Source organism: Lentibacillus kapialis (assembly GCF_014646635.1).
Classification (GTDB): domain Bacteria; phylum Bacillota; class Bacilli; order Bacillales; family Amphibacillaceae; genus Lentibacillus; species Lentibacillus kapialis.
The window spans coordinates 1-51799 of the sequence record NZ_BMNQ01000018.1; the positions used below are offsets into that span (position 1 = coordinate 1).

Consider the following 51799-nt stretch of genomic DNA (forward strand, 5'->3'; position numbering starts at 1 on the left):
ACCTGGACTGCCCAACAGCGGGGTGCGCAAAAACACACAGTATTGGGTATTGTGATATTCTCAAATTTTATACTTTCTTATCTGATTAGAAAAACGCGGCATTCGCCTCGTCTTATAGCGAATGCCGAAGCGTTTCTTATAAGGTCATCCATCATTTATACTTTCTGACGTTATAAAAAAATCCGAGTTGATTCAAAATCTAACTTGAGAAGTTTTAAATCATCGTTCGGATTTTTCTTTGATTCATTACTTTTGTCCCGGCCTCTTCTGACTGATAAGGACAAAATAAAACAAACTGTAAGGCCGGTAAGCATGAGTCGTTCAAGTATGATCGGTTCCATCCATATAATCAGTTAGCGTATCAAAAAATAAATCAGACTCCTGTTCAAGTTGATTCGAGTCTGTATCTTCAGGAAGAGGTGGCAATTCTTCAAGCGATGTCAAGCCAAAATAAGTCAGGAATTCTTTAGTCGTTGCAAACAGCATGGGGCGTCCGATTCCTTCTTTTCGCCCTATCTCCTCAATCAACGATCTGGTAATCAATGTTTGTACAGGGCGGTCACTTTTAACGCCGCGTATATCATCAATCTCGGTTCTGGTAATGGGCTGCTGATAAGCAATGATTGCCAAAGTCTCAAGGGCGGCTTGTGACATTCTTGTCGTCTGCGGTGTTTCAAGCAATTTTTTGAAATATGGACTATGTTCGGGTTTAGTCGTCAAATGGAATACATCATGGAATTGCATCAGAAGGATTCCGTGCTCTGTGTTCTGGTAATCATATTTTAATTCATCCAGTAAACGGGTGATTGTGTCTTCAGATGTATTCAAAATACGTACCAATTGCTTGACCGAAATTCCTTCATCGCCGCTTGCGAATAATAGCCCTTCTGTGATGCCCTTTAATTCATTGAATTCCACGTTTTCTCCCCCAAGTAGAATACATACAATTGATCAAAATGATTCTCTTGCTCACATGTTACATCATTATTTTTCATCAGCTCCAGTATTGCCATAAACGTCACGACAATGTGTGAGCGGGAAGGGTAATCAAATAGCTTGTTAAAGGATACCCCGCCTTCTGAATGCCTCACTAAATCAAGAACTTCAGACATGCGTTGTTCTATCGGAATACCACTGCTCTCAACGCTTGTCTTAAGCGGTTCACGCCACTTCTTGCGCTCAAACATTTTTCCTAATGCATCAAGCATGTCGTATAAGGATACACCCTCTTGGGTTACAGGCTTTCGTGCTTCAATATGATCGAAGGCAACAGGTGGCCTTGTGAAAATCTGGTTTGCTTCCATTTCTTTATTCTGCAATGTTTGAGCTGCATCTTTGTACTTTCGATACTCAATCAAACGTTGCATCAGTTCCTCCCGTGGGTCTTCCTCATATTCATCATCGGTTTCTTCCATATCCTGTTTTGGCAGAAGCATCTGACTTTTCATAGCGATCAAAGTAGCAGCCATCACCAAATATTCGCTGGCAATATTTAGTTCAAGACGCTGCATTGTATGGATGTATTGCATATACTGCTCGGTTATCTGTGCCACGGGTATATCATATAGATCGATCTCATAATGATTGATCAAGTGCAGCAAAAGGTCGAGAGGGCCCTCAAAAGCATCCAATTTCACTTGATATGGCTGATTCACAACAGTTCTCCTTTCATTTGCGGCAAATGAGGAATTATCTGCCTTAACATGGCAGGCAATTGAATAAAGTTTTATTGATTTGAAATAAACGCCCATACAACCTGGGGACTGTTGTCATAAGTTATTAATGTAAGATAAATGTTATCAAAAAAACATTTATTCGTTAAGCAAAAAAGGAGGAGTATGATTATGAGTTATAACTATGGCGGAGGCTTCTCGCTGATCGTTGTATTGTTCATCCTTCTGATTATTGTCGGTGCTGCATGGATGTAATCATATTGCTGATTGGCAGTACCACTCAGTAAGATTTACAAACAAAAGCCAGCTCTTAGAAAAACGCGGCATTCGCTTCGATTTATAGCGAGTGCCAAGTTTTTCTTATAAGGTCATTCATAATTTAGACGTTCTGACGTTATAAAAAGGAGCTGGCTCTTGTTTAATCCCTTTCTTCGTTACTCTTTTGATCCTCTTCGACTGATTTATTCAGGAATTGCTGGGTCGATTCATCAGCACAGACTGCATACTTATCCCCAAATATGTTCTGCACTTCCTTCACCATCTTTTTACCGATTCCGGAATTTCGATGTGAAGGATTAACAGATATATGCTGGACAATCGCGTCAATATTATTTTCAATGCGGACGCCGATTACACCCAGTACATCTTCATCCTTCCAGAGGAAAAGATGCCAATCCGGATTGGTTTCATATTCTTTAATAGTGTGCTGCAGTTTTTTTACATCTTTTCCATGAGGCATGAACGATAACAACCCCATTGCAATCTTCTCATAATTCTTTTTGTAACGAATAAGCATAATTATCCCTCGTTATGATAGTAACTTGCCAATCAAAAAGAGCTCATTATCCCAATACGAACGATTTTCTGAAACACATTGGATAAACGTTTATATATAGTTATGCCGCATCAGGCTTTATTTGTCAACATTGACCGGGGTTATTTTTGTTTAATAGCTTCATAAATGGTATAACCATCCGATTGTTTATTTTTAAAACGGAATGGAATGATATTAATGAAAGCTATCCATAAATTAAATAGCAGCATTAATAGCAAATAACTACTGGAAAAGACAATATAAAACCAAGCGCAAATACCTGCAGCCAAAAAACTTCCTACTGGCCCAAAGACAGCTATCCTAATACGCTCATGCGGTTGATACGGCGTCTTTCGTTCACTGTAAGCCATCCCTCCTGCAAAGAAGAACAGACGGATTACAAGATGTATCTTTTTTCGAAATGTGCGATAGATAATGCTGCCAGTACCTATCGTCAATAAAATTTTATCAGCTTTGACCGATTTTGCACCGAGCATATGGCTCATTTCATGGATTGCCGTTCCTGCTGGAGCAACGATAAAAATCAGGTAAAGAAATAGATAAATATCCATGATTATCGATTATTCTGTCGTCACTTTAACTTCTTTCATAACATCGCCATTCTTCATGGCTTTTGCAAAGTCAACTCCTGACGTTACCTGGCCAAAGACAGTGTGAACACCATCTAAATGCGGCTGGGGTTCGTGAACAATAAAAAATTGGCAGCTGCCTGTATCTCTTCCGGCGTGAGCCATTGAGAGTGACCCTTCCACATGTTTATGCGGGTTGCCTTCAGTTTCACATTTGATTGTATAACCGGCATTGCCTGTGCCGTTTCCATTGGGACAGCCACCCTGACTGACAAACCCGTCAATCACACGATGGAAAGTTAATCCATCATAAAAGTGACTGTTAGCTAGTTTTTCAAAATTAGCTGCAGTATTTGGCGCTTCATTTGGATAAAGCTCAAATTCTATTTTGTTTCCATCTTCCAGCAATATATATCCTTTTTTGTGCATTGCTCACATCCCCTTTTCACTGTTCTTACATCATTTTAGCTGACCTTTCAGCAGAAAACAACATCATCATTCGTAAGAAATATCATTTTTTACAACATCGTGATATGTCTCACGTTTGACTACTGCTTGATCTTCGCCATTTTCCACGAATACCACAGCTGCTTTTGGAAAACGATTGTAATGGTTGGCCATGGAATAGCCATACGCACCTGTGGAGAACACCGCTAATATATCGTTGCTCTCTATAACCGGAACAGGTAGATCCCACATGAGCATATCACCTGATTCACAGCATTTGCCAGCTATTGAAACTGTATCTCTCACTGGTGCAGCTGCCTTGTTTGCCAATATGCCTTCATATTTCGCATTGTAAAGGGCGGGGCGTATATTATCAGTCATTCCCCCATCCACTGAGACGTAATGGCGTACCCCGGGAATCTCTTTTATGGAGCCAACTGTATATAAGGTTAGTCCGGCATTACCGGCGATTGCACGACCGGGCTCAATCCATATCTCCGGGATGGGAAGATTGAAATAAGCTGCCTGTTCCTGAACAACAGCCGATAATTTCTTCACATGCTCAGAGTAGTCAAGCGGTTTATCTTCTCGTGTATATCGAATTCCAAAACCACCTCCCAGATTGAGAACTTCCGGCGTATAACCGTACTTTTCATGCCAATCAGCTAATTTCCGGAATAGTATTTTTGCTGCCAGCAGCATTTCTTCTGTATCGAATAACTGTGAACCTATGTGGCTGTGCAATCCTTTGAAATGAATAAGATTGTTGTGCTGTAATTCTAAAAATGCGTCATCAGCCTGTCCATCAGCTAAATTAAAGCCAAACTTTGAATCTTCATTACCGGTGACAATATAATCATGTGTGTCCGGTTCAATGCCCGGGCTCACACGCAGTAGTACATTCATCTGTTTGTTTTTCCGTTCAAGAATATGACGAATCAGTTCAATTTCATGAAAGTTATCGATGACTATGCAACCTATATCGTGTTCAATGGCCATTTCCAGTTCATCAACACTTTTATTATTGCCATGCATATGTATTTTATCTGCAGGGAAGCCGGCTTCCAGCGCGGTGTAAAGTTCTCCTTGTGATACCACATCAAGGCTTAACCCTTCCTGCTTAATAACTTGAAGCATCGCTATAGATGAAAAAGCTTTGCTTGCATATGCCACTTGAGCTGAGATCCCGAGCTCTTGAAACGTTCCGATAAAAGCACGGCAGTTTTCCCGGATTACGGAAACATCATATACATATAGCGGTGTGCCATACTTTTCAGCTAGGACTGTTGAGTCAAGTCCTCCGATTGCTAAATGTCCTGCTTCATTTAAATCAAATGGATGGTGATCCAATATCATATTCAATTCCCCCGATTGATCCTGATTGTCCATTTCAAAAAAATCAGAAAGCCCGAGAGCCGCTATGCGGAACCCAGGTATTCCTATGTTAAGATTTTGAACTTGCAAATCTGTTAAAGTGTAAAAACACTTTACCACATAAAAACCAAAAACGAAAGAAGAAGGTAAGCGTTCAGAGTTGTTCTGTCCGCTTCCCTTGCTTTGTCGTTTCGGAATATCCCTTTACGCTTTCGGCTGTCTGTAATCATTTTTGGGATGGACTATACTCGGGCGCTTTTTTGAGTAAGGTATTGGAACACGCAATACCATTTCAATCATTGCCCTCGCATCAAACGGTATAAACGGCCACATATATGGTGTATGCAATGATTTTAACTGAATAAGGTATAATCCATAAAGGGTGATTCCGACTGTAAAACCAATCGCACCGAACATTGCTGTTAATATAATCAGTACTACCCTCGAAATTTTATTAGCTACGCCTAATTCATAACTTGGTGTCACATATACACCAATGGCACTAACCGATACATACAAAATAACCTCAGGTCCGAACAGCCCGACGTCAATGGCAATCTGTCCGATTAGGACCGCAGCGATTAATCCCATTGACGTTGCTAAAGGAGTCGGTGTATGGATGGCGGCCATCCGTAAAAACTCAATTCCTAAATCCGCCAGTATGATTTGAATAGCAATCGGAATTGTCCCTTCTTCTTTAGGCCCAATAAATGCAAGCTCCTTTGGTAATAATGATGGATCCAGCGCGAACAACAGCCACAAAGGCAACAAAAAAATCGATAACATAATCGCTATCATTCTTGCCCAGCGCATAGCGGTCCCGACTACCGGTGATTCACGATATTCTTCGGCATGCTGTGTGTGGTGAAAAAAAGTCGTCGGCAATATCATTACGCTTGGTGATGTGTCCACAATCAGTATGACATGACCCTCCATCAGATGGGTAGCTGCAACATCGGGCCGTTCGGTATACCGGACTAATGGATATGCCTTCCATTTCATGCCGACTATAAATTCCTCCAATGTTTTGTCTGTCATTGTAATGCCGTCAATTTCAATCTGGTTCAAGCTGTTTTTGATGATATCAATTAAATCCCTGTCAGTCACATCATCGATATAACACAAACAAATATCCGTTTTAGATCTTTCACCGACCTTCAACATTTCATGACGCAATCTCGCATCGCGGATCCGCCTTCTTGTCAATGCCGTATTTTCAATAATGTTTTCTGTGAATCCGTCACGGGATCCTCTGACCACATGCTCTGTATCAGGTTCTTGCGGTGCGCGGCCAGGATAATTACGGACATCCACAATAAACGCATATTTTTCCCCATCAATGAAAATAACGACTAAACCGGATAATACTTGATCGACTACTTCATCCAGAGATTGAGTTCGCTCCACCTGCTGATAAATGATCCGGTTTTCAACGATTTCCGGTACTTTTCGCTTATTCACTTCATCGTCATTGATTTGCACAAGTTGGCGCATAATTCGCTGCACTACCGTACCATCACAAAGTCCGGTAACGTAGTAAAGCTGAATTTTTGTTTTTAAAACGACTAATTCGCGAAAACCAAGATCAAACGATGTATCCAGTCCAACGTTATCCTTCATGTATTGCTTGTTTTTATCTATTTTTGCATAAATAGGACTTTTATTTTGGTTTTGATTCATAAAATTCAACGCTCCACTTGTTCATTATTGCATGTATCACATAATTTATTTCACAAATATCGTCCATTGGAATAGAGATCCGGCGATTTTGCCAAATACGATTGCCATTAATAACCACAACATCTTATCTTCCATTCGAATACGTTTTGAAAGAATCGGAAAAACATTCAATACTTCGGTCAAAGCTGCTGCCAGCATACCATTAAATACACCATGAAAAACTCCCCATATGACAAGCAGGAACAGCGGCTGATTCCAGGATACATCTGCAAAAGACATAAATATCCCGAATAATGCTCCAAGAACGATGCCTGCGATATAAACAGGTATTCGTGTATCCGTTTTGCTCAGCTGGATTAATCTTGGAATGATCCCTAACACCGTTAAAAAAGCCACAAAACCACCTCCGACCGCCACACCAGCAGCAAATCCAATCATCACTTCCAGCAGACTAACGAAGATACTTGTCATCATTCAGCGTATTCTCATAATAAGCAAGATACTGGTCCATACTCTGCTGGTAATTGAAGATCTCAACCTCAAGTGGGCTGGGTTCCTCATTGATTCGTTTACGGAACCAGTGGTTAAAAAACAAAAGCATCCCGATTCCAAGTCCAAATGAGTACGGTATCTGAATCCATAATGGATATGGATTATGTTCGCCTGTTAACAAGTAATGAAGTTTTTGCTGGACCTCCTGCATGCTGACATCGTAATGAAAATTGATAATGGTCATGGCTGTACCAATAAAAAGAAGCAGCCAAACAATTGCTGTAATCATAATGTTTGGCGATTTTTTTGTTTTTTGGATTCGTATAATAGTATGTGATGGTCCGACAATCTGAAATTCGAGTTCACGATAATGTGTGTTTAAATGGTCAATGACTAAAAAGCTGTCTACAATCACCACGTTCAGATCTTTTTTTGTAATACGGTAGATTGGCGTTTTTTCCAATTCATCTTTCAATGGTGATGCAGTAGAGAGGTAAGCAATGTCCTTTAAGCTAACTTTTTTCAAATATGAGAGTTCGATACTCTTCTTCATGCGCAGATATACAATCTCCGACATCCGGGACACACCCTTTTTACGATCTTGTATGAAATAGTATTTGTTAAAAGCGGAATAATTATCACAGAATCAGCTGTTTATCCCGGATTTAAATTCTAATAAAAACAAATCAGCATATTATTTTAATAAGACTTGATCTCAAGTCCCCGAGAAATAATTTTCCATAAAAATCTTTGATAAAGCTATATAAGGCAGGCTGGTATTCGTGAAAATAAGGTATTATATTATCGCCTATTTCATTTGTATTATTCTTATGATGTTGACCACTTCGTTCATATCCATATCCAAGAGTCAAAATGAAATGTTTCATTTCGGCGCAATTAATGAATTAACTAAATCTGATTTGATTTCAGAAACATTCGTGCTTATGATGAGTTCGGAGATACCTCAATTGAAAGAAAATTTAAATGCAAACGATATAAAGTCACCGGATTTTTCGTCTTTAGTATTTGCATTCACTTCGGGAATAACACCTAAAAGTTTCACAAGTCTGCTCGAACTCGAGCTGCCGGGAATGAAGACATTTTCCAACGGGATGCGTCTTCAGGGAAAGGACTTAACTGCAATGCCGGTTGAGTCACCCCCACCTGATTTTGATAAGCTGTTAAAAGAGGGCTCCTCCGGAAATCATTCTGAACAGGAGGATCAAGTTAACCAGGATACGGATAATGCAGAGGTATTTATTTATCACAGTCATGCTTGGGAAGCTTTTCTCCCATTACTTGACGAGCCAGAAAAAAAACCGAGTGAAGCTTCGAGTACAAATAATAAGCAAAATATTGTACTTGCAGGTTCTATGCTTGCCAAACAACTTGAGAACAGGGGCGTTAGCACACTTCATGATAAAACCAATGTTACAGCGAGCCTTAACCAAAAAGGCTGGGGGCCTGGTGATTCATATAAATTTTCACGGCAGTCCGTCAAAGAAGTGATGTCCGCAAATGATACTGTGAACTATTTTATCGATATCCACCGTGATGCCTTGCGCAAAGATCAGACAACGGTGACGATTGATGGGAAGAATTATGCAAAGCTATTTTTTATTGTAGGGGTCGGACATGAGGAGTACCAAAAAAACCTCGCGTTTGCAAAGGAATTGCACACTATGATTAAACAGAAATATCCCGGACTCAGTAAAGGAATATATAAAAAAAGCAAATCTGAAGGAAACGGTATATACAATCAGGATATGTCAGGACGATCAATTTTAATTGAATTTGGAGGAATTGATAATAATCGCGAGGAGCTCAACAATACGGCTGAAGTCATGGCAGAGGTTCTTAGCGAACATCAAAAAGATGCTTTAAAAGTTAACAATGCGAATTAAAAAGCCAAAGCAAAACCAACGAAAAGTAGCTGTACAGCTTTAGTACGCAAACAACGTGCAGTAAGAGCCCCGTTTAGAAAAACTCGGCATTCGCCTCGTCCTATAGCGAGTGCCGAAGTTTTTTAAGGTTATCTATAATATATACTTTCTGGGTATAAAAAATTCTACGATGCAGATTTAGACGGGGCCGACTGCTGTGACGGTACATGCCTAGTTTTGCTCATGTCCGTCCTGATTCATGGGTTCATATTCACTTTCATGTCCTCTAGTATTTTTTTCTCAAGGCGCGATACTTGTACCTGTGAAATATCAAGCCGTTCAGCCACTTCAGACTGTGTCCGGTCTTTGTAGTAGCGCAAATATAATATCAGCCGCTCACGTGCATTCAGCCGCCTAATTGCCTCCTGCAACGAAAGTTTATCAAACCATTTTGTATCATCATCGGCAATCTGGTCCAATAACGTAATCGGGTCCCCATCATTCTCAAACACGGTTTCGTGGATGGAATGTGGTGACTTTGCAGCCTCCTCGGCATGAACGACTTCCTCAGAGGTGATATGGAGTGATTCAGCGATTTCCAAAACAGTTGGGACACGTCCCAGCTGCTTCGTTAATTCATCCCGCTTTTTTCTTATTTTATTCCCGGTTTCCTTCAGGGAACGGCTCACTTTAATACTGCCGTCATCCCGGATGAATCGCTGTATTTCACCGATGATCATCGGCACAGCATATGTGGAAAACTTGACGTCATAAGATAAGTCAAATTTATCAATTGCTTTTATAAGTCCGATGCTTCCTATCTGAAACAGATCATCCGGATCATATCCACGGTTGATAAAGCGTTGTACCACTGACCAAACCAATCTGACATTATTTTCAACAAGCATATCCCGTGCCTGTTTATCGCCTTGCTGACTTTTATGGATATAGGTCTTCACCTGCTCGTCACTCAACGATTCTTGCCGGTTATCATGACTGACATTTACGTCCATAGGCATCCCTATTTAGAAACCGTTTTTTTTGAAAGTTGTTTTGTCATATGAACAGTTGTGCCGGTTTCAGGTGAAGATATGATTTCCAATACGTCCATAAAATTCTCAATAATGGTAAATCCCATTCCGGATCTTTCCAATTCAGGCTTTGATGTATAGAGCGGCTGTCTCGCTTCATTCACATCACCGATTCCGGTGCCGGTATCCTTGATTGTCAGTTCGACCTCGTCTTCATGCAGCACACATGAAATTGAAACATGATGCCCGGGTTCATTATTATAACCGTGAATGATAGCATTTGTTACGGCCTCGGAAACGACTGTTTTAATCTCCGTCAATTCGTCCATCGTCGGATCCAGTTGTGCCACAAAAGAAGCCACAGTTACCCTGGCAAATGACTCATTTTCGCTGACGCTTGCAAATTCTACAAACATTTCATTTTTCATGATGCCACCCCCAACGTAAATAACGCATGTTCTTCGCTCTCCTCCAGCCTTACAATTTTAAACATTCCGGACATTTCAAATAATCTCCGGACTGGCGCGGAAACGGAGCATACAACCATCTCCCCTCCCAGTTGCAGCACTTCTTTGTATCTGCCAAGAACAACACCAAGCCCTGAACTGTCCATGAACGTTACCGATTCAAGATTCAGTACAACATGTTTGATGGCGTTTGTATACATCATTTCTTTCCATTCGCTCCGTAATTCTTCTGCTTCATGATGGTCCAATTCTCCGGTCATTCTGACGACCAGGACTTCTGCTTTGACGTCAAATGCAGTAGACAAACCCATAATACTTCCTCCCCACTTTTTCGTTCTGAGTACTTTTTCGCTAAAAGCCGGGCAAATTCCTTCTTCATGACAAAAGAAGAAGGAATTCGTCAGAAATACTGCTAATTCACCATATTTTGAGCTGCCCGTTTTAACAATGTCAGATACGATGCTTGTTGGACATCATGATCCACGGTTAACGGCGTTTTTGACAATGTTTTGCCATTGCTTTTTATGATTAACTCCCCGACTTGATCACCCTTATTGATGGGCAGACCGATGTCGGATTTTATGTTCACGGATGTTGTTAAGTCTTTATCGTCCTCACCCTTACGGTGGATTGTGCTGATTGATTCTGATGCTGTCACATCAACAGTAGCATTCTCCGCTCTTAATAAGTCCAACGTTGTAATGGTTTCGCCTTTTTTGTATAAATTTTTAGTTTCAAAATGATTGAATGCATAATCAAGCATTCCACTAATCGCTGCATTTCGTTTCTTTGTTGTTTCAGCGCCCATGACAACGGCAATCATTCGCATGTTATTTTTTTCGGCTGTGGCTGTTAAACAATATTTAGCTTCATTTGTATAACCAGTTTTAAGTCCGTCAACACCTGGGTAGGACTTAACGAGTTTATTCGTGTTCACAAGCCAGAATTCGTTCTCCTCACCTTTTCGCAAATAATCTTCATAAATGGACGTATATTCGGTCACGGATTCATATTTTAATAATTCTTTAGCCATAACCGCCATATCATGGGCAGTGCTGTAATGATCCTCAGCCGGGAGACCGGTGGCATTCCGAAAACGTGTGTTTTCAAGACCTAATGCCTTTGTTTTTTTGTTCATCTGTTTCACAAATGCTTTCTCACTGCCGGCAATTCTCTCGGCCAGCGCAACACTTGCGTCATTTGCCGAAGCGACAGCTATCCCCTTCAAAAGGTCATTGACACTCATTTCTTCGCCGGCTTCAAGAAATATCTGCGATCCCCCCATCGATGCAGCGCGATCACTGATCCTGATGGTCTCATTTTTATCGATTTTTCCTTTATCAAGAGCTTCCATTATCAGTAATAGAGTCATAACTTTTGTCATACTGGCAGGGGGTAATTTCTCTTGTGCGTTTTTGTTAAACAACACTTTTCCTGTATCGCGTTCCATCAAAATGCCGGACTCGGCATCCGGGACTAAATTAAGATCTTGGTCTGTGTTACCTTTACCATTTTCTTCACCGAACACTGTAAATGGCATGAAGAGAATTGAAAGTATAATGCTGGTCAATAAAACATACTTTTTCATTTCAGATTTCAACCTCCAACGTTCAATATAGTTTTAGGATTGCCATTTCAGTGTGTTCTTATACAGCAAAAACGCATGCCGGAACCAGCATGCGTTTTGACCTTAAGTATAATTTATTTTGAGACGTTCTCATAAATCAACGGCGGTTTCTCCACGGTTCTATTCGAGATGACAATACTTGCATATAATTTTTCTGTCACATCATCAATGGTATCGGTATTAGCGTGAATCTTCAAAAGTGATTCCCCCTTACTGACGGGGTCCCCTATTTTTTTATTGAGTACGATACCGACAGACAAATCAATGCCGGAATCTTTTTCTTTCCTTCCGGCGCCTAGCATCATGGCCGCTGTTCCGATGCCCTCTGCTTCGATTTCAGAAACAGTCCCTGACTCTTTAGCAGGCAGATCAAATGTGTATGATGATTGCGGCAATAAATCCGGATTATCCGCTACATGCGCATCACCGCCTTGTGCTTCGAGAAATACTTTAAACTGCTCGATTGCCTTCCCGCTGTTCAAGTTATCAGTCAGCTGTTTCCGTGCTTCATCGAGATTGTCCGCTTTGTTTGCCAATACAACCATCTGACTGCCCAGTTCAATACATAATTCAGTTAAATCTTCCGGTCCATGACCCTGTAATGTCTCGATTGCTTCTTTAATCTCCAGGGCATTACCGACAGCTTTCCCAAGCGGCTGGCTCATGTCTGAAATGACAGCCATCGTATTTCTGCCGACACGGTTCCCGATCGATACCATTGCCTGTGCTAATTCTCTGGCATCATCAAGCTCTTTCATAAAAGCACCTGCTCCGGTTTTAACATCAAGTACAATAGCATCTGCACCTGATGCTATTTTTTTACTCATGATGGAGCTGGCAATCAATGGAATTGAATTGACTGTTGCTGTAACATCTCTCAGGCTGTAGAGTTTTTTATCAGCAGGTGTCAGGTTGCCTGTCTGGCCGATGACTGCTACTTTATTTCGGTTCACCAGATTAATAAAGGCTTCAATGGAAATTTCAACATGAAATCCAGGTACTGCTTCAAGCTTATCAATCGTTCCTCCGGTGTGCCCAAGGCCTCTTCCGCTCATTTTGGCCACAGGTACTCCGGCAGAAGCGACCAGCGGGGCAAGTATCAGGGTCGTCGTATCGCCAACCCCGCCGGTTGAATGTTTATCCACTTTAATACCGGAAATGGCAGAAAGATCAACTAGATCCCCCGATTCCACCATTGCCATGGTCAATTCAGCGCGTTCTTCTTCGGTCATATCCTGGAAAAAAACAGCCATCATCAAAGCACTGACCTGATAGTCCGGGATATTATCATTTGTGTATCCATCGACAAAAAAACGGATTTCTTCATTTGAAAGCTTTTTACCATCGCGTTTTTTTTCAATGATGTCATACATTCGCATATAATCACCTTTATTCTAATTTGGCAGTGTGCGGATGATTTCTTTTACAAACTTGAGAAAGTCTTCACGCACCTGTTTGGTTGTCTCAATCACTTCGTTGTGTGTCAGCGGCTGATCAAGAATACCGGCCGCCATATTGGATATGCAAGAGATGCCCAGTACGCGCAAACCCGAGTGTCCTGAAACAATCACTTCCGGAACAGTTGACATACCGACAGCATCTCCGCCAAGTGTCCGGAGCATGTTGATTTCTGCCGGTGTCTCATATGCTGGACCGGTGTTGCCGACATATACGCCTTCCTGTACTGTTAAGCCTAATGTTGATGCGCAGTCTTTTGCGTGCCGCAGATAAGCTTTATCATATACGTGTGACATATCCGGAAAGCGTTCACCGAGCGTTTCATCATTTGGCCCGAGCAGCGGATTATCCCCCATGTTATTGATATGATCTGTGATCAGCATTAAATCACCAGGGTTAAATACCTTATTGATGCCGCCGGCTGCGTTGGTAACAATGATTGAATCAATTCCCAGTTTTTTCATCACCCTTACCGGAAATGTTACTTGCTTCATTGAATAGCCTTCATAATAATGAAAGCGCCCCTGCATCGCAATTACCTGTCTACCTTCCAGTTTCCCTGTTACAAGCTGCCCTTTGTGTCCCGATACGGTTGATTCCGGAAAATGCGGTATGTCTTTATAAGAAAATGTAACCGGATTATCGATTTCATCTGCTAAAACACCAAGTCCCGATCCTAGAATAAGACCAATGGCAGGACCGCTTGAGGATTTCTTGTTTATATATGAAGCTGCTTCTGTAATAGCTGTCTGATTCACGGTATCTCTCCCCCTTATTTGATATCATTCAAAAAGCTTTTTCCGTGTTCAGGCATTTTAATGTTAAAGTTGTCGGAAATCGTGGCACCAATATCAGCGAATGTTTCTCTTAGAGCAAGCTCAGTTCCTTGATCCATGTTTGTATGATAAACGAGCAGCGGTACGTATTCGCGTGTGTGATCTGTTCCGTGGTGAATCGGATCGTTTCCATGATCTGCGGTAATAATCAGCAAATCATCTTCGTTCAGGCGATTCATTACTTCCGGAAGTCGTTTATCAAATGCCTCAAGGGCTTTCCCGTAGCCTTCGGGGTCACGTCTGTGCCCATACTTGGCATCAAAGTCAACCAAATTCAAAAAATTTAATCCTGTAAAATCGTTTGCCATCGAATCGATCAATTTGGTCATCCCATCTTCATTATCTGTTGTGCGAATGGCTTCTGTGACACCCTCATCATCATAAATATCTGATATTTTACCAAGGGCAATCACGTCATAATCAGCATCTTCCAGTTCATTCATCACTGTCCTGCCGAAAGGCTTTAATGCATAGTCATGACGGTTGGACGTGCGTTTAAAAGCTTCTGGTTCACCCACAAAAGGTCTTGCAATGACACGACCGACCATATAGTTCTCATCCAGTGTCAGTTCGCGGGCGATTTCACAAATATGGTATAGTTCTTTTAATGGTACAACGTCTTCATGTGCAGCAATCTGTAAAACAGAATCTGCTGATGTATAAACGATCAATGCGCCGGTTTCCATATGATCCTTTCCTAATTCCTCGATAATGGCCGTACCTGATGCAGGTTTATTGCCGATAATTTTTCTACCTGTTTTTGTTTCCAGATCAGCAATCAGTTCATCCGGAAAACCATCTGGAAATGTGCGGAAAGGCTGCTGGATATTTAAACCCATGATTTCCCAATGGCCTGTCATCGTATCTTTACCATTGGAAGCTTCCTGCATTTTTGTATAGTGGGCTTTTGGCGATGTAGCTTTTTCAATTCCCTGTATCTTTCTGATATTGCTGAGCCCTAATTTCCCCATATTCGGCATGGTCAGGCCATTCATCTGTTCTGCAATATGTCCTAAAGTATCAGCCCCTTCGTCATTAAACGCTGTTGCGTCGGGGGCCTCTCCAATACCCACGGAATCCATTACAATTAAAAATATACGTTTGAATTGTTGCATAAACATCAATACCTCCTACAGCTGTTTTTCCCTGTTTTATGTTGCAGTATGCCATTATCTTTTTTGCTGTATGATGTCTGACGACTACAACGGCAAAAAAACGACGTTTCCCTGTTATGTGTTGCCTATTATTTGGCTGCCGGCCAGACTAGGCACGCGGATGATACGATTGATAAATATCTTTTAATCTGGCTTTTGTGATATGTGTATAAATTTGTGTTGTGGAAATATCGGAATGCCCGAGCATTTCCTGAACAGATCGTAAATCCGCACCATTTTCCAATAAATGGGTAGCAAATGAATGCCTCAGGGTATGTGGTGTGATTGTTTTATGGATTCCGGCATCACGGGTAATCGCTTTTAATATTTTCCAAAAACCTTGACGGGACAATGGTCTTCCATGCTGATTAACAAATAGCGCATTTTTATCCTGTTTGCGTTTGACAAGAGTTGTCCGGGCGTCCTGTAAGTAATCATCCATCGCTTTTTTAGCCATATCCCCAAGCGGGACAATTCTTTCTTTCGATCCCTTTCCCATGCATCGCACAAATCCCATCGTTAAATGAAGGTCGCTTACTTTCAGGCCGACCAATTCCGAAACTCGCAATCCCGTAGCATACATTAGTTCAAGCATGGCTTTATTCCGGATCATCAAAGGAGTGCTCCCACCGGTTGACAATAAAGCCTCTACATCCTTTGATGTTAGCGTAGAAGGCAGTTTTTGTTCTCTTTTAGGTGTTTCAATATGTATGCTTGCATCATGTTTGACAATCTGTTCCCGAATCAAAAAATGATGGAAAGATCGGATTGAGGAAATCGCTCTGGCAATTGTTGCCGGTGATTTATTTTCTTCCTTAAGTGTGGATAGGAACCCTGTAATGTCAATTCGGCCTATCTCGATCCAGTCTGATTTATGGCGTACGTTATTCAGAAAATATATATAGTTTTTCAAATCACGCTGATATGATTTTAATGTGTTGTCTGTTGCCCCGCGTTCGACTGTTAAATAGTGGACAAAATCTTCAAAAGCGGGTTTTAGCATAATTTTACTCCCCTAAGCGAAAAAATAAGTTAAGCCGATCCACGAAACTTCCATCTTCAGACTCAGAAACTTTTACTGACGGTCCTTGCGGCGGATCGTACCGGTGAAATTGCTCATATTCAGCATGCATATACCGCAAACCAAAGTAGAATAGACATGTACACCCTATAAAAAGAATAATTATTTTCAGGGTATCCCGGAACAACTGTACCATTTGCTCCCACCTCTTTTTGCATATCTGCCGTGAACTGTTCAACAACAAGACATCGCTCGTTTATTAAACCATATCACTAGTAAAGATATGCTGAAAAAGGTTAATAATATACATGGTATTATGATGTTATTCTATCATCCTACCACCAAAATACCGTATTTTCTTATAAAAGTAAATTAGCGGCCAAATAGAGTAAAAAACCTTTTTTCTCAGTAAGAAAAAAGGTGTTCCTTTCATGTCATTATCTTGCTGATTGAACTGCCGCTTCCTGGCACTGTTTGCAAACTCCGTGGAATGTCAATCGATGATCCTCCACTTGAAAACGGAAATCTTTCTCAACTATCTTTTCAACGTCACCAAGAAGATCATCCACTATTTCTTCAACAGAACCGCATTCCATACATACAAGATGATGATGAAAATGCTCAGCTCCCTCTTTGCGCAGATCGTAGCGTGAAACACCATCACCAAAATTTATCTTATCGACAATTTTCAATTCTGATAATAATTCCAGTGTACGATACACTGTAGCAAGGCCAATTTCAGGCGCCTTTTCTTTAACCAGTAGATAGACATCTTCAGCACTTAAGTGATCTTCTTCTCGTTCCAGAAGCACTCTGAGTGTGGCTTCCCGTTGTGGAGTAAGCTTATAACTTTGAGCATGGAGCTGTTTTTTTATCCGTTCAATTCGATGTTCCATGGCAAGTCTCCTCCCTATAATCCCCAATTTCATTATATGCGGCCAGATGGAGCGTGTCAAAATATAATCATTATAATTTGTTATTTATAATTGTTATTATATAATATTTATTACTCTTTATAAAGGGATTTTATTAACAATTCCATTGCTTCATTTGACACATATGCCTCCAGGGCCGCCGCCGCCAATGAAAACACCATCAATGAAGCGAACAATACTGCATATTTGCCGAATGACTGAAGCACTGGCTGGGAGATGCGCCATGAAAAAAGCTTTCTTAATAGTATCATTGAGAAAATCATGGATAAGCTGCCCGCGACAATATAAATGGGTATTACCAGCAAATTCTGCGGTGCAATTGAAATCGAAGCCAAAAATAGTCCATTCGCTCCGAGCTGGTTAACCATGAAGCCAACCGAAAAGCCAACGACCAAGCCTTTTAAAAACAATAAAATCCAGATAACCGGAAGACCTATAACCGAAAGTCCTAATACGAACAAGATAAAAAGATACTTCACATGGTATAAAAGACTGCTCTTCAGCACCTCGCTGCTGTTTGTTCGCTCTTCTTCACTAATATCACCAAAAAAGCGTTCCAAGTAGAAGAACAAATCCTGCTTTTGAACAAAATTCATGCTGTTGACAATAATAGCACCAAAAATAATACCGGTCAGAAATAGGATTGTCATAAAAATATAGATGACAGCATGCTCTTTCACATGGTCGATTAACAGAGTTCGTTTGTTATACATCAGAATCCTCCATCATGCATAATTTCATTTCTTCAGGCTGTTTTTAAATGCCTCTAATAGAAACTATGAAGAATTCCATGTAAAAATACCAATTTATTTTTGACACTCAGCATTAAGTGGTTGTGACAGATCCATACTTTCCGCCACCGCCGGCTTTGATGGATAACTTTCCCTCTCTCATATCTATGATGGAAGATGCTAGTTTTTCAGGCACAACTTCGCTTAGATCATCCAGAGATGCATAATGAATCACATTCATTTCTGTCTGGAAATGTTCCAGCAGCTTTTTAAATGTCTTAGGTCCGAGCTTCGGCAGGTACTCCAATGGAACCTGATATAAATAAGGCGGCCTGTTCTTATTTATATCATCAGTGCTTTTTAGCTCCTGAATTCGGTCGAACACACCTTTGATGACTTTCTTCGATCCGCACTGATGGCATTTGACAGCATCGGCAGCGAGTGGCTCGAGGCATTGACTGCAAACGGTTGTATAATATTTTCCCAAGTGAGGATTCATACCAAAGTTCCGCTTAATTCGCCGCCCGTCTACATTATGCAACGCCCGGTAAAATTCGTTGAATGAGGGTTCTTCCATTGTTATTTGCTGGTATTCCCTGGCAATCTTCGGGAGTGAATGGGCGTCGGAATTTGATAAAAATGTAAAATCATGCAGTTCACTGATTTGATCAGCCATAGCCGTATCTGAACTTAGTCCCAGCTCAATACCGTCAATCAAATCCGGATCAAGCACTTCGCGTAATGAATGATGCACCCCTTTTCCATACATACTTTTAAATGGTGTAAACACGTGTGCAGGTATAAATATGCCGGCCAGTTCTTTTACTTTATACTGTAGTTCTCTTGCCGTTCCATAATAGCGCTGTGAACTTAATGTAATGTTTTTCATTTTAGTCGTCAGCCATTCTGAGAACTTTTCGATGACGCTCAGAGTTGGAAAAAAACATAAAACATGAAGCGGACCCTGGCAGTTTTCATCATAAATTTCAATTTCAGAACCAAGTATTAAGGTCACATTTTCAAAACGAATACCCCCATCATGCAGTTCATGAGCGTATCCCACTCTTATGAGCTCTTTTATTTCCTGCTGGACGGCCGGAGCATGACTGTCAATGACACCAACCATATGGATGCCTTTATTTCGACTGGCTTCCTTTAAAACGTTTGTCAGGGTTAATGTGTTGGCACCTGTGATTTTGACAGGGTTATTATATATATCGCGGCCGATGTGAATATGCATATCGGCAAAAAACGATGTCAGCATTTGTTACATCCTTTCAAGTGTTTCTAAGTAAAGTACTGCATAGTTTGTCTTAGCGTCATGTATTCGTTTGTTTTTAACGTATTGTTTCGCCTCCTCCAGTGTCAATTCGACCAGTTCGATAAATTCATCATCATCACCGGTTGCCGGATATCCCACCAATTCCAGGTTTTTGGCCAGGTAAAGGTGCATCATTTCATCTGCAAATCCGGGTGATGTATAAAACGATGCTACAAATGCCATAGGCTCCCTCACAGTATAACCTGTTTCTTCCTCTAATTCGCGCTTTGCGGTCACTTTCGGTGCTTCCCCTTCTTCCAGTTTACCGGCAGGAATTTCCACCAATGATTGTTCCAGCGGTTTTCTGTATTGTTCAACAAACACAATTTTATTCTCTTTTGTGATCGGAATCACCCCTACCGCACCCGGGTGTTTAATGAGCTCACGCTTGGACGTTTCACCATCAGGAAGTACAACATCATCCACTTGCAGTTTAACGACCTTGCCATCATATATTTTTTCCGTATGAGTGGTTTTTTCTTCAAATTTTTTCATTAGGATCATTCCTTTTTTCATGGCTATTCTCTATTCTATCATATCTTAATAGTTGTATTTGCTGCTATTTATTTTCTACAATAGAATAAGACCAATGATATTGGAGGCAGATACGATGGAAAAAAATCAGCTTGGGCAATCCGACATTTATGTTTCTGGGCTGACATTGGGGTGCATGTCACTTGGAACGGACAGCCAAAAAGCAAGTGACATTATCGAGCGTGCATTGGATGCCGGTGTCAATCATCTGGATACTGCGGATCTGTATGACTTTGGGCAAAATGAAGAGATTGTCGGTAATGCTATAAAGGGTAAACGGGATCAGGTTATTTTAACCACAAAAGTCGGCAACAACTTTAATAAACAAAAACGGGACTGGTTTTGGGACCCTTCCAGAGAACATATTGAAAATGGCGTTAAAGACAGCCTACATCGTTTAGGCACTGATTATATTGATTTGTATATGCTGCACGGCGGCACGATTGACGATCCAATCAATGAATCCATTGAAGCGTTTGAAAATCTAAAAAAAGAAGGGCTTATCCGTGCTTACGGGATTTCATCCATCAGACCGAATGTTATTCGTGAATATGTGCAGCGTTCAAACATTGATGCCGTTATGATGCAATACAATATGCTGGACCGCCGGCCGGAAGAAGACATATTGGACCTTCTCCAAAAAAACAGGGCCAGTGTCCTGGCACGGGGACCGTTGGCAAAAGGAATGCTCAGTAATCGGGCGGTTGAACAAATTGAGCGGAAAGGTCAAGATGGTTTTCTCGATTATTCGTATGATGAACTGAAAATCATTCAGCAAAAGCTAGGGAAAATGACGGATGAGAATTCAATGAACGCCCTTGCATTAAATTACGTTTTGAAACATCCCGCTGTGGCAAGTGCTGTATTTGGTGCAAGTTCCGTCAACCAGGTTGACGACAATACCAGCTTTAATTTGACCCTGACAGATGATGCATACAGGAATATACAGCGTATAACAAAATCAATCCAATATACGAATCACCGTTAAATTTCCTTTCAATACCATAATCGAAACGAAATCGGGATAAGGGGCATGAAAAGTTACTTTTTCATGCCCCTTTTCGTAATGTCAGAAAGTATAAATGATGGATGACCTTATAGAGGTTGTTCAAAAAGTCCGGTAAACATGACACTTCGAATTTCTTCGTTGGCTTGTTTCTCCGCTCCTTGGAAAAGAAAAACACTTTTCCTGCGTGCGAAGCGGATTCAGGGTAGCATTACTTGTGCTCATGTATCTAAAGGCATACCCTTTCGCTACTCGAAACTGCGCCGTCTCGAACTTCTTGGTCCTTTTTATCCTCCTTTTTGAACACGCACTTATAAGAAAAACTTCGGTATCCACTATAAGATGAAGTGAATGCCGCGTTTTTCTAATGTCTGGATACGAACATTATTCTCCTGAATTCCATTAATTTACATTGATAATACAACATGTAAAACATATAATAACAGAACAGACGTTCTATTTTAATGAGGTGAGTTCTATGGACTATTCCAGCTATCCACGGAATGATGTTTTGTGTATTGATATGCGTTCTTTTTACGCAAGTGTTGAAGCGGTTAAACGAGGACTTGATCCGATGACGGTCCAGCTGGCCGTCGTGGGGGATCTAAGCCGATCCGGTAGCATCGTTCTCGCCGCCTCTCCGACTTTGAAGAAAAAACATGGCATCAGTAATGTAAGCCGGTTTTTCGAATTGCCCAGGGATCGGGATATCATCATAGCCCCGGCGCATATGGCTGACTATTTACAGGTATCGATGGAAATTACCAAATTGATAAATCAATATGTCCCAAAAGAAGCCATCCACCAATATTCAGTTGATGAAGTTTGGGTAACGGTCAATGGACTGGATAAGTTGTTCGGCAGCAGGTGGCAAGTGGCAAACGCTATCAAACAGGATATTTTTGAAAGTTTTGGAATCACCTGCTCTATCGGCATAGGTGATAATAAATTTCTGGCTAAAGTGATTATGGATCTGTATGCTAAGAAACACGGCGTAGCGGAATGCACATATGAAGACGTCCGGGAAAAATTGTGGCCATTTCCAGTTCAGGAGATTTGGGGGATCGGCCGGCGGATGCAGCGCAACTTAAACCGTATGGGAGTTGTGACACTCGGACAACTGGCGGAATTCCCTCTGAAACTGCTGACAAAACGGTTTGGCATTATAGGAGAGCAGCTTTATTGGCATGCGTGGGGAGTCGATTTGAGCCCTGTTTTCGGCAATTTTACCAAAATGGAGCAGAAAGGTTTCGGCCATGGAATCTCTTTATTGCGTGATTATTCCGCTAATGAAACCGCTATTTGTATTCTTGATTTATGCGAGGAGGCATGTCGGCGGGCAAGAGGCGCCAACAAAGTCGGTAAAACCATTCACCTCGGCATCTCATACGCCAAGGAAACAGGCGGGGGCTTCAGTCGCTCGCAATCTGTCAGTCTGCCGACCAATATAACCATGGATATGTATGATGTCTGCATGCAGTTATTCAATGAATTTTACGATGGTTTCAGTGATATCCGGCATGTTTATGTAACACTTGACAATCTGCATGAAGATGCCGAAACCCAATTGGATCTTTTCGATAACAGGCCGAAGAAAAAAGATATTGGCTATGTTATGGACGCAATCCGGAATAAATACGGTTCCACTGCCATACTTCGGGCTACAAGCTACACTGATGCAGGCATCACCATCGGGCGGAGCAGCAAAATCGGCGGGCATCAGGCATAACATGTGTTCCAAAATAGGAACAACGGCGCGGGGCGCTGGAGCCGGCCGTGGCAATATTCGACAAAGCCTCGATAAAAATTTTATGGTTTCTTAACTTATAAAAAATCGGCAAATGTATGATTCAAGCGCTATTTAACGCCATTATAAACATAACTTCCATCGCTTAATGTTTTAGTAATAAACCCTCCATCTTCAAGATAATCCAGCTGACCGATTGTTTCAGACATGGTCAGGCTCAGCTGACTTTCATATTGTTTTGGAAAAAGCTCCTTGCAAAGTTCAAATGGTGTTTGTGCTTTTGCCATTAAGGACTCGTATGCTATATGTGCACGCTGTTCCTGTCTCTGCAGACGCGCACGAATCAGATCATACGCATTCGTAAAGATCTCCCCGTGGCCGGGATAAACTGTTCGGATGTTGAGTGACTGGCATTTGACTAAGTTGCCGCGGTATTGCAGCATTGGCTTTGGTCGCACCTTTGTATCTCCAATCGGCGGTTCCAGTAGCGGATTCGGCGAGATATGCTTGAGCAAATGGTCTCCTCCGATAAACGCCCCATCATGTTCACGGCGAAACGATAAATGGCTTTGTGCATGACCTTTTGTTTCGAAAACATGCCAATCTTCATGCCCGGGAAGTGCATCCCCTTCTTCCAGCGTAACCGTCAGATTCCCCTTTCCTGCAAATTGCAGTGTGCCGTGCAATTCATCAGAGCCTGGTATTAATTCTTCCGGCACGCCGGAAGTAGTAAACAATTGCCGGAAAAATTTTTCATATTGATCGAAATACGCTTCATTCCGTGTCAGCCATAGGTCAACATTTTGGTGTGCAGCGATTGTTTCAGCACACGGAAACTCTTCAATTAAACCAACGTGATCTGGATGATGATGGGTTAAGATAATCTGTTCAATGTCATTAGGCGCATACCCCAATTCGTTTAATTGTGCTTTTAAAGCTTCCCATCCCTCTTTCGTTTTAACACCGGCATCGATAAGTGACAGTGTGTCGCCTTTAAGCAGATAGACATGTACATCACCAACTGCAAACGGTGTTGGAATGGTCATTTGAGTGATTGTTTTGTCCAGTACCTTCATATTTGACAGCCTCCAAAATGAATAACGATTCAGTTTATGATGGCTATTATATACCTTCCTCATGAAAAAGTCACACAATGGTTGTTTAGACAAACGGTGATTCGCTTCGTAAACTTCCTTCAATTGACTTACGATGAAAAATAAAACACAATCAGATAAGAGGTGAGTTTCTTGTCAACGAAAATTTTCGCACATCGCGGCGCCAGCAAACAGGCGCCAGAAAATACAATGGCCGCCTTCACTCTTGCTTATCAGCACGGTGCAGACGGTATCGAAACAGATGTCCATCTGACACGAGATCATATTCCGGTTTTAATCCATGATGAACATGTCAAGCGAACAACCAGTAGCACCGGTTACATAAAAGATTTTACATATCGGCAATTGCAGAAGCTTGATGCAGGCTCCTGGTTTTCCTCTGAATTTGCCGGATTACGTATTATACCATTGGATGAATTTCTCGAATGGATTTATGATAAGCCATTGTATTTAAATATTGAATTGAAAAATAATAAAATAGATTATAATGACTTGGAAAGTATTGTTTATGATAGGATATTACATTATGACCTATTGCATCGTACGATATTGTCAACGTTTAATCCAAGAAGCCTTAACAAGTTAAACTATCTGAACCGAGATATCAATACAGCGTTATTAACAACAAAACGCGGCAAAAACCTTGTATCTGCTGCCCAAGAATTAGGGGCGAATGCGGTTCATATCAAATACCGGCTGCTCAATCAGTTTCTGGTTGATAAATGCCATCATGAAGCTATGGGTGTCCGTGTGTATACGGTGAACAGACCGAGACAAATGCTGCGCTGTTTTGCCGTGGGATGTGATGCAATTTTTACGGATGTCCCTGACAGGGCAATCCGTTTTCGGAATCAATTTACTAATCAATGAAATAGTGAATGTCAGTTGAACAGAATCGAATCTTTACGGGCAGCTGACTCCTTGCTGTCTGTTGAGACGGGATAAATCAGGAGGGATCATGTGACCAAATTATTTTCACCAATCGAATTTAATCGTGTCGAGCTCAAAAACCGGATTGTCATGTCACCAATGTGCATGTATTCCTGTGTGGAACAGGACGGTAAAATAACACCTTTTCATGAAACACATTACATCTCCCGGGCGGTTGGCCAGGCAGGGCTTATTATGACCGAAGCAACGGCTGTTGTACCGGAAGGGCGTATTTCGCATGAGGATGTGGGTATCTGGGATGACGAACATATTGAAGGGCTGAAACGATTAAATGAACAGCTGCACAGGTATGGTGCCAAAACCGGTATTCAGCTTGCCCATGCGGGCCGAAAAGCACGGCTCGATTCGGAGATATTTGCCCCTTCACCACTTGCATTCGGCGAATCATCGAAAACACCGGTGGAGATGACAAAAGCAGATATCAGTAATACGATCAAAGCATTCAAAGATGGAGCTGAGCGTGCCCAAAAAGCCGGTTTCGATATTATTGAGCTTCATGGTGCACACGGCTATTTAATCAATCAATTTCTATCACCAATGACCAACAAACGTCATGATGAGTATGGCGGAAGCAGAAAAAACCGTTACCGCTTTATGTCACAGCTGATTGAGGCCGTCAAGACCGTATGGGAAGGTCCTTTGTTTGCACGCATATCAACAAATGAATATGACCCTAACGGTAACACACTCGATGACATCCTTTATTTTGCCGGACAAATGAAACAACAAGGCATCGATCTGATTGACTGCAGTTCGGGCGGTGTTGTCCCGGCAGCCGTTAAGCGATATCCGGGTTACCAGCTGAAGCGCTGCGAAACCATCAAGCAGGAAGCATCTCTTCCCACAGGGGCAGTTGGATTGATAACGACAGGTATTCAGGCAGAAGAAATTCTACAAAATGACCGTGCTGATCTAGTGCTGATCGGACGAGCTCTGCTGCGCAACCCATATTGGGCAAAAGCTGTTGCTGATGAGTTAAATGAGACGCTTCCTGCACCACATCAATACGAACGGGGTTGGCAATAATGGAACTTGTTTTTCTTGGGACCGGTTCAGGTGTCCCCTCCAAAGAACGAAATGTATCGGCAATCGCTTTAAAACTGTTGCAGGAACAAAACAGCATCTGGCTGTTTGATTGTGGGGAAGCAACGCAGCACCAAATTTTACACACACGTATCAAACCGCGTAAAATAACGAAAATCTTTATAACCCACCTGCATGGTGACCATATTTTCGGATTGCCCGGACTGTTAAGCAGCCGCTCGTTTCAAGGGGGTAACGACCTTTTAACTATTTATGGGCCTGAAGGAATCAAAGACTACATTGAAACAAGTCTGGCGGTCAGCGGAACAACACTTACCTATCCCCTTTCAATTATCGAATTTACAGAAGGGTTGTTAGTTGAGGATGAACAATTTTGTATTTCATGTAAAAAGCTTGAACATGGTATCCCCAGTTATGGTTTTAGGATTTCTGAAAAAGATAAACCTGGCAGACTTCTCGTCGAAAAGTTAAAAGAGGCGGGAATCGAACCAGGTCCAATATACCAGCAAATTAAGGAAAATGATGTTGTCCACACAGATGATGGCCAGTTAATCCACCGTGATCACTACCTTGGTCCACCGAAACGAGGACGCGTCGTTACCATAATGGGTGATACGCGTTCACCGGAAAAAACGATGTCCTTTGTTCGTGATTCTAATGTTTTAGTGCATGAGGCAACATTTGGCCATGAAAAAGAGACGTTGGCAAAAGCCTATTTTCATTCAACAACGAAACAGGCAGCCGCTCTTGCTAAAAGTAGTAATACGGATAAACTAATACTGACGCATATTTCCTCACGTTATCAACAAGGGGATGATCGTAAGCTACTGGATGAAGCCCGCCATATTTTTCCAAATACAGAGCTTGCATGCGATTTCCGTCAGATAAACATTGAATCTAAATAGGAGGCGTTTATTGTATGGGAAAGCTGGAAGCAAAAGAAATCGTCAATCGGCAGCGATCATTTTTTCACACGGGTAAAACCATGGACTATGCATTTCGAAAAGAACAACTGACTTCACTGAAAAATATGCTTAAGGGATATGAGCAGGAAATTTACCATGCGTTAAAAAATGATTTGAATAAATCTGAATATGAAGCTTTTACAACCGAATTGGGATTTTTATACACTGAAATAGACTTTGCTTTGAAACATCTAAAGGATTGGATGAAGCCGGAAAAAGCCGAAACACCGCTCACTCACAAAGGAAGCAAAAGCTATATCAGGAAGGAACCTTATGGTGTCGCGCTTATCATCGCACCATGGAATTACCCGCTGCATTTGGCGATTGCACCCGCAATCGGCGCTATAGCGGCAGGAAATACGGTGGTATTGAAACCATCCGAGATCACGCGGTCGACGTCTGCCATTCTTGCAGATATGATTCAGTCAACATTTGATTCGTCTTTTGTTACCGTTGTCGAAGGTGCTAAAGACGTCAGTCAGCAATTACTGGAACAACGATGGGACTACATCTTTTTTACCGGCGGTGCACATGTCGGCAAAATTGTTATGGAACAAGCAAGCAAACACTTGACACCGGTCACACTGGAATTGGGGGGCAAGAGCCCTGCCATTGTTGATACGGATGCTAAAATTGACCTTGCTGCCAAACGAATTGTCTGGGGCAAATTCACAAACGCCGGACAAACTTGTGTTGCACCAGATTATGTATACGTGCATGAGAAAGTGAAGTTAAAATTGCTAAGAGCAATGAAGAAACATATCAAATCGCTTTATGGCAAAAAACCGATCCAAAATTATGATTATGTCCGAATAGTCGGTAAACAGCATTTTAACCGGCTTAATGCTTTTATGACGGATGGCGAAATAATCCATGGCGGTGAGGCAGATGAGGATAAACTGTCTATTGAGCCGACCATCCTAGACAAAATAAGCTGGGATAACGCCATTATGCAGGAGGAAATTTTCGGACCGCTGCTGCCAATCATAACGTTCAGATCGCTTGATGATGTCATTTCAGAAATGAAGGAGATGGAAAAACCGCTCGCACTATATTATTTTGGTGAAAACGAACAGAAACAGCAGTTAGTCATGACAAATGTATCGTTTGGCGGCGGATGCATTAATGATACACTCTACCATCTTGCCAATCCCCATCTACCGTTTGGAGGCACTGGCAATAGTGGTATGGGTGCATATCATGGCAAGTATAGCTTTGATACATTTTCACATCAGAAAAGTATCCTGAAGCAGACAACTAAATTTGACATTCCGTTCAGGTATCCCGGCGGTCAAGTGGCTAAAGCCATTCTCAGTCGTCTCATGAAATGATATGGGCGCTCCTGATAATCGATTATCAGGAGCGCTCACTCTTTAAAATCATCCAGAAAGTCTTTTTGGAAGCTTGTCCGTGGCTTGTCTTCCCTATCGTCATTCCGCAACTGTTTGAAGATGTCTTTCCCGTATTTTTGTGACAAATTATCAATCGCTTGATACAATTTTTCCTTTCCGGCTTCTTGTTCATAAGTGAACAAATCGAGCTGTTTGGCAATATTCTTTTTTTCATCAACATCTTGGACGGTTATGCCTAAAAGTCTGATGGGTTCGAGATTCCAATGTTTTTGAAACAATTCATTGGCAAATTGAAGTATGTCTGATTTATTTTCAATAAAATGGTGCAGTTTTTTACTTCGTGTAATTGTTTTATGGTCATGATATCTGATCATGATCTGCACACTCTGCCCCGCTGCTTGTTTTCGTTTCATACGGCGCTCGACATTTTCAGCGAGCTGATGCATCAATTTGCGGATCTCTGCTTCATCGATTGTGTCTTCCGCCAGTGTCTGGGAGCTGCCGATACTTTTAAACTCATGCACTGCATCCGGATCAACCGGACGCATATCCACCCCATTTGCCTTGTTCTGAAGTCTTTCTCCATTAATACCGAGTAGTTGCTTCAGCTGATAAGCATCACCATTAGCAAGATCCCCGATTGTGCTGATGTTGAACGTGCGCAATTTTTCAGCTGTCTTTTCGCCAACACCGTACATTTCTTCAATTTTAAGCGGCCAAAGCTTCTCATTGATGTCCCGTTTCCGCAAAATCGTGATGCCCATCGGTTTTTTCATGTCTGAAGCCATTTTCGCGAGAAATTTGTTTGGCGCGATGCCAATGCTGCAAGGAAGATCCAGTTCATTGCTGATTTTTCTTTGAAGGTTTTGAGCAATTTCAATCGGGCTTCCGTGTTTTTCAGTGCCGGTTACATCCATGTAACCTTCATCAATGGAAACAGGCTGAACATATGACGTTATCCCGGCGAGTATTTGAAATATTTCCTTCGAAGCAGTCCTGTATCGGTCAAAATTCGGACGCAAAACGATTAATTCAGGACAAAGTCTTCGCGCCTCCCATAATTGCATCGTGGTCTTAACACCTTTGGCTCTTGCCTCATAGCTGCTTGTGACGACAATCCCTTTCCGTTCTTCCGGATTGCCGGCTATCGCAAGCGGTTTGCCTTTTAATTTTGGGTCATAGGCCACTTCAACCGAAGCGTAAAATGAGTTCATATCGACATGAAAAATGACCTTCCCTTTTTTTGGATACCATTGTGACATTGCTAGACATCCTTTAACCATGATTACTCTCATTATATCATTCAGTGAACCTTCCCGCCCAAATCAAGATTTCAGCAGGGAACTTCCCGCGATTTTTACTGCCGACAAAGGATGTCATCATTCGAACTCCCACTCATCTTTCAGGATCAGATACAGAGTAAGCAGTGTATCTTCTATTTCTCTAATAGTCATATTTTCAAGCTTTAATCCGATTTTCGGAAAAATAACCGAGGCTAATCTTTTCGTCAGCTCTTTCCGTTCAGTATCCTCTAATTGCAATAGCCGTTCACTATATTTTTTCAATAAATTCCATTCTTTCATTTCAAATGACCGGACTATCCAATCGTCAATTGACAGACTTTCCTTAGTAAGACCTCTGGATTTAATTTCTTTTTCAATCGAAGCATCTTTTACCGTTTTCTTAATGTTTCGCTCATGTACAACGATGGTACCGGCTACAATATCACCTAAACGTTTATGTCTTGAATGAATAAAAACCATGATAATACCTGTCAAATAAGCAGTCGGGAGTATATCGATAATTCGGAGCAAATTACGGATCAGACTTGCGAGCAACGTAATACTATGCCCATTATCCTGAATAACTCGAATATTCAATATGTGCTTGCCCAGTGTTTTTCCGCTGAAAAAATATTCACCTACAAAAAAATAGCCCCAATAAACAACAAATATAAGAATGATTGTAATAGCCAGTGGGAGAGTTGAGTCCGTCAAAAATGAAGTGAAACCGGACTGCGTGATGAAAACTAAACAAAGAATCAATGCAATATTAAATGCTGTCAACAGGATTTGATCAATTATCATGGCACCTCCCCTGCTGCCCAGACCGGCCAATTTAAATTTAAGTGATACAAATTCCGGTGTTTTAACAAATGCTTCTTCTTGATTCATCATTTCTTGCTCCTTTTTATATGTATAAGAAGGTGGGACATAAGGTCAGAAACTTTGTCCCGCCATTTGAGGGTTTCATTTACTGCCATGACGAATTATAATAGATTAAGATAGTCATAACGTCTTGAAAGAAGGTGTGGTCTTGAACATCAGACAGTTTATCAAAGCGAATCGTGATGACTGGAAGGAACTGGAACAATACATAAATATGCTTGACAAAAATAAGCGAAACCTGTCCGGGAGTGACATTGACCAATTCAACCGGCTTTATCAAAAATCAGCTCAGCATCTGTCCTATAGTCAAACTTATTTTCCGAATGAAGATGTTACGGCTTATTTGAACGAATTGATGGCAAAAGCTCACAATTTGTTATACAAAGATCAAGTATCCAGCTGCCGGCAAATTCGCACATTTTTCAGCACAGTGTTCATTGGGCTTCTGCTGGAACAATGGAAGGCTGTTATTATAGCCTTGCTCTTGTTTGCAGCGGGCGCATTTGCCGCTTTTCTGTCTGTGCTCGATGACCCACTCAATCTTTATTCTCTGCTGCCGGAAGAAGTGGCGCAATCGGTTAATCCCGAACAGCTCACTTCAAATAGCAATACGGTAAATGCCCCGTTGATGTCTGCTTCCATTATGACAAATAATATCCAGGTAGCATTCCTTGCATTTGCAGGGGGCATCACGTTCGGAATACTGACAGTTTATATCATGGTATCAAACGGTATTATGGTTGGTGCTCTTGCCGGATTGTACTGGCATTACAACAGTTCTTATGAATTCTGGGCCTTCATTGTTCCACACGGTGTTATTGAACTGACGGCTATTTTCATCGCAGGCGGTGCCGGTCTGCTGATGGGTTATAAACTGTTGGCACCAGGACCATTATCGCGCGCATATCAATTAAAAAAACAGGCAAAACGCTCCGTCCAACTTCTGCTTGGCACCATGCCGCTCTTTATTATCGCTGGTATTATTGAGGGGTTCATCACCCCTGCTTCCTTATCCATGGAAGCAAAATACGCCCTTGCAAGCCTTACTTTAATTGGCTTAATACTTTATGTTATCAGCGGAAAGATGCTGCTTCGGAAAAGTAATGCTAAAGCAATTCTTCATTCATAGTGCGGATATAGCGCGAAACGGCTGTTGAGGTAAGATGCTCTTCCTTGGCTTCCACCATGGACAACCCTTGTTTTTCCCAGTTTGTCTTTTTCCGTTTTTTGAATTGTATTTGTTGCTGGGCGATACTTTTGACCATAGCAGTTTTCGTACTGTCCGGTACCCGCTGCGTCGCTTTCAGAATGATTTCGTCTTCGATTCCAATCATCAAAAACAAATGCCGCTGACGCAGGCGCTTTAAATGGTGCAGTACTGTATCTTCATACAAAAATGTTTGGATATCGCTGAACAGGAGAATCAGACTTCGTTTTTTCAGAGAAGCTGATAAATAATTGAAAGCTGCCGAATAATTGGCTTCGCTCGCTTCTACATTCAAATTATATATGGTTTGTAAAATCTTTTGTAAATGCTTCATGCCTTTATCAGGAGGGATAAACTGTTGAATGCCGCTGGAAAACGCAAGCACTGCAACATAGTCACCATTATCCAGTGCTGCTGCAGCAGTTGTCACAGCAGCCTCCAATGACTTTTCAAGCCGGTTGCCTGTTTTAAGTTCGGCCCCCATCATTCGTCCGCAATCGATCAGGATTGTAACATATTTTCCATGCTCGGGTTGGTACTCATTGGTCATGATTTGCTGCAATTTTGCAGTTTGACGCCAGTTGATTTTTCTTGGATCATCACCAATAACATAGTTGCGAATCTGAGCGAATTCCCCTGTCACAGCATGCTGTTTCTTGATTTCTGTTCCCTCATGCAACAAAAACCGCTGCGGGCTTTCCAGGTATCGCTTTGTTTCAGTTAAATCAGGAATGACTTTTACGTTCTGCTTTATGACAGTAGCCATCTGTTTTTCCCAAAGTCCAAAAATACTCCTGTAACGAATGAAAAGTTTGCTTATATCATATTTCCCTCTTACCGGAGCAGTGACCTGATAAGACAGTACAGAAGTCTGCTGTGCCTCAACCGATTCCTCCAAAGGGAACGGTGCCCGGAACGATTGCGGCAGTCCATCAATCAGTCGAATCTCGCATGATTTAGTTGATGCATTCGCAATCTCTATTTGTACAGAGTATGCGATACCCCGTTCCAATTCTTCAGGAATCTTCCGGTTAAATGATAAATCCTCTCTTTTAGGTAATAACATTAAATCAAGCAGACTGATTAAAAAAACGAGTCCATTACTCGAGAAAAGCCATGCCCACGACAATGTTGAGAAGACAGTCATTACAGCTAAAATGGCGGAAAATACGAAAAATAATCCGAGCATCCGTCTTCCTGGCAGGATGCCCCTATCGCGGAACAGAAACCGTTCCGACAAGCTCTTCAATAATGTCATCGAGGCCAACTCCCTCCAATTCCATATGCGGGGCTAACTGAAGGCGGTGCCGCAGTGCCGGTTTGGCAACCGTTTTGATATCATCAGGGGTTACATAATCCCGACTTGTCAGATATGCCCAGCTTCGCGCAGTCTTGGCAATGGAAATCGCCGCGCGAGTACTTGCACCAAAACGGAAAGCTTCCATATCCCGTGTTTGTCGTATAATTTGCATAATATATGTAAAAATATCATCGTTCAGTGTAATTGATGCCACTTCTTGCCGTATTGACAGAAAAGCTGCTTTATCGATTGCCGGGTCGACTGCCGTCCGGTCTTGTGCGCCCTCCATTACTTGTTTTAATACACTTTTCTCCTCTTCAAATGCAGGGAAGTCAATATTCAATTTTAATAAAAACCGGTCCTGCTGAGCTTCTGGCAATGGGTATGTCCCTTCAAATTCAATCGGGTTCTGGGTAGCCACAACAAAAAAGATATCGGCAAGCGGATATGTCTTCCCTTGAATGGTTACTTGCTTTTCCGCCATTGCCTCCAATAAGGCAGCTTGCGTTTTAGCTGGTGTACGGTTAATTTCATCTGCCAGAATTATATTTGAAAAAATGGGTCCTTTTATCGTTTGAAAGCTATTATTCTGCATGTTGTAAATGGTGCTGCCTGTAATATCGCTCGGAAGCAAATCGGGTGTGAACTGGATTCGATTAAAGGTTCCGTCTAATAGATCTGCCAGCGTCCGTACCATTTGCGTTTTTCCAGTACCCGGAACACCTTCGATTAACACATGGCCATCTGCTATAACAGCAGATAACAAGAGTTTCAGATTCAAGGATTGTCCAAGAATTCGCTCTTCATATTTTTGTATTAATGATGCCAGCTCATTCCTCACTGTTCTTCAACCTCTTTTCGTAATTGATCTATTTTTTTCGACCAAGACACATATGTTTTTTTGCTTATACGTCTCTGATGTAACACATTTAATAATCCATTTATAAATTGCTTCACATCCAAATCTGATACCAGTTTACTTTCTAATTGTTCTTGAATGGTTGACCAATCTTTATGATACGAAATCCCCCAGCGTTCCTGCAAAAGCAATCTCACATAGTCAGCTTGCCCTTGTAATGAATCAATATAAAGTTTGTTTTTTTGGTACCATGCCGCCAGTGCCTGGATACGTTCATCACTAAATCGGACTGTTTCTTCTCTTGGAATTACCATAGGACCGAAACGTTTGCCTTTAAACCATAGCCAGATAACGGCAAATAGAATAGCCTGAAACCCTATAACAAGTAGCCAGTCGGGATAAACGGTTGTTAAAGATGGAGCATTTTTCGAACTATGTATATACTCGTCAATATAAATCGTTTCCCATTCCGTTTGGGATCGCACAAGGGAAAGAATCAATTCCAAATGGTCCTGTTCCAAAATATTCTCATTTGTAATCCACTCAGGTGCTACAGCTGTTATTAACTTTCCCTTCTCAAACGTCTTTTCTACTGCTATGGCACCGACATTATCATTTAATAGAACGTCATCAACGTTATTAGTATCAAGTCGAAATGTCGAATTTATATCAGCCGCATATTCATTCCCCTCTTGCCCCATTACACTGCCTGAGTTCTCCTGTCCAGTTAACGTTTCAATGTCAAACATCCCCTCAGGGTTTGTGTTCAATAGCAGAATTGTGTTTCCGGATTCCATAAAGGAAATGTAGTTCTGCATCTCTTCTGTAGCAGGAATGAAAGATGGTTCAACCATGATTAACAGTCGATTATTATCTTGTCTTTCAAGCAGATCAGGCGGGTGATGCCATCTTTCAGCGGCATTCGTTTGATTGTCCATATATGTATAAAAAGCCTTTATGCCCGTTGGTGACGGTGAATCTGATACGTATGCGGGGTACCTTTCGGGCGTCTCCGGTGTTGCTGCATAGTTGATACTGATAAACAACAGAAGAGCGGCAGCCAACCAAATCAGTGATCTTTTGCTTGTTGTCCTTGTCTGCAAGCTTGCTGCCCCCTTATCTTTTGTCGAATTCCTGCGGCCCGCCATTTAGCCACTTCATCGCTTCATCACGAAAATGGACATAATCGTCCTGCTTCAACTCCCGTTCGCCATAAACCATTTCATCAAATACGAGTGCCAGCTTGTAAAATGAATCTGCCAGTTGTTTGTTGATATGCTTCAGTTCTGCAAGGTATTCCCCATTCGTTTTCCACGTTTTTATTTTTAGCCATTCGTTTTCATGAAAATAGAGCAGAAGTGCAAGAAATATGTGGCGGGCCGCCTCGTTACATTTTCCGAAATCCTCCTGTTGTCGGGCTGCCTGGAGATGGTTAGCATATGTCCATTGGTTTTGGTGAGATGACCGTAGTGTTTGTAATTCAGCAAGACCCCGGTTCACACGTGAATGACGGATACGCTGGGAAACCACAATACCTGAAAGAATGAGAACAGCAGCTATGATCAAAATCAAAACCAAGTCTGCAAAACCGCTTGATGATTCAAATCCTGAAAAAACCCCGGCCAACTGTTCACCAATCCAGTTGGCCAGACGTTCCCACCAAACTTCAAGAAAACTTCTGTTGTCCTCGTAGTATCTTTGATAGTCGTGTTGTTCTAAAATGTCCCGCAATTGCTTTCGTGCATTGTCTGACTTCGTGATTATGACCACCACCCAGATCGGTTAAGCTGTTATACATTATCAAGTTCCGTTATTTTGATAGTCATCAATCATATGTTTTAAATCATCTCCGTCCTGCCGGATTTTTAAATCAAAATATAGAATGGCATATCCAACCGTAAATACCGTTGTTGTCAGTAAGGTAACCAGGTTCATAATAATCGAATATAAAACACTGTTGCCCAAAAGTGCAATTGAAACCGTTTCAATTGCAAAGCTTACTGCAAAAAATATGAGGAAAAAAACAATGTATATTCCGAAGGCTCTCCAGCTGTTCTCACGAGTCAAATGCCAGCTTTTACCTAATCCCGGAATATTATTTTCAAATACAGCCGTCCCCAGATAAAAACTCCAGCGAGTCAGGAAATAAGCTGCCGTAAATCCAACAGTAAGTAGAAGAAAAATCATAATCGCAATACCTGAGACCGGATCGGCAACCATACTTAAAGTCCCGAAAATGATAATAACAACAAACGGGATGAAAATCATCGCAAAAAGAATGATTCCAAATATTAGACTGCTGCCTAATATAAGCCAAAATTTTGCAAAGGCTTGCTTAACAACACGGCTTACCTCAAAATCATGTTGTGTTTTTAAGCGGGATACAGCCAAAAGAACCGCTGCCTGCGCCACGGGCATGAAAATATATGTTAAAATTCCTACACCCATATTAGCAAAGTCCTCACTCAGCGTTGTATTGGCTGTTGCATTAAAACTGTTTAAGGCCTGATCAAACCAATTGCTGCCGCTGCCCGCCTCTCTCAAAAAACTGTTTCCGATTAATAATAAAACCATTGATTGCAGTAAATAAAGCGGCCCAACTATCATTAAAACAATCAGGAAAAATTTAGAAAAATATTGTTTACATAATGTAAAAGCAGCATCAAGTATTTCCCCGAATCCCTTAGGTCTGTTCAACCGTTCATTCAAATTCCTCACGCCCCAATCTTTCAACACAAATCTATTCATTATTTTAACATTCACAATTCAACCATAGATTTTGGTGTTGACCCTTATATCAATTTCGGGAAGTATTTCCGGATAGTTTCAGTAATGAATGTACCCGGGACTTAGCCAGGCACCTTATCACTTTCGTATGATTATTCTTGTCCGTCGGAAGCTTCATGTACAATAGCAGCCACAAGCTCTGTAACTTTCACAAGAGCGTCAACTGGAATCCGTTCATCTGTTGTATGGATTTCTTCGTAACCAACAGCCAAGTTGACAGTTGGTATTCCAAGTCCGGAAATGACATTTGCATCACTTCCGCCACCGCTTTTTTGCAAATTGCTTTCAAGACCGAGTGTTTTTGCAGCATTCCGGGCCACTGCAACGACTTTGTCATCGGTATCCAGGCTGAATCCCGGATACATGATTTGAACATCCACTTCAGCACCGCCGCCATAATCACTCGCAACACTTTCAAACGTCTCTTTCATCTTAGTAACCTGCTTTTCCATCTTTTCAGGCACGAGTGAACGGGCTTCCGCGACGATCTCAACACGATCAGCGACGATATTAGTCTGTTTGCCGCCTTCAAACCGTCCAATATTGGCTGTCGTTTCATCATCAATTCGGCCGAGCGGCATTTTGGCTATGGCTTTTGCAGCAAGTCTAATCGCTGAAACACCCTTTTCGGGTGCAAGACCTGCATGAGCGGTTTTGCCTTTCATGACAGCATATATTTTCGCTTGAGTTGGTGCTGCAACTATGATGTCGCCAACAGCACCATTGCTGTCAATAGCAAACCCGTACTTTGCATTAATTAGCGTTCCATCAAGGGATTTGGCACCGAGAAGCCCGGATTCTTCTCCAACGGTTATGATGAACTGAATATCGCCATGTTCGCTATCTTGTTCTTTTAACGCGCGAATAGTTTCCAAAATGGCAGCGAGCCCTGCTTTGTCATCCGCCCCAAGAACCGTCGTACCATCCGAGACAATATAACCGTCTTTAATGGATGGTGTAACACCTTTTCCGGGCACTACCGTATCCATATGGGAGGTAAAATAAATCGGATCAGCATGTTTCTCGTTGCCCTTTAGTGTGCAGATTAGATTTCCGGCACCGTGACCCGTTTTACTTTTACTGTCATCTTCAATGACATCCAGTCCAAGCTCTTTAAATTTCCGTGTCAAGATTTCAGCGATTTCAGCTTCACACCCTGTTTCCGAATCAATCTGAACCAGTTCAAAAAATTCGTCGATCAATCTCTCCTGGTTGATAGAAATCATAATGAATGCCTCCTCATTTGTTTAAAAAAGTATTATTGCCATTTATGTGCTCGTCGGGTTTCTTCTGTTTGCGACCAGGCATTTATTCACATACGTGGTAATTCAGAAATCATACTTGTCCATTTGGTAAATTAGCGGTAAAATACAAGTCAGGATAAGGACTTAAGGAGGTATGAATTTGGTTAAAAACCAAACTAAAATGCAAGCACCGAGAAAAAAATCCAAGCGCGAACGAAGACTAAAAATTATCATATATCTTATGATCCTGGCAATGATACTGTCGACACTGACAATGGGACTGTCAATGTTTATCTAAGATCAGTAAGGCGCGGTCATCGCTAACCGATTGCAGAAGACTGGAATTTACATATTCCGGTCTTTTTTTACTCTCCTTTTTTCGGGTACATCGCTTTTTTTAAATTTTTTCTTCAGCAGCAAGTAGTCTTCAATTTCATGCAACAGTCTGAATAAATTAGCCCTTGTTTCAAATTCTTCTTGTGTCTTCGGCAGCTCCTCACGATCAAACGTTTTCCGCAGTTCTTCCAATTCATCCAAATAGACTGTTGCTGTATTACCAGGATGAACATTATCAGCTAACTTTTCAAAAAAACTGGCAATTTTTACAGAAATGGCGTCACTGTTGGGCAATCTACTTACTAATGGGAGCATTTTTTCCAGCAATTCCAGCTGCTTGTTTCGCATCTGAAAATAGTCACGATAAGGGTGCTCGTTTCGCAATAAATGATTTTCTTTATCCAATAATACCAAATCCATCGCATCCTGTAATATATCCTCAGACACTTTCAGTTCTTTTCCATCCCAATTTTCGTTTTTGTTACGTATATATAAGGCAATTTCATTCAATATAATCTGAAAATGATACTCGAGTTCATCCTGTTTCTGTTTTAACTGTGTATCGAAACTCGGCATATATAAATTGACAAGTAATGCCGTGCCAATACCGATTATAATGAGAAAAAACTGCCCTGTTAAGAAAGAAAACGAGATATGACCGGCACTGTACAAATTCAGGATGATAACTGAGCTGGTCGCAATTCCCGGCGTGACTTTCAGCCAAACAGTGACAGGTATGAAAAAGGCCAGCATAATACCAATAACGACTGGATGATAACCTATTAGTTCAAAAAAAATGATCGAAAATAAAGCAGCTGTCACACAAGCCAAAAAACGATGCCAAGCACTCAGGACGGAACGTTTCCGGGAAGGTTGAATACACAAAATCGTCAGTATCCCAGCAGAAACAAAATTAGTCAAACCAAAAACCTGAGCAATAGAAATCGAAATGGGAGTGCCTATTGCTGTTTTGATTGTACGCGAGCCTATTTTCACGTTTATTTCTCCTTAAGCAATAATGCCGCCCTAAGGTGCGCGGAGTATATTTCCAGAGCGGTGTATACGCTCTAGTTAGTTCGGTTTTTTCCTCAATAAAACTACTTTTGTCCAAGGCTCCTAGTCTCGCCTTATAGCGAGTGCCAAAGCTTTCTTATAGCTCATCCATAATCTTCTATACTTTTTGACGTTATAAAATAGGGCTGACCCTTTTTATGTTGAGACAGCCCCATACTATAAAACATTATATTTAGACTTCTTCACAATGATCGTCGAATACTTTTTGCAGCTTGCCGACTACATCCATTGCACTATAGCCTTCAATGTCAGAGCGTTCAAGCATTGTAACAACTTCACCGTCTTTTAAGAATGCAAAAGATGGTGATGATGGCGGATAGCCTTCAAAATATTCTCTGGCTTTTTCAGTTGCTTCGCGGTCTTGTCCGGCAAACACTGTCACCAAGTGGTCCGGCCGTTTATCGTAATGAATTGCATTGGCCGCTGCAGGACGGGCAACACCGCCGGCACATCCGCATGTCGAATTAACCATAACCAACGTTGAGCCTTGACGCTTCATTGCTTCCTCAACCGACTCAGATGTTGTCAATTCTTCGTAACCGGCATCGCGCACATCTTCACGGGCAGCGTTTACAACGTCCTCCATGAATAAGTTGAAATCCATATGTGAATCCATCCCCTTTTATTTAATAATTGATGTTACTACAATTACCTTACCAAGTTTACTGGCAGATTTCAATTTAGAAACCTTTGAAATGGCATGGCTCGATAATCGTTGAACACGATCCGCTAAAAACTGAACAGCGGAGATTATGGGGACAGGGGTACTCGACGTCTAATATATACTGGTTGTGTCCGCATTGGTATTTTCCACGATTTCTTTTAGACGGGCTAAAAACTGACCAACAATCAATCCATCCAGAACCCTGTGGTCAAGGGATAAACATAAGTTAACCATATCACGTGCAGCAAACATATCATTTATGATGACCGGCCGTTTAACAATTGATTCTACCTGTAATATCGCAGCCTGCGGGTGATTGATGACACCCATCGATTGGACAGAACCAAATGATCCGGTATTGTTAACTGTAAACGTTCCTCCCTGCATGTCCTCTGACGTCAATTTTCCGGATCGTGCCCTTATTGCCAAATCATTAATGTCTCTGGCAACACCTTTGATGCTTTTCTCGTCAGCATTTTTAATAACCGGTACAAACAGTTCATTGTCTTTTGCTACTGCGATGGACAGGTTGATATTTTTATGCTGAATAATCTTGTCTCCTGCCCAAGTACTGTTCAGTTGAGGGAATTCCTTCAGCGCCTGAGCTACGGCTTTTACAAAAAACGCAAAGAATGTCAGACTGTACCCTTCATTTTGTTTGAATTCTTCTTTGACTATATTCCGATAACGGACCAAATCCGTAACATCGGCTTCAACCGCCATCCATGCATGCGGTATCTCCTGGGTGGATTTCACCATATTTTGTGCAATGGCTTTTCTGACACCGGTAACCGGAATCTCGACGTCGCCTTTTTGTGCCTGGTGATCAGAAGCAGACAGCTGCTCATCCTCTGTCTCGCTTTTCGGTGCAGCCGGTTTATCATTTGAAGCTATCAGTTTTTCAATATCTTTTCGTGTAATTCTTCCGCCTCGGCCCGAGCCTTCAACCTGTTGCAGATCGATGTCATTTTCCTGGGCAAGTTTCATGACAGCCGGTGAATAACGTTTTTTCATCGACCGCTCAGCTGCATTATCTTCGTCTTTCACTGCTGATGTATTGTGCTCTTTCCCAGTTTGATCGGATGCTTGGGATTCACCACCGGATGACTCCCCTTTTGTATCGATATAACACATGAGATTACCAACTCGAACGGTATCTCCCTCCTGCGCTACAAGCTCCTTAATGGTACCTGAAAATGATGACGGTACTTCAGCATTGACTTTATCAGTCATAACTTCTGCAATCGGATCATATTTATTGACTTTGTCCCCTGCACCAACGAGCCAGGAACTGATGGTTCCTTCGGTGACACTCTCTCCCAGCTGTGGCATATTGATTTTTTCGGTTGCCATTTTATACCCTCCCTTTGGCAGTTAATCGTTAAAATTCAGCAAGTTCCCTGATGGCTTTTTCAACTTTATCAGGATTCATCATAAAGTACTTTTCCAAGGCTGGAGAAAATGGCATTGCCGGTATATCAGGACCGGCAAGACGCTGAATTGGAGAATCAAGGTCAAACAGACAGTTTTCCGCTATAATAGCTGCCACTTCTCCGATAATGCTTCCTTCTTTATTATCTTCTGTGACAAGAAGAACTTTTCCGGTTTTCTGTGCTGCATCAATAATGGCATTCTGATCGAGCGGGTACACAGTACGCAAATCAAGAATATGTGTGTCTATACCTTCTTCTCCAAGTTTTTCGGCCGCTTGAAGTGCAAAATGGACTGACAGACCATATGTGATGACCGTTACATCACTTCCTTCTCGCTTAACATCTGCCTTACCGATCGGCAGAACATAGTCATTTTCTGGTACATCGCTTTTCAATAGGCGGTATGCCCGCTTATGTTCAAAGAAGAGCACCGGGTCGTTATCGCGAATGGAAGCTTTCAAAAGTCCTTTTACATCATAAGGTGTTGATGGCATGACAATCTTTAAGCCCGGTTGGTTGGCGAATATTGCTTCAACTGATTGCGAATGATATAACGCACCATGTACCCCACCGCCATACGGCGCTCGAATGGTCATTGGAACATTCCAGTCATTATTAGAACGGTAGCGCATTTTAGCAGCTTCGGAAATAATTTGATTAATAGCTGGCATGATGAAGTCGGCAAACTGCATTTCCGCAACTGGACGCATCCCATACATAGCAGCCCCAATTCCGACGCCTGCAATGGCTGATTCTGCAAGCGGCGTATCCAGAACACGATAGTCCCCGAATTCATCATGCAACCCCTTTGTTGCTCCAAACACGCCTCCTTTTTTACCGATATCTTCTCCAAGGATAAACACTTTTTCGTCGCGCTGCATTTCTTCACGTAAGGCAACAGTCACTGCCTGAATATAGGACATTACTGGCATGACTAACTCTCCCCCTGCTCTTCATAAACATATTTAAGTACCGACTCAGGTTCGGGATAAACAGCATTTTCTGCGTAGTCTGTCGCTTCATTAACGATTGATTCAATTTCGCTGAGAATATCCTGTTCTTGTTCCTCCGTCAGTATCCCGCCTTCTTTTAAATAAGCAGCAAATGAAAAGATAGAATCATTTTTCTTTGCTTCCTCCACTTCAGCACTTTCCCGATATTGGCGATCGTCGTCATCACTTGAATGGGCCGTAAACCGATAGGAAATTGCCTCTATAAGAGTCGGTCCTTCTCCATTTATAGCACGTTCCCGCGCTTGTTTAACGTTTTCGTATACGGCCAGCGGATCATTGCCGTCAACTGTTATACCAGGCATACCATAACTTTGACCCCGATCTGAAACATTAGCGCTTGCAATTTGTTTATCCTGCGGGACCGATATGGCATATTTGTTGTTTTCGACCATCGTTATAACAGGCAGCTTATGAACACCGGCAAAGTTCAATCCTTCATGAAAATCACCTTGATTGGAAGATCCTTCACCTAGTGTGACAAACGATACAAAATTTTCCTTTTCCATTTTGGCAGCAAGTGCGATACCAACAGCATGCGGAAGCTGCGTCGTAACAGGTGATGACTGACTCAGGATTCGATTGCTCTTTTGACCGAAATGGCTTGGCATTTGTCTGCCGCCTGAATTGGGGTCTTCTTCTTTTGCAAACGCTGAAAGCATCAATTCTTTAGCTGTCATTCCGAATGCAAGCACGACGCCCATATCCCGATAATAAGGTGAAACATAATCTTCTTCTCGATTGAGCGCAAAAGATGCACCCACCTGTGATGCCTCCTGTCCTTGACACGAAATGACAAACGGTATCTTTCCGGCGCGGTTCAACAACCACATCCGTTCGTCGATTTTACGGGCTAAAAGCATATGCCTGTAAATATCGATTGCTTGTTCGTCTGTTAATCCCAGTGATTTATGGCGATTTTTTGCCATTAGCTTTCCCTCCCCTGAATTCACAAGTTAAACTGTTAATTATGGATTTGTTTTCCTTCTACAGCCATTGCTGCTTCTCCCATCACTTCCGAAAGCGTCGGGTGCGGATGAATACTGTGTGAGATTTCCCAAGGTGTTGCATCAAGCACTTTGGCCAGCCCCGCTTCCGATATCATATCAGTCGCATGGGGTCCTACCATATGAACACCAAGCAAATCCTCAGTCTGCTTATCGGCAATTATTTTGACAAATCCGTCCGATTCACCATGCACTAACGCTTTACCATTTGCTTTGAAAGGAAATTTCCCGATTTTGATGTCAAATCCCAGATCGCTTGCCTGTTTTTCGGTCAAACCAACGCTGGCTGCCTCCGGATTGGAATAAATACATGACGGAATGGTGTCATATTCCAGCGGTAATGGATTTTGATCCGCCATATGCTCAACAGCTGCGATGCCTTCGTGAGACGCCACATGCGCAAGTTGCATTCCGCCGATTACATCGCCGATCGCATAGATATGTGATTCTTTTGTCTGGTAAAATTCATTTGTTTGAATAAAGCCTTTATCAACAACAATATCCGTGTTTTGCAACCCCAGGTTTGACGTGATTGCTTCCCGGCCGACAGAAACAAGCATCCTGTCTGCTGAATATATTTCATTGTCATTATTAACTTCCGCCTCTATTTGCACGCCATTTTTCTTTTGAAGCGTCTTGGGCAATAGTTTGGCACTTTTAATAAACTGAATACCTTTCTTCTTTAGCTCTGTTTCAATCTCTCTGGCAACAGCCGCATCTTCTGTTGGCAAAATTTGATCCATGTATTCTATTACGGTTACATCAACGCCAAAATCCGAAAGCATTGATGCCCACTCAATGCCGATAACGCCACCGCCCACGATAAGTATTGAGGATGGCAATTCACTCATGTTAAGCGCCTCGTCGGAACTCATCACAATTGTGCCGTCCAGTTCCAGTCCCGGCAGTGATTTCGGCTTAGAACCGGTCGCAATCAGCACATTTTTTGGTACGAGCATGGTATTTTCGTCACCATTTGCATATTCAATAGATATTGTGCCAGGCATCGGCGAAAAAATACTGGGACCTAAAATACGGCCAAATCCTTCATAAACATCGATTTTGCCCTTTTTCATCAAACCTAGTACACCTTGTTGAAGTGTTTTGATAATACTGTTCTTCCGCTCCTGTACTTTGGTAAAGTTTAAGGTAACACCCGATGTTTCTACACCGTACTCATTCGCTTCCTTTGTTTGTTTAAAAACCTCTGCACTTCTTAGCAACGATTTTGAAGGGATACAGCCTCTGTTCAAGCATGTTCCGCCAAGATCGCCTTTTTCAACAACAGCAACCTGCATCCCTAGCTGTGAGGCACGTATAGCAGCCACATACCCGCCTGTCCCGCCTCCGAGTACAACTAAATCATATTCGTTCGCCATTGACTGTTGAACACTCCTCTCCGTTTTGGTTAGCTGGATATTCTTTTGCAGGTTCTTCATTTCTAAGCACCCGCAGTGTTCCTTCGTTGAGCGCCTGCAGCTCATCTTCCCCAGGATAAACAATGGTATCGGCAATCCAATCAACCCGTTCGGTTATCAGTTGGACAAACTTTTTTCCGTAGGCCAGTCCTCCCGTCAATACGATAGCATCCACCTTTCCCGCAAGCACTGTCCCCATTGATCCAATTTCTTTAGAGACCTGATACGCCATGGCATCATAAATGTGTGCTGCATAATTATCACCACCTGCGATACGGTGTTCCACTTCAATAGCGTCATTTGTGTGCAGATAAGCCATCAGGCCTCCCCCTCCAACAAGTTTTTTCATAACTTCGTCAAGGTAAAACTGCCCTGAAAAGCACATGGATACTAAATCGCCAACAGGAGTTGTACCGGCACGTTCGGGAGAGAATGGTCCATCTCCATGAAGACCATTGTTGACATCGATCACCTGTCCATTTTTATGCGCCCCAATCGTAATGCCTCCGCCCATATGTGTGACAATCAAATTCGCTTCTGTGTAATCTTTTCCAAGCTCATTTGCCGCTTTTCTTGCCGCAGCTTTTTGGTTTAAGGCATGAAATATACTTTTTCGGGGAATTTCAGGTACCCCTGACACCCTGGCAATTTCATGGAGCTCATCGACAACAACCGGATCAACAATAAATGAGGGGATGTTTAATCCGCTGGCTATTTCATAGGCTATGATTCCACCTAAATTCGATGCATGCTGTCCGTTATGGCCTATTTTTAAATCCTGCAGCATGATTTCATTCACTTCATAAGTACCGCCTTCAATCGGACGCAAAAGACCCCCGCGAGCGCAAACGGCATTTAATTTGGAAATATTAATCCCTTCATAATCCAATTGTTCCAATAAAATTTGTTTACGGAATGCATATTGGTCTATGATTCGCTTATATTTGGACAGTTCCTCTATGCTGTGTTTGATGCTTCTTTCAAAAATACAATGTTCTCCGTCAAAAACGCCGATTTTAGTTGAGGTTGATCCCGGGTTTATGACGAGGACACGCAATGTTTGCTGCATTGGCGGATTACCTCCGTAACATTTTCAAACACGTTATCGTCTGCTTAGTATGTGATGGCCATTTCTTAAAAACTGGCTGCGTGATGCTTGCAGGGAGCGAATCCGTTCTTCGGCCAAACGGTCAGCGGCAGCATATGTCGGGATTTGATCACGCCTTGAAATTTCAAATACCTGCGTCAGATTATCATATATCATCTCCACTTTTTTCATGGCTCTTTTATGATTATACCCGTCCAACTCATCTGAAACGTTAATAACCCCGCCTGAATTGATAACATAATCCGGTGCATAAACAATACCCATTTCATGGAGCATATCACCATGTTCCATTGTTTTAAGTTGATTGTTTGCAGAACCGGCAACTATTTTCGCTTTGAGTTGTGGGATAGTTTCATCATTGATGGTGGCACCAAGTGCACATGGTGCGTAAATATCACAATCAACACCATAAATTTCATCCGGTTCAACTAACTTGGCTCCAAAGGTATCCACGGCACGTTTAGCAGCTTCTTTATTGACATCAGTAACGATTAAATCAGCACCTTCTTCATGTAAATGCTCACATAATGCATAAGCTACGTTGCCAACCCCTTGAACGGCGACGGTCTTTCCTTCAAGCGAGGGATCACCGTACGCTTCCATTGCAGCCGCCTTCATGCCTTTATAAATACCATAGCCTGTCACAGGGGACGGGTTGCCTGATGACCCTGATTCAGGAGAGGTTCCCGTCACAAAGTTTGTTTCCATATGAATCAGATCCATATCATGAACAGTGGTCCCAACATCTTCAGCTGTAATATACCTTCCGTTAAGGCTTTGAATATACCTTCCGAAAGCACGGAACATTTCAGGGTTTTTGTCTTTTTTCGGATCCCCGATGATAACCGCTTTTCCTCCTCCGAGATTAAGTCCTGCAGCTGCATTTTTATACGTCATGCCCTTTGCCAACCTCAGAGCATCTTCTATTGCATCTTCCTCAGAGCTATACGTCCACATCCTTGTTCCGCCAAGAGCAGGCCCCAGTGTCGTATCATGGATCACAATAATCGCCTTTAATCCTGAATTTTTATCCTGGCAAAGAACCAATTGCTCATAATCATATTCTTCCATATAGTTAAACATTTCCATCATTATTACCCCCTAAGTTTTATCAACCTAACCAGCTGTCCAGTACCGATTTGAACCACTACGAATGTGGTGTTAAATATGTACTTTATTGACTTACTATGATTTGTTTTTTGTTGTTTTAAATTTTACTAGTATGTTCATCTGGCTGACATCACCCCCAACATACTTAAGCAAAAACCATGCCAAAACCTTATGTTGAAAGCGCTTTATTAGCGCGCTTTTAACCATGCATTTATTTGCATTCATGAAAATTTTTGCATGCTATCTTTTTCAATTTCATGTTTTTCGAGTTTATAATACAGGTTCCGTATTGAGATGTTCAGGTACTTGGCCGTTCTCGTTTTATTGTAATTGAATGCCTGCAGAACGTCGGAAATATATTGTTTTTCATATGCTTCCATAACGCTTTGCAATGTTCCATTCATGTCTCTTTCTGTTTTCAGCTGATGGGATGAAGTTCGGGACGTTGCCAAATCTGGGATATGCTTCTTTTTTATCACTTCTTCATTCAGCCCGATATAAATCATGGCCCGGCCAATAATATTTTCCAATTCCCGTACATTTCCAGGCCAGTGATAGCCCTTCAAGTAGTCGATTGCCTGGGCTTCAATTGAGTTCACACCTCTTCCATAATCCTGATTGATTTTTTGAATAAGATAGTCAACGAGTTCCGGCAGATCCTCGATTCGTTCTTCCAGTGCCGGGATATATATAGGCAACCGATTCAAACGATAATACAAATCTTCCCGAAAATGTCTGCTCATAATAGCTTTTTCCAAGTTAATATTGGTTGCTGTAATCACCCGAACGTCGATAGCAATGGGAGATGTTCCGCCAACACGGACGATTTCCCCCTCTTGAAGCACCCGAAGTAGTTTTGCTTGCATGTGAAGTGACAGTTCGCCAATTTCATCCAGAAAAACGCTTCCTCTGTTTGCTTCTTCAAACAGACCTTTTTTGCCACCCTGTTTTGCACCTGTAAAAGCACCTTCCTCATAACCAAATAATTCGCTTTCCAGTAAACTTTCAGCAATAGCAGCACAATTCACGCGTATAAATTTGTTATGTTTGCGGTCACTTTCATTGTGAATGGCGTGTGCAAACAATTCTTTCCCTGTACCGGAGTTGCCACGCAGCAGGACGGTTGCAGGGGTTTTTGCCCCCACCTTAGCCTGTTCAAGTGCTATCTGCATTTCTGATGAAGAACCGATAATGTCATCAAATGTATATTTTGCTTCAAGGTTTCGGATAATCTGGCGTGCACGTTTCAGCTTGCTTGTTAATGACTGTATCTCTGAGACGTCATGCAAAACGCCTACACTTCCTTTAATTTTACCATCTACAATAACAGGAGCCACATTAACCAGAACATCTTTGTTTCCGGGGCCCACCTTCATATGGACTCTGCGAACGGCACGACGGGTTTGCAGCACCTTCATATGCATGCTTTCGCCTTCGGATATATCCACACTGGCTGGCTTTCCGATAATGTCTGATTCACTGAGACCGGTCAAACGCGTATATGCGGGGTTTATCATAAGTCCGTTTCCATTCTCATCCACAACCGATATGGCTTCATCAGAGGACTGGATAATTGCTTCAAGAAGTGTTTTTATTTCCTTGAGATCGGTTATTTCTTCTGCGAGATTCATCACTTCGGTAATATCCTTAAAAATGGCAAAAGCACCCAGCACTTGTTCTTGAGCATTAATAATTGGAATGCGGGTCGTTATAACCTTTTTGCCGTTTTCCAGAATGAGACGCTGATTGACTTCTTTTCGCCGGTTTCGTAGTACATGTGGAAGTCTGGTGTCAGCAATGACACTTTTAATATCTTTGCCGTTGAATTGTTCTTTGCAAATTCCCACAATCCGCTCGGTGCTTTTGTTGACAAACTGAACAATCTCCTGATCGTTCACAACAATCATACCATCATGAATGTTATTTAAAATTAACTCCTGGTTACTCGCCTCAAGCTTCAATTGTTCGAGTAATGATTCCTTTTCATCCATCAACTCAGAAATGATATATGCAACACTGCCGGGTATAACGACTGTTTTTCCGCTTCGTCTATTAAGCAACTCAGCCAATACAGCATCATTCCCGGTAGCCTCTACTATGATGTCGATATCATCTTCCATCCAATTGTAATAATTGGTGCTGACAGGAATGCCATAACCCTCGGCAATTTTTAAACCTTTGGCTTCAGGGTTGATATCTATCATGCCAACAATAGCCATTTTCTCCGTATTATGTAAAATATCCAGCAAGGCTCTTCCGCCTTTGCCTGCACCCACAATCAGGACACGCTTCATGATATCCCGCCTCTGCAATAATTTGCATATTTCAAGGATACGTCAATGTGCATTTCTTAGCAAGCATCCTGCTGTGTATTAGATTGAACTTACTGATACAAATATGCAATGATGTGTTCATATTTTGTTTTAATTTTGCTATACTTAAAAAAGCCTGTATTAATTAAAGGAGAAAACCACACTCATGATTCGCTTTGTTGCAGTGCTTATGCTGCTTATACCTGGAATTATATCCGCTGTTGGAATCAAACTGATGCGGGATTCACTGTTTAATGACTTTTATCCTGTTTTTTTTCATATAAGCATTCAATTTATTGCAGGTTTTCTTTTGTTTTTAGGAGGTCTTGCATTTATCGCCGGATTTATTGTTTACCGTGACAGAAAGAATCAAAAGAATAAGCGACAATCTAAATAGTGATTCTTTATACCGTCCGAAAATATATATTTTGGAAGGCCTTATAAGAAAAGCTTGAACAATTTACCAATGGAGAGGTGTAGCATGAAAGTTGTAAAATTCGGGGGAAGTTCTGTAGCTAATGATGTACAGATTAAAAAAGTCGGATCTATCGTTGCGGATGATACCGACCGAAAATTTGTCGTTGTGTCCGCCCCGGGAAAACGGTTTGAAAATGATGCCAAAATTACGGACCTTTTAATTGAGTTAAGCGATCTGGCTCTTAACAACAACCCATATGAAAAGAAGTTCACACAGATAATGGAAAGATTTTCGGAAATTGTCAATGAGCTTGAACTTCCACAGTCAATTCTCGCCGATATTGAACAGTCGGTCCAAAATACGCTGAATAGTGATGCGCCAGATCGGATGAAAGCAGATGGATTGAAGTCAATCGGCGAAGACAGCAGCGCAAAAATAGTCAGCGAATACCTGAAATCAAAAGGACTGAATGCTCATTACGTCAATCCGAAAGATGCTGGTATCATTGTCAGCAATGAACCGGGAAAAGCTCAGGCACTGCCTGAAAGCTTTGCTCAATTATATGAGATGCGTAAAAAGGATGGAATTCTCGTCATACCCGGTTTTTTTGGATTTACAAAAGATGGTGGGTTAATGACTTTTTCAAGAGGCGGATCAGATATCACTGGCTCAATTGTCGCCGCAGGGGTTCAAGCTAGCTTGTATGAGAATTTTACGGATGTTGATTCAGTTTATGCTGTCAACCCAACAATCGTCAGCAATCCTGAGAAAATAACTACTTTGACATACAAGGAAATGCGCGAATTATCATACTCCGGTTTCGGTGTATTTCATGATGAAGCACTTATGCCGGCTTTTCAGGCAGAAATACCAGTATGCATCAAAAATACCAATAACCCGGCCGGTTCCGGCACAATGATTGTTTCCGACAAAGATCCGCATACCAGATGTGTTGTCGGAATTGCCAGCGATACAGGATTTTCTAATTTATATGTGAGCAAATATCTTATGAACCGTGAAATTGGTTTCGGACGTAAATTGCTACAAATTTTGGAGGAAGAGGGAATCTCCTTTGAGCATGCTCCTTCCGGAATTGACAATATGTCCGTTATTATTCGTGACAGTCAATTGACGGCTGAAAAGGAAATTAATGTGATTAATCGGATTAAAAGCGAGTTATACCCAGAGACCATTTCGATTGATTACGGTTTCGCTATGATCATGGTTGTTGGTGAGGGTATGATGAGCGCAGTTGGTATTGCCGAGAAATCGGCAGCAGCTTTCGCTGAGGCCAACATCAGTATTGAGATGATTAACCAAGGGTCATCAGAAGTTTCCATCATGTTCGGTATTCGGAAAGATAAACTCGATTTGGCTGTGCGATCACTTTACCAAAAATTCTTTGGTTAATGTTGTTTTTTAAAGATTTTATTTTTGACGAAAAAATCCTATACTTCAACGCAGTGACAGGATTAAATTCCACTTTGGACGGTTACGCACCTTAGAGCAACGTTTCAGCTCCTTAGACACAATTTACGAAATGAGCCTGAACAAAAAACTGTATGCGGACGAACGCATACAGTTTTTTGTATGAATAATGCAATTAACTTATTATCAAAGCGCTTCCCATTTGACCCTTTAGCTCGCCTTATGTTCCAGCCGCAAACGGTCAGCAACCATCGCAATGAACTCGGAGTTGGTCGGCTTAGCTTTGGAAATATTGACCGTATAACCAAAAAGAGCTGAAATTGATTCAACATTGCCACGGCTCCAGGCAACCTCAATGGCATGCCGAATGGCCCGCTCCACCCGGGATGCTGTTGTGTTAAACTTCTTTGCAATATCAGGATATAAGGCCTTTGTAATCGATCCTAAAAGTTCAATATCATTATAAACCATCGTTATGGCTTCTCTTAAATACATGTAACCCTTTATGTGCGCGGGAACGCCTATTTCATGTATAATATTTGTACTCGAGTTTCGCACCCCACATACCAAGGGATTCGGGGTGTTTATTAATGCCTGAAACCCTTGTATGACAGTGCTTTTGTCGAAATTCCATTTTCGCCCTCTAAGCGACATTATCGCCGTCAAAT

At 41.8% G+C, this 51799-nt stretch carries 53 protein-coding genes; 12 read left to right on the forward strand and 41 right to left on the reverse strand.

Annotated features, from left to right (window positions below; all coding sequences use genetic code 11):
• Positions 1 to 321 precede the first annotated feature (321 nt).
• Positions 322 to 918, reverse strand: a complete 597-nt coding sequence (scpB, locus tag IEW67_RS08140) for an SMC-Scp complex subunit ScpB (RefSeq protein WP_188632571.1) — start codon at positions 916 to 918, stop codon at positions 322 to 324.
• Complete coding sequence (locus IEW67_RS08145) at positions 900 to 1655, reverse strand: segregation/condensation protein A (RefSeq protein ID WP_229671709.1); 756 nt, start codon at positions 1653 to 1655, stop codon at positions 900 to 902. The genes scpB and IEW67_RS08145 overlap by 19 nt, the downstream gene beginning before the upstream one ends.
• A gap of 189 nt (positions 1656 to 1844) precedes the next feature.
• Here IEW67_RS08145 and IEW67_RS08150 point away from each other — a divergent pair, with 189 nt between their 5' ends.
• Entirely contained in the window at positions 1845 to 1928 is an 84-nt protein-coding gene (locus IEW67_RS08150) for a YjcZ family sporulation protein (protein WP_188632618.1), read from the forward strand.
• Between the two features lie 163 nt (positions 1929 to 2091).
• Here the strand turns inward: IEW67_RS08150 and IEW67_RS08155 are convergent, their stop codons facing one another.
• The 7 genes from IEW67_RS08155 to IEW67_RS08185 all read right to left on the reverse strand — a co-directional run bounded on the left by IEW67_RS08155 (position 2092) and on the right by IEW67_RS08185 (position 7647).
• The gene (locus IEW67_RS08155; protein WP_188632573.1) at positions 2092 to 2469 is read right to left on the reverse strand and encodes a GNAT family N-acetyltransferase; all 378 of its coding nucleotides are present in this window, start codon (positions 2467 to 2469) and stop codon (positions 2092 to 2094) included.
• A gap of 140 nt (positions 2470 to 2609) precedes the next feature.
• Positions 2610 to 3059, reverse strand: a complete 450-nt coding sequence (locus IEW67_RS08160) for a site-2 protease family protein (protein ID WP_188632574.1) — start codon at positions 3057 to 3059, stop codon at positions 2610 to 2612.
• 9 nt (positions 3060 to 3068) lie between these two features.
• The gene (locus IEW67_RS08165) at positions 3069 to 3506 is read right to left on the reverse strand and encodes a peptidylprolyl isomerase (protein WP_188632575.1); all 438 of its coding nucleotides are present in this window, start codon (positions 3504 to 3506) and stop codon (positions 3069 to 3071) included.
• 66 nt (positions 3507 to 3572) lie between these two features.
• The gene (gene lysA, locus IEW67_RS08170; protein WP_188632576.1) at positions 3573 to 4880 is read right to left on the reverse strand and encodes a diaminopimelate decarboxylase; all 1308 of its coding nucleotides are present in this window, start codon (positions 4878 to 4880) and stop codon (positions 3573 to 3575) included.
• Between the two features lie 222 nt (positions 4881 to 5102).
• Positions 5103 to 6578 (reverse strand): spore germination protein, encoded by a 1476-nt coding sequence (locus IEW67_RS08175; RefSeq protein ID WP_188632577.1) that lies wholly within the window; start codon positions 6576 to 6578, stop codon positions 5103 to 5105.
• Positions 6579 to 6623: 45 nt separating this feature from the next.
• The gene (locus tag IEW67_RS08180) at positions 6624 to 7052 is read right to left on the reverse strand and encodes a stage V sporulation protein AB (RefSeq protein WP_188632578.1); all 429 of its coding nucleotides are present in this window, start codon (positions 7050 to 7052) and stop codon (positions 6624 to 6626) included.
• Positions 7030 to 7647 carry a stage V sporulation protein AA gene (locus IEW67_RS08185; RefSeq protein ID WP_188632579.1) on the reverse strand — a complete coding sequence of 206 codons (618 nt, stop codon included), beginning with the start codon at positions 7645 to 7647 and terminating at the stop codon, positions 7030 to 7032. Before IEW67_RS08185 ends, IEW67_RS08180 begins: the two co-directional genes overlap by 23 nt.
• 205 nt (positions 7648 to 7852) lie before the next feature.
• On the opposite strand from IEW67_RS08185, the gene spoIIP reads away from it, so the two are divergent.
• Entirely contained in the window at positions 7853 to 8974 is a 1122-nt protein-coding gene (gene spoIIP / locus IEW67_RS08190) for a stage II sporulation protein P (protein WP_188632580.1), read from the forward strand.
• Positions 8975 to 9210: 236 nt separating this feature from the next.
• Here spoIIP and sigF read toward each other — a convergent pair whose 3' ends face one another.
• The 13 genes from sigF to IEW67_RS08255 all read right to left on the reverse strand — a co-directional run bounded on the left by sigF (position 9211) and on the right by IEW67_RS08255 (position 20029).
• Positions 9211 to 9966, reverse strand: coding sequence for an RNA polymerase sporulation sigma factor SigF (gene sigF / locus IEW67_RS08195; RefSeq protein WP_188632581.1), 756 nt, complete (start codon positions 9964 to 9966; stop codon positions 9211 to 9213).
• An 8-nt stretch (positions 9967 to 9974) separates the two neighbouring features.
• Positions 9975 to 10412 (reverse strand): anti-sigma F factor, encoded by a 438-nt coding sequence (gene spoIIAB, locus IEW67_RS08200; protein WP_188632582.1) that lies wholly within the window; start codon positions 10410 to 10412, stop codon positions 9975 to 9977.
• On the reverse strand, positions 10409 to 10762 hold the full coding sequence (gene spoIIAA, locus IEW67_RS08205) for an anti-sigma F factor antagonist (protein ID WP_188632583.1): 354 nt from the start codon (positions 10760 to 10762) through the stop codon (positions 10409 to 10411). The genes spoIIAB and spoIIAA overlap by 4 nt, the downstream gene beginning before the upstream one ends.
• Positions 10763 to 10863: 101 nt before the next feature.
• Positions 10864 to 12039 carry a D-alanyl-D-alanine carboxypeptidase family protein gene (locus IEW67_RS08210; protein ID WP_188632584.1) on the reverse strand — a complete coding sequence of 392 codons (1176 nt, stop codon included), beginning with the start codon at positions 12037 to 12039 and terminating at the stop codon, positions 10864 to 10866.
• 113 nt (positions 12040 to 12152) lie between these two features.
• The gene (locus tag IEW67_RS08215) at positions 12153 to 13457 is read right to left on the reverse strand and encodes a pyrimidine-nucleoside phosphorylase (protein ID WP_188632585.1); all 1305 of its coding nucleotides are present in this window, start codon (positions 13455 to 13457) and stop codon (positions 12153 to 12155) included.
• 15 nt (positions 13458 to 13472) lie between these two features.
• Positions 13473 to 14294: a purine-nucleoside phosphorylase gene (locus IEW67_RS08220; protein ID WP_188632586.1), complete on the reverse strand. Its 822-nt coding sequence runs from the start codon at positions 14292 to 14294 to the stop codon at positions 13473 to 13475.
• Between the two features lie 14 nt (positions 14295 to 14308).
• The gene (gene deoB / locus IEW67_RS08225; RefSeq protein ID WP_188632587.1) at positions 14309 to 15487 is read right to left on the reverse strand and encodes a phosphopentomutase; all 1179 of its coding nucleotides are present in this window, start codon (positions 15485 to 15487) and stop codon (positions 14309 to 14311) included.
• A gap of 148 nt (positions 15488 to 15635) precedes the next feature.
• The gene (gene xerD, locus IEW67_RS08230) at positions 15636 to 16529 is read right to left on the reverse strand and encodes a site-specific tyrosine recombinase XerD (RefSeq protein WP_188632588.1); all 894 of its coding nucleotides are present in this window, start codon (positions 16527 to 16529) and stop codon (positions 15636 to 15638) included.
• Positions 16530 to 16533: 4 nt separating this feature from the next.
• Positions 16534 to 16743: a YqzK family protein gene (locus IEW67_RS08235; RefSeq protein WP_188632589.1), complete on the reverse strand. Its 210-nt coding sequence runs from the start codon at positions 16741 to 16743 to the stop codon at positions 16534 to 16536.
• A gap of 241 nt (positions 16744 to 16984) precedes the next feature.
• Positions 16985 to 17443, reverse strand: coding sequence for a ferric iron uptake transcriptional regulator (gene fur, locus IEW67_RS08240; RefSeq protein WP_188632590.1), 459 nt, complete (start codon positions 17441 to 17443; stop codon positions 16985 to 16987).
• Between the two features lie 110 nt (positions 17444 to 17553).
• Positions 17554 to 18195, reverse strand: a complete 642-nt coding sequence (gene spoIIM, locus IEW67_RS08245) for a stage II sporulation protein M (protein WP_188632591.1) — start codon at positions 18193 to 18195, stop codon at positions 17554 to 17556.
• Positions 18196 to 18307: 112 nt separating this feature from the next.
• On the reverse strand, positions 18308 to 19477 hold the full coding sequence (locus IEW67_RS08250) for an endonuclease Q family protein (RefSeq protein WP_188632592.1): 1170 nt from the start codon (positions 19475 to 19477) through the stop codon (positions 18308 to 18310).
• A 3-nt stretch (positions 19478 to 19480) separates the two neighbouring features.
• Positions 19481 to 20029, reverse strand: coding sequence for an NUDIX hydrolase (locus IEW67_RS08255; RefSeq protein ID WP_188632593.1), 549 nt, complete (start codon positions 20027 to 20029; stop codon positions 19481 to 19483).
• 115 nt (positions 20030 to 20144) lie between these two features.
• On the opposite strand from IEW67_RS08255, the gene IEW67_RS08260 reads away from it, so the two are divergent.
• Both IEW67_RS08260 and IEW67_RS08265 read left to right on the forward strand, forming a co-directional pair.
• On the forward strand, positions 20145 to 21056 hold the full coding sequence (locus tag IEW67_RS08260) for an aldo/keto reductase (RefSeq protein WP_188632594.1): 912 nt from the start codon (positions 20145 to 20147) through the stop codon (positions 21054 to 21056).
• A 496-nt stretch (positions 21057 to 21552) separates the two neighbouring features.
• Positions 21553 to 22803, forward strand: coding sequence for a Y-family DNA polymerase (locus IEW67_RS08265; RefSeq protein WP_188632595.1), 1251 nt, complete (start codon positions 21553 to 21555; stop codon positions 22801 to 22803).
• A gap of 128 nt (positions 22804 to 22931) precedes the next feature.
• On the opposite strand, the gene IEW67_RS08270 is transcribed toward IEW67_RS08265, so the two are convergent.
• A complete protein-coding gene (locus IEW67_RS08270) occupies positions 22932 to 23897 on the reverse strand; it encodes an MBL fold metallo-hydrolase (RefSeq protein WP_188632596.1) in 966 nt (321 codons plus the stop codon).
• Positions 23898 to 24068: 171 nt separating this feature from the next.
• Here IEW67_RS08270 and IEW67_RS08275 point away from each other — a divergent pair, with 171 nt between their 5' ends.
• From IEW67_RS08275 to IEW67_RS08290, 4 genes are all read left to right on the forward strand, one after another.
• Positions 24069 to 24806 carry a glycerophosphodiester phosphodiesterase gene (locus tag IEW67_RS08275; protein WP_188632597.1) on the forward strand — a complete coding sequence of 246 codons (738 nt, stop codon included), beginning with the start codon at positions 24069 to 24071 and terminating at the stop codon, positions 24804 to 24806.
• Between the two features lie 90 nt (positions 24807 to 24896).
• Positions 24897 to 25913 (forward strand): NADPH dehydrogenase NamA, encoded by a 1017-nt coding sequence (gene namA / locus IEW67_RS08280; protein ID WP_188632598.1) that lies wholly within the window; start codon positions 24897 to 24899, stop codon positions 25911 to 25913.
• A complete protein-coding gene (rnz, locus tag IEW67_RS08285) occupies positions 25913 to 26836 on the forward strand; it encodes a ribonuclease Z (RefSeq protein WP_188632599.1) in 924 nt (307 codons plus the stop codon). Before namA ends, rnz begins: the two co-directional genes overlap by 1 nt.
• Before the next feature lie 14 nt (positions 26837 to 26850).
• On the forward strand, positions 26851 to 28227 hold the full coding sequence (locus IEW67_RS08290) for an aldehyde dehydrogenase (protein WP_188632600.1): 1377 nt from the start codon (positions 26851 to 26853) through the stop codon (positions 28225 to 28227).
• Between the two features lie 35 nt (positions 28228 to 28262).
• Here IEW67_RS08290 and IEW67_RS08295 read toward each other — a convergent pair whose 3' ends face one another.
• Both IEW67_RS08295 and IEW67_RS08300 read right to left on the reverse strand, forming a co-directional pair.
• Positions 28263 to 29510, reverse strand: a complete 1248-nt coding sequence (locus IEW67_RS08295; RefSeq protein WP_188632601.1) for a DNA polymerase IV — start codon at positions 29508 to 29510, stop codon at positions 28263 to 28265.
• Positions 29511 to 29627: 117 nt separating this feature from the next.
• On the reverse strand, positions 29628 to 30425 hold the full coding sequence (locus tag IEW67_RS08300) for an RDD family protein (RefSeq protein WP_308430721.1): 798 nt from the start codon (positions 30423 to 30425) through the stop codon (positions 29628 to 29630).
• Positions 30426 to 30564: 139 nt separating this feature from the next.
• On the opposite strand from IEW67_RS08300, the gene IEW67_RS08305 reads away from it, so the two are divergent.
• The gene (locus IEW67_RS08305; RefSeq protein WP_188632602.1) at positions 30565 to 31545 is read left to right on the forward strand and encodes a stage II sporulation protein M; all 981 of its coding nucleotides are present in this window, start codon (positions 30565 to 30567) and stop codon (positions 31543 to 31545) included.
• Here IEW67_RS08305 and IEW67_RS08310 read toward each other — a convergent pair.
• From IEW67_RS08310 to IEW67_RS08335, 6 genes are all read right to left on the reverse strand, one after another.
• Positions 31523 to 32881 (reverse strand): DUF58 domain-containing protein, encoded by a 1359-nt coding sequence (locus IEW67_RS08310; protein WP_188632603.1) that lies wholly within the window; start codon positions 32879 to 32881, stop codon positions 31523 to 31525. The two genes, IEW67_RS08305 and IEW67_RS08310, sit on opposite strands and share 23 nt — an antisense overlap.
• On the reverse strand, positions 32835 to 33764 hold the full coding sequence (locus tag IEW67_RS08315) for an AAA family ATPase (protein WP_188632604.1): 930 nt from the start codon (positions 33762 to 33764) through the stop codon (positions 32835 to 32837). The genes IEW67_RS08310 and IEW67_RS08315 overlap by 47 nt, the downstream gene beginning before the upstream one ends.
• Positions 33761 to 34885 carry a DUF4350 domain-containing protein gene (locus tag IEW67_RS08320; RefSeq protein ID WP_188632605.1) on the reverse strand — a complete coding sequence of 375 codons (1125 nt, stop codon included), beginning with the start codon at positions 34883 to 34885 and terminating at the stop codon, positions 33761 to 33763. Before IEW67_RS08320 ends, IEW67_RS08315 begins: the two co-directional genes overlap by 4 nt.
• 13 nt (positions 34886 to 34898) lie before the next feature.
• Positions 34899 to 35513: a DUF4129 domain-containing protein gene (locus tag IEW67_RS08325; protein WP_188632606.1), complete on the reverse strand. Its 615-nt coding sequence runs from the start codon at positions 35511 to 35513 to the stop codon at positions 34899 to 34901.
• Between the two features lie 69 nt (positions 35514 to 35582).
• Positions 35583 to 36530 carry a hypothetical protein gene (locus IEW67_RS08330; protein ID WP_229671711.1) on the reverse strand — a complete coding sequence of 316 codons (948 nt, stop codon included), beginning with the start codon at positions 36528 to 36530 and terminating at the stop codon, positions 35583 to 35585.
• Positions 36531 to 36661: 131 nt separating this feature from the next.
• Positions 36662 to 37795 (reverse strand): M20/M25/M40 family metallo-hydrolase, encoded by a 1134-nt coding sequence (locus tag IEW67_RS08335; protein WP_188632607.1) that lies wholly within the window; start codon positions 37793 to 37795, stop codon positions 36662 to 36664.
• Positions 37796 to 37973: 178 nt separating this feature from the next.
• On the opposite strand from IEW67_RS08335, the gene prli42 reads away from it, so the two are divergent.
• Positions 37974 to 38111 (forward strand): stressosome-associated protein Prli42, encoded by a 138-nt coding sequence (gene prli42 / locus IEW67_RS08340; RefSeq protein WP_229671712.1) that lies wholly within the window; start codon positions 37974 to 37976, stop codon positions 38109 to 38111.
• Positions 38112 to 38158: 47 nt separating this feature from the next.
• Here the strand turns inward: prli42 and IEW67_RS08345 are convergent, their stop codons facing one another.
• From IEW67_RS08345 to IEW67_RS08385, 9 genes are all read right to left on the reverse strand, one after another.
• Positions 38159 to 39145 carry an aromatic acid exporter family protein gene (locus IEW67_RS08345; RefSeq protein ID WP_188632608.1) on the reverse strand — a complete coding sequence of 329 codons (987 nt, stop codon included), beginning with the start codon at positions 39143 to 39145 and terminating at the stop codon, positions 38159 to 38161.
• A 250-nt stretch (positions 39146 to 39395) separates the two neighbouring features.
• Positions 39396 to 39827, reverse strand: a complete 432-nt coding sequence (locus tag IEW67_RS08350; protein WP_188632609.1) for a BrxA/BrxB family bacilliredoxin — start codon at positions 39825 to 39827, stop codon at positions 39396 to 39398.
• A gap of 171 nt (positions 39828 to 39998) precedes the next feature.
• The gene (locus tag IEW67_RS08355) at positions 39999 to 41240 is read right to left on the reverse strand and encodes a dihydrolipoamide acetyltransferase family protein (protein ID WP_188632610.1); all 1242 of its coding nucleotides are present in this window, start codon (positions 41238 to 41240) and stop codon (positions 39999 to 40001) included.
• 28 nt (positions 41241 to 41268) lie between these two features.
• Positions 41269 to 42252, reverse strand: a complete 984-nt coding sequence (locus tag IEW67_RS08360) for an alpha-ketoacid dehydrogenase subunit beta (RefSeq protein ID WP_188632611.1) — start codon at positions 42250 to 42252, stop codon at positions 41269 to 41271.
• Positions 42253 to 42254: 2 nt separating this feature from the next.
• Positions 42255 to 43259: a thiamine pyrophosphate-dependent dehydrogenase E1 component subunit alpha gene (locus IEW67_RS08365; RefSeq protein ID WP_188632612.1), complete on the reverse strand. Its 1005-nt coding sequence runs from the start codon at positions 43257 to 43259 to the stop codon at positions 42255 to 42257.
• A gap of 35 nt (positions 43260 to 43294) precedes the next feature.
• A complete protein-coding gene (gene lpdA / locus IEW67_RS08370; protein ID WP_188632613.1) occupies positions 43295 to 44716 on the reverse strand; it encodes a dihydrolipoyl dehydrogenase in 1422 nt (473 codons plus the stop codon).
• Positions 44700 to 45824 carry a butyrate kinase gene (buk, locus tag IEW67_RS08375; protein WP_188632614.1) on the reverse strand — a complete coding sequence of 375 codons (1125 nt, stop codon included), beginning with the start codon at positions 45822 to 45824 and terminating at the stop codon, positions 44700 to 44702. Before buk ends, lpdA begins: the two co-directional genes overlap by 17 nt.
• Positions 45825 to 45857: 33 nt before the next feature.
• Positions 45858 to 46952, reverse strand: coding sequence for a Glu/Leu/Phe/Val family dehydrogenase (locus tag IEW67_RS08380; RefSeq protein WP_188632622.1), 1095 nt, complete (start codon positions 46950 to 46952; stop codon positions 45858 to 45860).
• Between the two features lie 242 nt (positions 46953 to 47194).
• Positions 47195 to 49267 (reverse strand): sigma 54-interacting transcriptional regulator, encoded by a 2073-nt coding sequence (locus tag IEW67_RS08385; protein WP_188632615.1) that lies wholly within the window; start codon positions 49265 to 49267, stop codon positions 47195 to 47197.
• 184 nt (positions 49268 to 49451) lie between these two features.
• On the opposite strand from IEW67_RS08385, the gene IEW67_RS08390 reads away from it, so the two are divergent.
• Together IEW67_RS08390 and IEW67_RS08395 are read left to right on the forward strand one after the other, a co-directional pair.
• Complete coding sequence (locus IEW67_RS08390) at positions 49452 to 49682, forward strand: DUF2627 domain-containing protein (protein ID WP_188632616.1); 231 nt, start codon at positions 49452 to 49454, stop codon at positions 49680 to 49682.
• Positions 49683 to 49766: 84 nt separating this feature from the next.
• Positions 49767 to 51113, forward strand: coding sequence for an aspartate kinase (locus IEW67_RS08395; RefSeq protein ID WP_188632617.1), 1347 nt, complete (start codon positions 49767 to 49769; stop codon positions 51111 to 51113).
• 228 nt (positions 51114 to 51341) lie between these two features.
• Here the strand turns inward: IEW67_RS08395 and spo0A are convergent.
• A partial coding sequence (gene spo0A, locus IEW67_RS08400; protein ID WP_229671713.1) for a sporulation transcription factor Spo0A occupies positions 51342 to 51799 on the reverse strand: 458 nt, incomplete at its 5' end.

Excerpts from the sequence above, each read along its gene's own strand:
- IEW67_RS08150 (WP_188632618.1), top strand. The coding sequence starts at position 1,845 with ATGAGTTATAACTATGGCGGAGGCTTCTCGCTGATCGTTGTATTGTTC.
- IEW67_RS08155 (WP_188632573.1), bottom strand. The coding sequence starts at position 2,469 with ATGCTTATTCGTTACAAAAAGAATTATGAGAAGATTGCAATGGGGTTG.
- IEW67_RS08160 (WP_188632574.1), bottom strand. The coding sequence starts at position 3,059 with ATGGATATTTATCTATTTCTTTACCTGATTTTTATCGTTGCTCCAGCA.
- IEW67_RS08165 (WP_188632575.1), bottom strand. The coding sequence starts at position 3,506 with ATGCACAAAAAAGGATATATATTGCTGGAAGATGGAAACAAAATAGAA.
- lysA (WP_188632576.1), bottom strand. The coding sequence starts at position 4,880 with ATGATATTGGATCACCATCCATTTGATTTAAATGAAGCAGGACATTTA.
- IEW67_RS08175 (WP_188632577.1), bottom strand. The coding sequence starts at position 6,578 with ATGAATCAAAACCAAAATAAAAGTCCTATTTATGCAAAAATAGATAAA.
- IEW67_RS08180 (WP_188632578.1), bottom strand. The coding sequence starts at position 7,052 with ATGATGACAAGTATCTTCGTTAGTCTGCTGGAAGTGATGATTGGATTT.
- IEW67_RS08185 (WP_188632579.1), bottom strand. The coding sequence starts at position 7,647 with ATGTCGGAGATTGTATATCTGCGCATGAAGAAGAGTATCGAACTCTCA.
- sigF (WP_188632581.1), bottom strand. The coding sequence starts at position 9,966 with ATGGACGTAAATGTCAGTCATGATAACCGGCAAGAATCGTTGAGTGAC.
- spoIIAB (WP_188632582.1), bottom strand. The coding sequence starts at position 10,412 with ATGAAAAATGAAATGTTTGTAGAATTTGCAAGCGTCAGCGAAAATGAG.
- spoIIAA (WP_188632583.1), bottom strand. The coding sequence starts at position 10,762 with ATGGGTTTGTCTACTGCATTTGACGTCAAAGCAGAAGTCCTGGTCGTC.
- IEW67_RS08210 (WP_188632584.1), bottom strand. The coding sequence starts at position 12,039 with ATGAAAAAGTATGTTTTATTGACCAGCATTATACTTTCAATTCTCTTC.
- IEW67_RS08215 (WP_188632585.1), bottom strand. The coding sequence starts at position 13,457 with ATGCGAATGTATGACATCATTGAAAAAAAACGCGATGGTAAAAAGCTT.
- deoB (WP_188632587.1), bottom strand. The coding sequence starts at position 15,487 with ATGCAACAATTCAAACGTATATTTTTAATTGTAATGGATTCCGTGGGT.
- xerD (WP_188632588.1), bottom strand. The coding sequence starts at position 16,529 with ATGCTAAAACCCGCTTTTGAAGATTTTGTCCACTATTTAACAGTCGAA.
- IEW67_RS08235 (WP_188632589.1), bottom strand. The coding sequence starts at position 16,743 with ATGGTACAGTTGTTCCGGGATACCCTGAAAATAATTATTCTTTTTATA.
- fur (WP_188632590.1), bottom strand. The coding sequence starts at position 17,443 with ATGGAACATCGAATTGAACGGATAAAAAAACAGCTCCATGCTCAAAGT.
- spoIIM (WP_188632591.1), bottom strand. The coding sequence starts at position 18,195 with ATGTATAACAAACGAACTCTGTTAATCGACCATGTGAAAGAGCATGCT.
- IEW67_RS08250 (WP_188632592.1), bottom strand. The coding sequence starts at position 19,477 with ATGCTGACATCGTTTTTTGCCGATATGCATATTCACATCGGCCGCGAT.
- IEW67_RS08255 (WP_188632593.1), bottom strand. The coding sequence starts at position 20,029 with ATGAAAAAATTTGAAGAAAAAACCACTCATACGGAAAAAATATATGAT.
- IEW67_RS08260 (WP_188632594.1), top strand. The coding sequence starts at position 20,145 with ATGGAAAAAAATCAGCTTGGGCAATCCGACATTTATGTTTCTGGGCTG.
- IEW67_RS08265 (WP_188632595.1), top strand. The coding sequence starts at position 21,553 with ATGGACTATTCCAGCTATCCACGGAATGATGTTTTGTGTATTGATATG.
- IEW67_RS08270 (WP_188632596.1), bottom strand. The coding sequence starts at position 23,897 with ATGAAGGTACTGGACAAAACAATCACTCAAATGACCATTCCAACACCG.
- rnz (WP_188632599.1), top strand. The coding sequence starts at position 25,913 with ATGGAACTTGTTTTTCTTGGGACCGGTTCAGGTGTCCCCTCCAAAGAA.
- IEW67_RS08290 (WP_188632600.1), top strand. The coding sequence starts at position 26,851 with ATGGGAAAGCTGGAAGCAAAAGAAATCGTCAATCGGCAGCGATCATTT.
- IEW67_RS08295 (WP_188632601.1), bottom strand. The coding sequence starts at position 29,510 with ATGTCACAATGGTATCCAAAAAAAGGGAAGGTCATTTTTCATGTCGAT.
- IEW67_RS08300 (WP_308430721.1), bottom strand. The coding sequence starts at position 30,425 with ATGATGAATCAAGAAGAAGCATTTGTTAAAACACCGGAATTTGTATCA.
- IEW67_RS08310 (WP_188632603.1), bottom strand. The coding sequence starts at position 32,881 with ATGACATTATTGAAGAGCTTGTCGGAACGGTTTCTGTTCCGCGATAGG.
- IEW67_RS08330 (WP_229671711.1), bottom strand. The coding sequence starts at position 36,530 with ATGAATAGATTTGTGTTGAAAGATTGGGGCGTGAGGAATTTGAATGAA.
- IEW67_RS08335 (WP_188632607.1), bottom strand. The coding sequence starts at position 37,795 with ATGATTTCTATCAACCAGGAGAGATTGATCGACGAATTTTTTGAACTG.
- IEW67_RS08350 (WP_188632609.1), bottom strand. The coding sequence starts at position 39,827 with ATGGATTTCAACTTATTCATGGAGGACGTTGTAAACGCTGCCCGTGAA.
- IEW67_RS08355 (WP_188632610.1), bottom strand. The coding sequence starts at position 41,240 with ATGGCAACCGAAAAAATCAATATGCCACAGCTGGGAGAGAGTGTCACC.
- IEW67_RS08360 (WP_188632611.1), bottom strand. The coding sequence starts at position 42,252 with ATGCCAGTAATGTCCTATATTCAGGCAGTGACTGTTGCCTTACGTGAA.
- IEW67_RS08365 (WP_188632612.1), bottom strand. The coding sequence starts at position 43,259 with ATGGCAAAAAATCGCCATAAATCACTGGGATTAACAGACGAACAAGCA.
- lpdA (WP_188632613.1), bottom strand. The coding sequence starts at position 44,716 with ATGGCGAACGAATATGATTTAGTTGTACTCGGAGGCGGGACAGGCGGG.
- buk (WP_188632614.1), bottom strand. The coding sequence starts at position 45,824 with ATGCAGCAAACATTGCGTGTCCTCGTCATAAACCCGGGATCAACCTCA.
- IEW67_RS08380 (WP_188632622.1), bottom strand. The coding sequence starts at position 46,952 with ATGGAAATGTTTAACTATATGGAAGAATATGATTATGAGCAATTGGTT.
- IEW67_RS08385 (WP_188632615.1), bottom strand. The coding sequence starts at position 49,267 with ATGAAGCGTGTCCTGATTGTGGGTGCAGGCAAAGGCGGAAGAGCCTTG.
- IEW67_RS08390 (WP_188632616.1), top strand. The coding sequence starts at position 49,452 with ATGATTCGCTTTGTTGCAGTGCTTATGCTGCTTATACCTGGAATTATA.
- IEW67_RS08395 (WP_188632617.1), top strand. The coding sequence starts at position 49,767 with ATGAAAGTTGTAAAATTCGGGGGAAGTTCTGTAGCTAATGATGTACAG.